Source organism: Pseudomonas sp. MNR3A (genome assembly GCF_009650575.1).
In the GTDB taxonomy this organism is placed as follows: Bacteria; Pseudomonadota; Gammaproteobacteria; order Pseudomonadales; family Pseudomonadaceae; genus Aquipseudomonas; species Aquipseudomonas machongensis.
The window spans coordinates 457,229-512,982 of sequence record NZ_VZZS01000016.1; the positions used below are offsets into that span (position 1 = coordinate 457,229).

Consider the following 55,754-nt stretch of genomic DNA (forward strand, 5'->3'; position numbering starts at 1 on the left):
CTTCGGTGGCCTTGGCCAGGCGTGCCTTGCCTTCGGCGCTGTCGGCGACGACGAAGTGCCAGGGCTGCGAGTTGACCGAGGACGGGCTATGACGCAATTGCTCGAGCAGTGCATCCACGGTGGCCTGCGGGATCCTGCGGCTGGCGTCGTAGGCCTTGGTGGTGTAGCGGCGCTTGGCCAGGGTGACGGTATCCATCGGAACTGCTCCTGTCAGGGAAGGTGATGGCGCGTATCTTATCTTTCCCACAGGAAAGAAAAACCAGCACAATGCAGCAACACTTTCATTCCAGGAGTGAAAATGCTGCGCCTTGACGATCTACAACTGTTCATTCGCTCCAGCGCCTTGGGCAGCTTCACCGCCGCCGCCCTGGAAGCCGACCTGCTACCGGGCCAGGTCGCAGCAGCGATCAAGCGCCTGGAGCGAGAGCTGGACGTGCGTCTGTTTGCCCGCACCACCCGTAGCCTGCGCCTGACCGCCGAGGGTGAGCTGTACCTGCCCACCGCCCACAGTGTGCTGGAGACCCTGCGTCACGGGCGTGAGAGCCTGCATGGCGACCACAGTGAACTGCGTGGTGTACTGCAGGTGTCGGCGCCTTCGGATGTCGGACGCAACCTGGTGCTGCCCTGGCTCACCGAGTTTCGCCGCGAACACTCGGGCTTGAGCCTGCGCTTCTTTCTCTCCGACGAACTCGCCGACCTGTACCGGGACCCGGTGGATGTCGGCATCCGCTATGGCATCGACGACGCTGCCAACTACATCTCGCTGCCACTGGCGCCGTGGAACCGCAGGGTACTGGTCGCCGCCCCCGCCTACCTCGCCCGCCGCGGCCGCCCGCACACCCCGCAAGACCTGCAACAGCACGATTGCCTGCTGTACCTGCAGCAGTCGCGGGTCTTCGACCGCTGGCAACTGGGTGAGCAGACGGTGCAGGTCAGCGGGCCGCTGTTCTGCGATGACGCCGATGTGGTACGGCGCTGGGCACTGGCCGGCGAAGGCATCGCCTTCAAGTCATGGCTGGACGTGCACGCCAATGTCGCGGCCGGCGAACTCGAGGTGCTGATGCCGGATTTCCCCGGCGACCTGCGCCCCCTGATCCTGGTGTGCCCGCACCGCAAGCAACTGTCGCCGGCGGTAGCGCGCTTGCACCAGTGGCTGCAAGGCAAGTTTGCGCAGTTGCAGCCCGACCCTGGTTAGTGCGCCTTGCAGGAAGACTCGGCCTGCTCCTTGGCATCCTTGCCAAGCGTCAGCACGCTGCCATAGATGGCGCACAACCAGCCACCCCGCTCATGCACCTGCTGTCGAGCGGTGTCCACGACCGCGAACATCTTGCCCACCGTCACGGTGGGAATGACGTAGGCGGGAATCAGCAGCGCCAGCGTCAACGCCCAACGCACTTTCGGATTGGCGTTGGCGCCATGCTCACGCATGACGAAATAACACTGGGCATCATCAATGACGCGGCCCTGGGCAAGCACCTCCAGAACATGCTCGTCCTGGCTCGTGAAGGGCGTTTCACCAGCTGCCCCACTCGGCGATTGCCTGGCGCGCAAGCCCTCCAATATCTCGCCAGCCTCGCCACGTAGCACCCTGGCACTGCCTTCACGCTTGATCAGGTCTTCAAAGGTCGGATAACGATACGCACCCGGCGCGCACAGGTGATACAGCACGGAAAACACCAGCAGGCTCAGACCGCTCAGCCAATACATGAACAAGCTGAATGGCAATTGCTCGACATGTCCCGCCTGCTTGAACCCCTCGACCGCCAGAGGCACGACGCTCAGGGCCACAGTCACCAGAAGCATGAGCTTGCTGGAGGCGATCAGCGACATGACTTTCCAGTCATGGGCAAACCCCACCTTCGGCGCTCGAAAAGATAGGGCACCGCTCGCCAGGGTGCACACGCCGACGAACACCAGGTAGATGATCAACAGCCAGCCGCCCGTGGCGCCCATGCTCTGAACCAGGGGAATCACTGTGAAGATCGCTACCACCTGGGCAATCACCGCAGCGACGACCATGACCAGCAGCACCTGCAACCAATTTGTAGATGTGTCTTTCATCAGAGCAACAGCTTCCTGCAAAAACACCCAGTATACCGGCCCAATGCCACTATCCGAACTATCCCGTGCACATCCGTTCTAAAATCCGCAGCGCTTTTAAGCTAAGGTGAAAACTCCCTTTCGCAGGCCTCGCCCATGTCCAACTGGATCGACCTCAAGCAAGACGCCGACACCGGCATCGAGTCGGTCCGCGCGCATTTCGTCGGCCACGCCTACGACCCGCACTGGCACGACAGCTTCCTGGTCGGGGTCACCGAACAGGGCGTGCAGCAGTTCAATTGCCGCCGGGTTCGGCACCAGAGCACGCCGGGCCAGGTGTTCCTGCTGGAACCCGGTGACCTTCACGATGGCGACGCTCCCACGCGCGAAGGTTTCACCTACTCCACGCTGTACCTGGACTCGAAGTGGCTGGAAAACGAACTGCATGCACTGTTCGAACAGGCCCCGGCAGGCTGCCTGCCCGCCTTCGCTGACACCCTGTGTGCCGACCCGCGACTGGCGGGCGCCACCTTGCGCGCCTTCCAGGCCATGCACGGCGGCGAGCTACGAATCGTGCGCCAGACCGCCATGGACGACCTGCTGGCCTGCCTGACCCGGCACCTGCACTGGCGCAAGCGCCTCGACCCCGATCCACGCCTGCCGCTGTGCGCCCAGCGAGCGCGCGACTACCTGCATGCCCATATCGACCAGGACATCGGCCTGAACGAAGTAGCGCAGGCCTGCGGCGTCGATCGCTTTCGCCTGACCCGCGCCTTCAAGGCCGCCTTCGGCCTGGCGCCGCACGCCTACCTGATCCAGTTGCGCCTGGCCCGCGCCCGGCATCAGCTGGCTCGCGGCGACACACCCAGCGAAGTGGCCATGGCCTTGGGCTTTGCCGACCAGAGCCACCTGGGGCGCTGGTTCCGTCGTGCCTACCGGCTGACACCGGCCGACTATCGCCGACGCTGCTCAAAGCTTCCAGACTGAACCGCCCCCACGCCTGACCATGGTGTTCCGAACCACAGGAGCCTCACCATGTCGTCATCGCTGTTGCCCTTCATCCTTTTTGCCTTGGCCGCCAGCATCAGCCCCGGGCCGACCAACCTGCTGATTCTCGCCCACGGCGCGCACAACGGCCTGCGTGCCAGCCTGGCGCCGATCTTCGCGGCCTGCGCGGCGGCCGCGGCGATCGTCTGGGTGGTAGGCCTGGGGCTGGGAGAGGTGCTGCTGCGCCACCCGCTGGCGCAGCAAGTGATGAGCTGGGTGGGCGTGCTGTGGTTGAGTCGCCTGGCCTGGCAGTTGTTCCGCGCCGCTGGCGAGCCCTTGCATGCCACGGCGCGGCAGCGCTTTGGGGTCGGCAGCGCGGCATCGCTGCAACTGGTCAATCCCAAGGTCTGGCTGATGGCGGTGGCGGTGATCGGGGTGTTTGCCACGCCAGGATTGCCGGTGTGGCACCTGGCGCTGGTATTTCTGATCATCGCCCTGCCCTGCATGGGCGCCTGGGCGCTGCTCGGGATCGGCAGTGCCCGCTGGTTGCGTTCGCCCCGGCACCTGCAGCGCTTCAATCAGTTGCTGGCACTGTTGCTGGTGGTGTCGGCGTGGTCGGCTTTACTGGCGTGAAGCTCAAGGCGCGGGGGGCGCGGCCAGGGCATCGCGAAAGCGCTGGCTGCTGGCCAAGGCCAGGCCCAACCCCACCACCGCCACCACACCGCCGACCAGGCCGATATTGGCCACACCGATCTGGCTGCTGACGATACTGCCCAGCAATGCCCCGCCACCGATACCGATGTTGTAGATCCCCGAGAACAGTGCCATGGCCACATCGGTAGCGTCGGACGCCAACTTGAGCGTCTTCGACTGCAACGACAGGCTGAAGCTCAGGATCGCCACGCCCCAGAACATGCTCAGCACGGCGAACGCGGCGAAGTTCCCCGACAGCGGCAACAGCAGCAACAGGCACGCGGCCAGACAACCGATCGAGCCGACCAGGAAACCGTGCGGGAAGCGGTCGCTGTAACGGCTGAACAGCACCGAGCCGAGCACACCCGCCCCACCGAACAGCAACAGGATCAGGGTCGTGTGCTCACCGCTGATCTGCGCCACATGCAGGGCGAACGGTTCGATGTAGCTGTAGGCGGTGAACTGTGCGGTGATCACCAGCGTGACCAGAAGATAGGTGATGACCAGGGCAGGCCTGCGGAAGAGGATCGGCAGGCTGCGCAGCGAACCGGAGTTCTGGCTCGGCAGCAAGGGCAGCGACTTCATCAGGCACAGCATGGTCGCCAGCGCCACGCCCGCAATGCTGAGGAAGGTGATGCGCCAACCCAGCGCCTCGCCCACCACACGCCCGAGCGGGATGCCCAGGACCATCGCCAGGGTAGTGCCGGTGGCCAGCAACCCGAGAGCCTTGGCCTGCTTGCCAGCCGGCGCCACGCGCACCGCCAGCGACGCGGTGATCGCCCAGAACACCGCGTGCGACAAGGCGATGCCGATGCGGCTGACCAGCAGCATGGCGAAACTCTGCGCCATCCACGACAGCAAGTGGCTGACGATGAATACCAGGAACACGAACAGCAACAGGCGCCGCCGCTCGATGTTTCGGGTCATCAGCATCATCGGCAGCGAAGCCAGTGCCACCACCCAGGCGTAGATGGTCAGCATCAGGCCCACCTGCGCGGTGGTCATGTCGAAGCTGCGACCGATGTCGCTGAGCAGTGCCACCGGCACGAACTCGGTGGTGTTGAAGATGAACGCCGCCAGCGCCAGCGCGATCACGCTCAGCCAACTGCCGCCGCCTGCCGGTGCAGGTAGGGAATCAGGTAGGGGTCCATTCATCGAGGCCAATGCAATCTCCGCAGGCAAAGCGATAGGACGCGCCCCACGTGCCCAGGTTCGGGTCGCGGATGCACGTTTGTTATTGGTAGGAATACTCGGCATGGTACGCGTCAAGGCCAGGCCTCACAACCGCGCGCGCACGGAGTACCATGACGCACTGTAGCAACATGCGGAACAAGGAGTCCGATCCGCTCATGGACACGCAACACCCTCAGCAGCAGTGGCAACAGGCGGTCACCGCCTACGCCGAGGCCGTCAACCGCCATGTTGCGCAAGGTTGCGCACCAGGACACGACACAGCACAAGCGCCCTGCCCACCGGCCATCGATCACCTGCTCGACGCCTGGCAGCTCGCCCTGCACGCAATCAACCGACCTGGCATCGACGAGCACCAGCGTCAGTTGTTTCGCGAAGCCTGGCCGCCCGCCCATGATCCCTTGCTGCCACTGCTCCCGAGCCATGGCCAGGGTATCGCCCAGGTGCTGCTGCTCGATGACGGCCGCTTGCTTGCACGTATCGGCATGCCCCATGACAACGGCCAAGTGGTGCAGATCGACCGCAACGGGGTGACCCCGATGATCAGTGTCGAGCACTTCGGCCGCTGCCCGCGACGACGCTACTTCGCCCTGGCCAATGCGGAGGGCGTAAGGGTCACCGACGGCTGGGGCGGCCCACAGGTCGCTCGGTTGTCCTGGCCCCATGGCCTGGAAGGCCTGCCGCCTGGCTACCCGTTCGATCCCTTCGACCTGCCACCCACCCCAACCCGCCTGCTCCCCCTGCCGGATGGCCGACGGGTACTGCTGGTCAGCCGCGAGGGCATCTTCCTGCTCACACCTCGAGGTGCCACCCGCCTGCTGCGCCGCGAAGCAGACATCCTCGCGCAACTGGCCGACGGCACCGACCCTGACGACATCGCGCTGACCCTGACCCAAGCCCATGCCGCACTGTCGCCGGACGGCAGACGGATCGTGCTGGGCGAGCAGCGCGGCAACCACCAGGTACTCGACGAGCACCTGGAGCCGCTGGCCGAGATCGTCCCGGCGGGGGAACATCCGCACTTCGCCCTGTTCAACCACCGCGGCGACCAGTTGCTGCTCAATGCCTGCCAGGGCGACGGCGGCGCCAGCCTTGGCGTAACGCTCGCCAATCTCGCAACCGATCCGCAGATCTCGATGCTGCAGGACGGCGTGCAGATCCATGCCGGCGTCGCACGTCAAGGCGAGTACATCGTCGGCGATGCCCAAGGTTACCTGCGTGGCTTCGGCGAAGACGGTCGCGCGCACTGGCAGCATTATCTGGGGTCGGCCATCAGCGCCATGGACATCAGCGCCGACGGCCGCACCCTGGTCGCCGCCAGCCATGCCGGATTCATCTCGCTGATCGCCTTGGACAGCAAGCGGCCTGCCTGGCAGATCGGCACTGGCGAACACGCCGAGGTGCGGCGCTGGTTGTTCTGGAAAGGGTGGAGGAAGGCGATGGTCTGGTAGCGCCTGTACTGGCCGCAATCGCGGGACTCGCCCCGCGATTGCGTTCAACGCCCGGATCAGGCCTGCAAGGTCGCCATGTCGATCACGAAGCGGTACTTCACATCACCCTTGATCATCCGCTCGAACGCCTCGTTGATGTGGCGGATATCCAGCATCTCGATATCGCAGCTGATGCCGTGCTCGGCGCAGAAGTCCAGCACTTCCTGGGTTTCGGCGATGCCGCCGATCAAGGAGCCGGCCAGCACCCGCCGCTTGAGCACCAGGTTGGCCGCATGCACGGGCGGATCGACCGGCTCGATCAGGCCGACCAGGATGTGCACGCCGTCGAACTTCAGGGTTTCGAGGTAGGGATTCAGGTCGTGTTGCACCGGGATGGTGTCGAGCAGGAAGTCGAAGCGACCCGCCGCCTCGCGCATCTGCGCCTCGTCGGTGGAGACGATGACATGATCGGCGCCCTGGCGACGGGCTTCCTCGGCCTTGGCCGGGGAGCGGGTGAACAGCGTCACCTCGGCGCCCAGGGCCTTGGCGAACTTGATGCCCATGTGGCCCAGGCCGCCCATGCCCAGCACGCCGACCTTGTGCCCAGGCCCCACGCCGTGGTGCTTGAGCGGTGAGTAAGTGGTGATGCCCGCGCAGAGGATCGGCGCTGCACTGGGCAGGTCCATCCCTTGGGGAATACGCAGGACGAAGTGCTCGCTGACCACGATGCTGCTGGAATAGCCACCCAGGGTATTGCTGCCGTCGATACGGTCGGGACTGGCGTAGGTCTGGGTCGGCCCTTCCAGGCAATACTGCTCCAGGTCCTGCCGGCAAGCCTCGCAATGGCGGCAGGAATCGACCATGCAGCCGACGCCGACCAGGTCACCGACCTGATACTTGCCAGCCTTTTCACCTACGGCGGTGACACGACCGACGATCTCGTGGCCGGGCATCAGTGGGTAGACGGCAATGCCCCACTCATTGCGGGCCTGGTGAATATCGGAGTGACACACGCCGCAGTAGAGGATGTCGATGGCGACATCATCCGGGCGCAGGCCACGGCGCTGGAAGGTCATGGGCGCCAGGGGCGCGGTGGAAGACTGGGCGGCATAACCGATGGCGGTGTACATGCTCTGGACCTCGCAATATTGAAACGATTCAGGCCACGCATTCTGCGCATCGAAACGGGCCCGGCCCACAGCCGATCCTCCGGCATTCGTGCCTGATTCTCCGGAATTGGCCGCAGCGATCTGGCGCTGGACTGTCAATCTGCGAAGATGCCAGTGTCTGATTCTCTGTCCCTGGTTTGCCATGCACCTGACCCAACACGTCGACGCCAATGCCCCCCTCTGCTCGCTGATCCGCGCCCTCGCCTCGCGCCCCGGATTCGTCGACACCTACCTGCCCCAGGTCCAGGTGTTGTCGTGGGACCACTATGTGGCGAGCAGCCCACAGATCTATGAACCGAGCCTGATCATCATCGCCCAGGGTAGCAAGCTCGCGCGCCTGGGGCCGCGCACGCTGGAATACGGTGCCGGGCATTACCTGATCCAGGCGCTTTCAGTGCCCTTCATGTGCGAAACCTTCGCCACGCCCCAGGCGCCCATGCTCGGCGTGGCCGTGAGCATCGACCGTACCGTGCTGAGCGAACTGGTGCAGAACATGGCCCTGCCGCCGGACCCGGCGGTACAGGCGCAGACGCCGCAGTCGATGAGCTCGGCGGCGCTGGGTGCTCCAATGCGCGCCAGCGTCGAGCGTCTGCTCGAATGCCTGCAGGACCCACTGGATGCGAAAATGCTGGGGGCCGCACGGGTGCGGGAGGTGTTGTATACGGCCTTGCGCGGCCCTCAAGCCGGTGTGTTGCGGGCGCTGGTCGAACAGCAGGGGCACTTTGCCCGGATCGGCGTCGCGCTCGCCTACCTGCGCGATCATTTCGCCGAGCCGTTGAGTGTCGAAGCGCTGGCCAGCCGTGCCAACATGAGCGTTTCGACCTTCCACGAACACTTCAAGCGCTGCACCGAACTGGCGCCGATGCAGTACCTCAAACGCCTGCGCCTGCTCAAGGCGCAGCAGATGCTGATCGGCGAGAGCCTGGGCGTGGCCCAGGTGGCGCACCGGGTGGGCTACCAGAGCACCTCGCAGTTCAGCCGCGAATACAAGCGCGAATTCGCCCGCAGCCCGGGAGACGAACTGCCCTACCGCAGCCTGCCGGTATGACCCAGCCCTCAGCCCTGGCGCCGGACCATCGCCACGATACCGGCGCTCAGTTCCGCCTTGGCCTGCCCTGGCTCGACTTCCCCCGACGCCGCCGCCTGTGACAATGCCTCGGCGGCGCCGACCAGCAGACGCAAGCCGGCCAATCCGATATCCCCGCCCGGCGCAAACGGCGCCAGCGCCTGGCGGCACCTGTCCAGGAACGGATCCTCGTACCCACGCTTGAGCGCCTCGAGCTCCGGCGAGCCGGCCAACGCCGCACTGACGCCCGGTATCTCACGCCCCTGGGTCATCACACAATCGACATAGGCTGCGGCGATTACCGCCGCACGCGCCTCAAGGTCCACAGGACAGTCCGCCAGCACGACCTCGAGCATGGCGGTCTGGCGCGCGTCGTATTCCTCGTAAAGCGCCACCAGCAAGCCGTTACGGGTTTCGAAGTGGTCGTACACCACCGGCTTGGTCACCCCTGCCAGCTCGCTCAGGCGCCCCAGGCTCAGCGCATCGGTGCCCTCCTCGCGAACCATCTGCCAGGCCACCGCTATCAATTGCCGCCGACGATCCTCACGGGACAGGCGTTTACGTACAGGGCGCGTCTCATCGCTTGACATAGCTTACCTACCAAAAGTAACTTACCAACCGTAACTTACGCCGAGTATATAGCGCCCGGCCTCTTCCCGCATCCCATAAAGGAACGCATCCATGCACGCCCTGATCGTCCTCGCCCACCCCGACGCCCAATCACTCACCCACGCATTGTCCAGGCAGATCGCCGACGGCCTGGCCCAGGCAGGCCATACCAGCGAAATCGCCGACCTGGCCGCAGAGGGCTTCGACCCGCGCTTCGAATTGCCCGACCTCAATGTCCATCGTCACCTGGCCAAGCCGCCGGCGGACGTACTTGCCGAGCAGGTACGCATCGAACGCGCCGATACCTTGGTGCTGGTCTACCCGGTGTACTGGTGGTCGTTCCCCGCACTGCTCAAGGGCTGGATCGACCGTGTGTTCAGCAATGGCTGGGCCTTCAGCTACGAAGACGGCAAGACCACCAAGCTGCTCAACCACCTGAAGGTCCACCTGGTGGCGGTCGGCGGCACCGACGCTGCCCTGTTCGACCGCCATGGCTACGGCGCTGCAATGCGCGTACAGATCGAGCACGGCATCTTCGACTGGTGCGGCGCCCAGGTATCGAGCTCGATCCTTCTGGACGAGAGCGAAGGCCCGGATACCGCCAGGCACTTACCCACCGCCTACACCCTCGGACAACGTCTGTTCGCCCCTCAGGCTTCGTCCAGCGGCCACTCGGCCAGCGGACAGTAACGGCCCTTGCGCGATTCATAGAGACCGAACCGGCGGGCATTGAGGAAGAACTCCGGAGCCTGCGCCGCCTCTGGTGGCTGCCCCTGGAAATCCCGTGACAGCGTCAGGTGCGGACGGTATTCACGGGCCTGCTCGGCGATGCCCAGTGGCAGTAGCCGCTGCTCCAGGCCGTAGACCAGTTGGCGCAGGCTGGCAGGGGTATCGCCAGGTTCGAGCACCAGCGCGCCGGCACGTCGCCACACCTGCAGACGGTCGAGCAACAGGCGTATCGGCGCCCCTGGGCGCGTCATGCCGTCTACCGCCGCGCACAGTGCCGGTATCTGGGCGGCATCCACATCGCCCAGAAACAGCAACGTCACATGAAAATTCTCGGCCGGTACCGGCTTGCCGGCCCGCAACCCCAGTTCACGACGCCACTGGGCAACGGCCCGGCGCTGGGTTTCGGGCAAAGCCAGGGCGAAAAACAGGCGCTTGAAGGGCGCGCCGCTTGGGCGTACATCCTGAACCATCGGAAACTCCTCGAGGCTGAAGGGCATGCAGGTTCAAACGCTGCCAGGGTTGAATCGTTTGCGCAGCTTGCAGGGCATTCCACCTTCGTCCATCAGCGATGACTTAACAATAAGTACAAACTGGCGACACGATTGTTTATGCTGGCGGGCTACAGCCATGGCGCATGGCCATTTTTATTCGACAAGTAACCGTCCATGAAAATTGCACTCGTACTGATCTTCGTCCTCTCGATCGCCTATGTTCACCTGCGCGGTCGCGTTCGCCACAAGCTGACTCGCCAGCTGGGCGACCACTCGAGCTTCCTCGCCCCGGTCAACAGTTTCCTGTACCTGTTCTCCAAGCACCCGGCCAAGCCCTATTTGCCCGTCGAGTCGTTCCCTGAGCTGCAGCCGCTCAAGGACCACTGGCAGGAAATCCGCGAAGAAGCCCAGCAATTGCTGCACGCCGGCGAGATCAAGAAATCCGACAACTACGATGACGTTGGCTTCAACTCGTTCTTCAAGACCGGCTGGAAGCGCTTCTATCTGAAGTGGTACGGCGAGAGCCACCCTTCGGCGATGACCCTGTGCCCACGCACGACCGAACTGCTGCAAGGTATCGGCACGGTCAAGGCGGCGATGTTCGCCACCCTGCCGCCGGGAGCCAAGCTGGTTCGTCACCGTGACCCCTATGCCGGCTCCTACCGTTACCACCTGGGCCTGGACACACCGAACGACGATGGTTGCTACATCGACGTGGACGGCGAGAAGTATTCCTGGCGCGACGGCGAGGCGGTGATCTTCGACGAGACGTACATCCACTACGCGGCCAATACCACCGAGCACAACCGTATCATCCTGTTCTGCGACGTCGAACGCCCGTTGAAGTACCGCTGGGCAAGCGCCTTCAACCGTTGGTTCAGCCGCAACGTCATGGCCGCGGCAGCTGCGCCCAACGATGCCAACGACAAGACTGGCGGCATCAATCGACTGTTCACGCGCATCTACAAGATCCGTGAACGTGGCAAGGCCATGAAGAAGCGCAACCGCACCCGCTACTACCTCGAGAAGTGGGCCGTGGTGGCGGCACTGGTGCTGCTGTTCATCTACATCTGACACGTCCTGCGGCCTCCTTGCCCCTCGGTGACGAGGCCTGCCCTTCCCCCCATCTTCGACTAGCCTGAAAGCTCCTGTTGCCAACCTGACAAGGTGAAGACGATGAGCATGATGGACTGGGACGCCTACCGTAAGCAGTTGATGGCCGGCATCGGCGATCTCAAGCAGCTTTCCCCCGACACCGTGGCCGGCTACGCCACCGCCAGCGCTGCCGGCGCCAAGACCAACCACCTCGACGCCAAGACCCGCGAGCTGATTTCCCTGGCCGTGGCGGTGACCACTCGCTGCGACGGCTGCATCGCCGTGCATTCGCAGCAGGCGGTCAAGCACGGTGCGACCCGCGAGGAAATCGCCGAAGCCCTCGGCGTGGCCGTGGCCATGAACGCGGGCGCTGCCCTGGTGTATTCGGCACGGGCGCTGGATGCGGTCGGCAAGGCCGGCAGTTGACGCTTTTGGGCGCCACAGCCCTTGCATGACGGCGCCCATCCACCCAGACTTGCCGGCCCAGCCCGAGCAGGAACCGACATGATCCACATTCGCCCCATGACCCCGGAAGACTTCGAGCGTTTCTGGCCGACCTTCCAGGCCATCGTCCAGGCGCGCGAGACCTACGCATACGACCCGCAGATGTCGCAGGAGCAGGCGCGCACGCTGTGGCTGGAGTTTCCGTTGCACACCCTGGTGGCCGAAGAGGATGGCGAGCTGCTCGGTTCCTACTACCTCAAGGCCAATGCCGCCGGCCCGGGCGCGCACGTGGGCAATTGCGGATACATGGTCACACCCCGTTCACGCGGACGTGGCGTGGCACGGCTGATGTGCGAGCACTCGCAGAAGCTGGCGCGCCAGGAGGGTTTTCTGGCCTTGCAGTTCAATTCGGTCGTGGCGAGCAACGAGGTCGCCGTGGCGCTGTGGCACAAGCTCGGTTTCGAGACCGTCGGGCGCCTGCCCAAGGCATTTCGTCATGCAGCACTGGGGCTGGTGGATTGCCTGGTGATGTACAAGTGGCTGGCCGATGAGCCGGTGACCGAGAAACCGGCACTGCTGATCGGACGCAAGAATATCGAGGCACGGGTGTCGCGGCGCCGGGGCCGCTAGGCGCCCTTGAGCCTACAGGGGAATCCTCGTGCCGCAATTGCGGCACGAGGCTGCCCTTACAAACGGCGTACAACCACCGAAGGCATCAGAACGCCAGGCCGACCTTCACGCCAAACTCGTCACGCTTGAGCTTGTTGTTGTCGGCAACCGGCGAGTCCTCGTCGATCTTGTACTCGGTACGGGTGTAGTACACGCCCGCCTGGATCGGCATGCCGCCCTGCTGGTTCATCAGCAGAGTGACTTCGGCATACGGGTTGGTACGGTCCTTCATGTCGACACTGTCGCTGCCGAAGTCGTCGACCTTCAAGCGCGCACGGCCATCGATGGTGTGACGAGCACCGACTTCGACACGCAGGGTAGAGGCATCGAACTGGTGGTTGTAACCCAGCGCGGCCTTGGCGAACGGCGACTTGTAGGTCAACTTGGTGTCCAGGTCGTTGATCTCGGGCTCGAAACGGGTCCAGCTATAACCGCCACCGACGATCACGTCGACGAAGTTGCGCGCATCCAGCGCGGCACGCCAGCCAAGGTCGAGGTCGGCCTGTGCCTCCTTGAGCTTGTTGTCGTTCTTCTTGCCGTACTTGGCTTCGGCACCGATCTGGTAGATGAAGCCGGACTCGGCCGTCATCTTGTTGCCGAAGTTGGCGAACACACCGCCTTGGCCCAGGTGCTCCTTGTCGGAGTCGCTGCCGCCTTCGAACTTGAACTTGTCGTAGGAACCGAGCAGGCCGAAGGTGAACAGGGGCTCGGTGCTGGGGGCTGCCATCGCTGCCAACGGCGCGCCGAGCAGGGCCAGGGCGCAAGTGTGACGCAGCAGTTTTCCAGTAAACATTCGCAAAAGTCTCCATGACGTTGAATAAAAAGGGCGAACGAGCGGTTCGAGACAACGTCAGTCGGAAAAGTTCGAAAAAAATCTAATAAAAACGCGCAACCCTGTAGCCCATCACGTTTTTTCGCCTATCCAAACGATTGACTCCCCCTGCGTTCGATGGTCAGATGCCGCCAGTTTCAGGTGTCCTGCGCCGCCGTGCGCAGGGTGAAACGGGAAGCCGGTGCGTCTTTGCAGACAAGTCCGGCGCTGCCCCCGCAACGGTAAGCGAGCGAATCCTTCGACACACCACTGTGCTCAGGCATGGGAAGGTGAAGGCTTCACGACCCTCGCAAGCCCGGAGACCGGCCTGACGCTTCTGTTGGCAAACCCGCGGTGGGCGGGCGCAGGCCGGTGTTCGCGTGCGCGCCTGCGTGCGTGTCTGCTCGTCTTTGCGTTGTTTCCACCGGGATCCATTCATTCCTGAACCCGTGGAACGACATGTCCCGACACTTCAAGCTTCAAACTCTGGCCGCCTGCATGGCCGTGTCCCTGCCGGCGCTGGCCGAGCAGCCGCAAGGCAAGGTCCTCGACCTGCCCTCGACGGCGATCACCGAGACCCGCGACGAACAGACCGTCGATCTGGCAACCCCTACCCAAGCCGGCTCGCGCCTGAACCTCAGCGCCCTGGAAACCCCGGCCAGCACCACCAGCATCACCGCCGAGCAGATCCAGCAGCGCGCCAACCTCACTGTGCAGGATGCAGTGACCCGATCGCCCGGCATCACCTCCGTCGGCACCCCGGGCAACGGCAACACCGCCCTTTCCGCCCGTGGTTTCACCGGACACTCCTCGGTGATGACCCTGTTCGACGGCTCGCGCCTGTACACCGGCGCCGGCACCCAGACCTTTCCGGTCGACCCGTGGATGGTCGAGCGCATCGATGTGATCCGCGGCCCCGCCTCGGTGCTTTATGGCGAAGGCGCCACGGGTGCTGTGATCAACGTGATCCCGAAAAAACCCTTCGCCGGCGAGATCCGCAACCACCTGCGCCTGGGCTATGGCTCATGGGATCGCCAGCAACTGGGGCTGGACAGCGGCGGCAGCCTGAGCGAGCGCCTGAGCTACCGCGTGACCCTGAACAAGCAGGAAGGCAATGGCTGGGTCGACCGCACCGATTCGCGCAGCCTGGCCTTGAGTGCAGCCTTGCGCTTCGATGCCACCGACGACCTGAGCTTCACCCTCGCCCATGAGCGTGGCGACGCACAGCCCTCGAACTACTTTGGCACGCCGCTGATCGACGGCCACCTGCGCGACAGCCTGCGCAAGAAGAACTACAACATCCAGAACGACGTGCAGCGCTACCACGACGAATGGACCCGCTTCAACACCGACTGGACCCTCAGCGACAGCGTCACGGCCAGCAACCAGTTGTACTACATCAAGAGCCGTCGGCACTGGCGCAATGCCGAGGACTACACCTGGGATCCGACCCGCGAGCAGCTGGAGCGGGCAAGCTACCTGGAGATCAAGCACAACCAGGAGCAGATCGGCGACCGCCAGAGCTTCACCTTCGATCATTCGCTGTTCGGGCTGAACAGCAAGACCGTGGTCGGTGCCGAGTACAACAAGATCCGTTTCAATGTCGACAGCAACTCGCCGTACAACGATGTCGGCGGCGATTACGTCGATCCTTGGAGTCCGGCACCGGGCGGGTTCCAGAGCCAGAACGTCACACGTCCACAGACCCTCTCGACCACCCACACCTTCGCCCTGTTCGCCGAGAACCGTACCCAACTGACCGATCGCCTGTCGCTGGTGACCGGTATCCGCCGCGACCAGAACCACATAGACCGTGACAACCTGACCAACGACACGCGAGTCGACCGCAGCCTGCAAGGCGGCAACTGGCGCGCCGGCCTGGTATTCGCGGTAACCGACAACCTGTCGCTGTACGGCCAGTACTCCACCAGCGAAGACGGGGTGAGCAACCTGATCAGCCTCAGCCCGAGCCAGATCAACTACGACCTGACCGAATCGAAGCAGACCGAGCTGGGGCTCAAGCAGCGCTTCTGGGATGGGCGTGGTGAATGGACCCTGGCGGCGTATCACATCGTCAAGAAGAAGCTGTTGGTCGACGACCCGATCAGCCATGATAAACAGCAGGCTGGCCAGCAGACCTCCGACGGCCTGGAAGCCGCGCTGGAGCTCGATCTGGGCCACCAATGGCAGGTATCGGCCAACGCCTCGGTGGTCCGCGCCAAGTACGATGACTTCGACGAGATCGTCGGCGGCATCGCCCAGGACCGCGCCGGCAACCGCCCCGCCAACGTTCCGCGCCGCACCGCCAACCTCTGGCTCAACAAAGGCTTCGGCCAGACCGTCGACGCCGGCATCGGCCTGCGCTACGTCGACCAGCGCTATGCCGACACCGCCAACGCCTACAGCGTCCCCGGCTACACCGTGGTCGATGCCAATCTCGGCTGGCACATACTGCCCGACGTACGTCTGGGCCTGCAGTTGAACAACCTGTTCAACCGCGACTACGTGGTTGCCGCGCACAGTGGCGAGCAATGGCTGTTGGGCGCGCCACGCTCGTACTTCGCAACGGTGGACTACAGCTTCTGATGCCGTAGGCCTCGCCGGCCCTATCGCGGGACGAGCCCGCTCCCACAGGTTCTTCACTGATCCTGTAGGAGCGGGCTGGTCCCGCGATAGGGCCGGCACATTCAGCAAAAAATCTTCCGGGCAACCAGCCACAGTATCGCTACCTTGAGCAAAGGAAGAATGTTCAAGGAGAAAGCATGGATCGCCCTCATTCCAGCCTGTTGCGCCGTGGCCGCTTTTCCGAGCCCGGCAGAATCTATCTGCTCACCACCGTCACGCGCTCCCGCCAGCCTTTTTTCCAGTTTCTGCGTCCGGCACGTGCAGTCGTCCAGCAACTGCGTCACGCCGAAGAGGAACAGTCATGTCGCTCCCTGGCCTGGGTTGTGATGCCGGATCATCTCCACTGGCTGACCGAGTTGCGCACTGGGACGCTAGGAGCGTTGATGCGCAGGTTCAAGTCCAGGACCAGTCATGCGCTTTACCAGACAGGTGGGGGTACAGGGCGGATCTGGCAGCCTGGGTACCAGGACAGAGCTATCCGCAGGGAGGAGGATGTTCAAGCCGTGGCGCGGTACATCGTTTCCAACCCGCTGCGTGCGGGGCTGGTTGGGAGTGTGCGGGAGTATTCGCACTGGGATGCTGTTTGGTTGTAAGTGCCGGCCCTATCGCGGGACCAGCCCGCTCCCACAGGATCAGTAAAGAACCTGTGGGAGCGGGCTCGTCCCGCGATAGGGCCCGGCAAATCACCACAACAGCAGAGATATAAGATAACATTCCAAACTCAACTCAACTTCACCTCAAGCCCCATGCCATCCACCCCACCCTCCTCCCGCCTGCACAGCATCGACGCCCTGCGCGGCCTGGTCATCTTGTTCATGCTACTGGACCACGTGCGCGAAACCTTCTTCCTGCATCGCCAGGTCAGCGACCCGATGACCATCGACGCCACCGAGCCCGCACTGTTCGCCAGCCGCACCCTCGCTCATCTGTGTGCCCCGGTGTTCGTCATGCTGACCGGCTTGAGCGCCTGGCTCTACGGCGAAAAGCACCAGGGCCTGGGCGATGTCTCGGCGTTCCTGTTCAAGCGCGGGCTGTTCCTGGTGGTGCTGGAGTTCACCCTGGTCAACTTCGCCTGGACCTTCCAGCTGCCGCCCAGCGTGATCTACCTGCAAGTGATCTGGGCGATCGGCCTGAGCATGATCGTCCTGTCGCTGCTGGTGTGGCTGCCGCGCCCGTTGCTGATGGCCCTGGGTGTAATCATCATCGCCGGCCACAACCTGCTCGACGGCCTGCACTTTGCCCCCGGTACGCCGCTGCACGCACCCTGGGCGATTCTGCATGATCGCGGCTGGCTCGAGGTGTCGCAGAACCTGCGCCTGCGGACCTCCTATCCACTGCTGCCCTGGATCGGCGTGATCGCCGTGGGCTATGCATTGGGGCCATGGTTCGCGCGTGGCAGCGATACCGCCAAGCGCCAGCGTCAGTTGTTGTTCGCCGGTAGCGCTGCGCTGGTGGGTTTCGTCGCGCTGCGTCTGCTCAACGGCTACGGCGAGGCCCAGTGGCAGCTCTACCCCGCTCTGACGCAGACCCTGATGAGCCTGCTCAACATCACCAAGTACCCACCGTCGCTGCTGTTCCTGCTGCTGACACTGGGTGTCGGCCTGTTGCTGCTGCGAGCCTTCGAACGCGCCGGCCAGGCACGCTGGATCGGCGTGCTGACCGTGTTCGGCAGTGCACCGATGTTCTTCTACCTGCTGCACCTTTACGCGCTGAAAGCCCTCTACCTGGCAAGCGTCGGCCTGTTCGGGCACAACCAGGGCGAGTACTTCGGTTTCGATAGCGTGGGCGCACTGTGGCTGGTTGCAGCGTTGCTGGCCGCCGCCCTGTACTGGCCAGTGCGGCAGTTCGCCGGATTCAAGGCCCGCCGCCGAGACATTCGCTGGCTCAAGTATCTGTGAGCGAAAGCGCCCGAATCGTTTACCATCGCCGCTCCCAACGACGGAAACCCCGAGATGAACAGGATGATTCAGTTCGTGGTGGTGGTCGTGCTCTGCACGGCCATCGGCACGCTCTGCGAACACTTTGGCGTGAACCAGTACCTCAAATGGCTGCTGATGGCCTTGCCCGCGATCGTCTGGGTGCGCTTGCGTAATCCGATGAAGGACTGATCCCGGGCGACCCAGGGTTCAGTAGTTCGAACGGTCGTAGCCCGATCCGTCGGTTGCGCGGATGAACGCGTCGTAGTAACTGACCAGGTTGCTGCCCTTTTCATAAAGGACGGTGGCAAAGTCGCTCGGTGCAACATTGCCCTGTTCCCAGAACCGGTTCATGTCACCGGAAAGCAGGTAGGGCAGGTAGTCTTCGTTGACGGTATCGCTGTGAAGATGCGAGCGGCCGAAGTACAGCGCCGAGATCAGGGCAATCTGATCCTCGGCTTCCAGGTTCGATAGAAACGCCTGGGCGTCTTCGGACGAAGCGAAGGGCAGCGCCGGCACGATGCCACTAATCAAGTGATCGATATGCATGGAGGTCTCCTTGGTCGGTACGGCCCGTATTAACCGAGCGCAACAGGCCCCACGTCAAAAACGCGGTGTTGAGCCTCTACCTGGCAGCGCAGGACACTTGCCCACGACCTTTCCCACACTGCCGTGCCTGCGGGCCTTGCAGTAAACTCACTTCCCTCGAACCTCCAGAGCCACCCCCATGCCTCGCCTGCCGAAACTGCTGCTGCCCTTGCTGTTGCTCGCCACCCTCGCCGCCTGCGACCAGAAACCCACCCGCGAAGAGCGGATCCTGGCCAACCTGCCGCTGCAGGAAGCCTACGACCACAACATCGAGCGCATGGCCCAACTGCTGGCGATGACCCACCCGCAGGTGCCGCAGGACAAGATCAAGGACGTGCTGCGCAAGCACCTGACCGTCGACGACCAACGCAAGGACCTGTTCAAGCTCTACAGCGAGAAGAACTTCAGCGATGCCGAGTTCGACACCATCGTTGCCGCCACCCAGGACCCGCAGAAAGCCCGGCAGCTGGGCGAGAGCGAGGAAGGCAAGCGCCTGAGCGAGAAACTTACCGGTTTGATGCGCGCCACAGCGCAGGACAAACACGTACAGGCATTGGCTGAAGAACGCATGCAGCAGGTGGAAGACGAACTGTCGGAGCTGAGTGCACCCGGCAAATGAAATCCGCTCGCGGCTCGTTCGTTTCGCCCCGTAGCTGACTGCACGCATTCCGAGTAATGTTGCGCAAATCGACTTCCCAGTGAGTTCCGGATTGCCACACGCCAAGAAAGGCCTGCGCCTGGACCTGCGCACGCTCATCCTCCTGTTGTCGACACTCACCGCCGTGGTGATGTTGCTGACCAGCTACTTCGCCAGCTATCGGGTGCAGCGACAATTGCTGATCGATCACTCCCTGGAATCGAACTTGGTATATGCAGCCAAGCTGGCCTCGATCACCGAACTGTTCCTGGAGGGCGCGCTCAAGCAGCTCGCGTTCAGTGCCGACACCAGCGGAGGGACGCTTGACGACACGGCCCGCCTGCAACGCGAAAGTGAACGCCTGCTGGCCCAGAGCAATGCCTTCAACTCCACCTTCTTCGTTGACAGCGAAGGTGTCCTGCGGGCGATCTCGCCCGCGCCCCTGCGCACCATGCTCGGACAACACCTGGAAACGCCGGGGTCACTGGAAGCGCTGCGTGAGCGCCGGGCGCTGATCTCGACGCCGTTCATTTCCAAGGCCAACAACCTGGTGGTGGTCGCCTCGCAGCCGATCTTCGCCAAGGACGGGCGCTACCTGGGTTATGTCGGCGGCAGCCTCTATCTGCGCCAGCACAACATCTTCAACAGCCTGCTGGGCGAACATTTCTATCAGGATGGCTCCTACCTCTACGTGGTCGATCACAACCGCCGCCTGCTCTATCATCCCGACGCCGAACGGGTGGGCACGGTGGTGAATGACAACCCGCTGATCAATCAATTGCACCAAAAGCGCAGCGGCACCCAACAGTTCACCAACAGCCTGGGCAAGGAAATGATCGCAGGCTTCGCCACCGTGCCGATCAGCGGCTGGGGCATCGTCGCCCAGCAGCCGCTGGCACAGACCGTGCAACCGTCGCAGCGACTGATCCTCAACGTGGTCGGCATTTCCGTACCGCTTGCCCTGCTCGGCGGCCTTGCCCTGTGGTGGCTCGCGCTGACCATCACCCGACCGCTCTGGCAACTGGCTGCCGGCGCCCGCAGCCTGGACAAGGCCGACACCCAAGAGCGCATCCATGCCGTGCGTGCCTGGTATTTCGAGGCCGCCGAGCTCAAGCGCGCCCTGCTGTTCGGGTTGAACCTGTTGCAGGAGCGCATCGGGCGCCTGAACCGCGATGTACAGACCGACCCGCTCACCGGCCTTGGCAACCGTCGCCACCTGGACCTGAGCTTGTCGCTGCTGCAGGCCGATAACCGCAGCTTCTGCGTCATCGTCCTGGATATCGATCACTTCAAGCGAATCAACGACCAGCATGGCCACGACATCGGCGACCAGGTACTGCGCTCGCTGGCCGAGCTGATGCGCACCTGTTGCCGCGAAGGCGATGTGCTGTGCCGCATCGGCGGCGAGGAGTTCCTCATGCTGCTGCCCGGTGCCAGCCTGGACGTGGCAATGAATGTCGCCGAACGCCTGCGCCGGATCGTCGCCGAAACACCGATCGCCCCAGTGGGTACGGTGACCATCTCGCTGGGGGTCGCGCATTGTGCAAGCGACGAACAAGATCCGGCGCTGGCCCTGAACCAGGCCGACCGCGCCCTCTACGTCGCCAAGCGCAGCGGCCGCAACCGCGTGGAAGCGAGCCAGGCCTGATCGCGCGGATCGCTTGCCGCCATGCCGCTGTCCAAGCTGACCGTACCCCTTCAGGAAATGTCCCATGCCGCGCCTCGGTTTCGCTTGCCAGTACCGCCATCCTCACCGCGACCAATCGATCAAGACGCTGGAGGCCATCGAACGCGCCTTCAATCCGCGCACCACCACGCTGCGGTGGCTGTCTGGCGCGACCCAGGAAGCGGCACGTGCCAAGTTGCTGGAGCTGGTGGAGCACAACCTCGATGCCCAACTGCGCCTGCTCGGCTATGTGGCCGAGCTGCCGCCGATGTTGCACATGATGCGTCTGTCCAGCGACCTGCTGCCGCTGTACAGCCACCCCGAGGTGGCCGCCTTCTACCGCGACCCACCCGTCCAGGCGATGCTGGAGCAACGCTTCGCGCGCATCGGCGATTTCGCCCGAGCGCACGACATCCGACTGTCGTTCCATCCCGGCCAGTACTGCGTGCTCGGCTCGGACCGCCCCGAAGTGGTCGAGAACAGCCTGGCCGAGTTCGAGTACCACGCCGACATGATCCGCATGATGGGCTACGGCCGGCGCTTCCAGGACTTCAAGTGCAATATCCATATCGCCGGTCGCCTGGGTGCAGCGGGCGTGCGCGCGGTCTGGCCGCGACTGTCGCAGGAGGCGCGTAATGTCATCACGTTCGAGAACGACGAAAAGACCTATGGCGTGGACGATTGCCTGGCCCTGGCCGACCTTGCGCCTGTGGTGCTCGACATCCATCACTGCTGGATCCATGAAAATGACTACATCGACCCGCGCGACCCGCGGGTTGCGCGGATCATCGACAGCTGGCGCGGCGTGCGGCCGACCATGCACTACTCGCAACCACCCGAGCGCCTGCAGGAACTGGGCTTTTGCGCCGGGGAAAAACTGACGATCAACCTGCTGCTCAAGCAGGTCAGCAAGCGCGATCTTTACCAGCACAGCGAACGTATGTGGAACGACTGGACCAATCGCTATGCTCTGCAGTTCATCGAGCGCTTCGACATCATGTTCGAGGCCAAGCACAAGAACCTGGCCACGCTGGATTTCTTCGAGCGCTATATTCAAGCACCCCAGTGACTGCGACCTCCGGTCGATCCATTCGCACATCGACACTGCGCCAAAGCCTTAACAAGGGTAAACCTTTGGACAGGAGATCGACCATGATCGGCAAACGCATACACGCAAGTCTCTTCGCACTGTGTCTGGCCACGGCCGCCCCATTGGCCCTGGCAGCCACCGACATGAACGACCAGCGCGCACCGGGTCAACAGCCCCACGGCAGCGGCACCATGCAGGACAACGGCAGTGGCACTGGCACCGGCAGTGGCTCCGGCACGCCGGGTGACGGCATGGGCTCCGGCAGCGGTGGAACCGATCGCAACGATACCAATGGCACTGGCGGCGACGGCACTCGCAGCGGCTCGACCAGTGGCGGTACCGGCGGCGGCATCGGCGGAGGGGGTTCCGGTGGATCTGGAGGTTCCGGATCGGGCGGCAGCGGCAGCTAGCGCTTTCGCCGCCTGCGGCTCGAAAACCGCAAACCAGCGCAATCCATGTGGGGTCGGCGGTTCGGCGCTCCGACTTGTCCCGCGATCACCGGCAGAGCCGGTGCCATGCACCGCGGTGTGCTTTTCGCGGGCAAGTCGCGGCACCGGATCACCGCTACCAGGGCCTGCGCTGGTCTCCAAGGCGATGGGTCTACAAGGCCCGCTGCACAGCTATGACCTGCCCTCATACCCTCTTGATTTCTTCTCCCTACTGCCTCCCCACGCCGGCCTGATAAAAATCCTCACGACTGGCGACCGCCAGCACTGCTCGCCCAACAACAACAAAGAGCGTCGCGCCATGCCTGCATTGCAGCTATCCCTTCGCCCTTGTTGCGTGCCGAGCACCTGATTTCGCGCCTCGCGCGGCAGGCGCCGCCGAGGCTTCGTTCATCCTGTGAGTGATCGAGGTTTTGTCATGAAGCAACTTGCCCTGTACATCGGCGAAGGTTTCGAAGGTCCCGGCGTCAACGCCGCGCACATCAACATCATGATGGGGCCACGCAACGGCCCGGCCGGCCAGGCCTTCGCCAACAGCCTGGCGTCCCCGAGCCAGGGCCACTGCCCGTTCATGGTCATCGCCCAGCCGAACATCCCGGTCAAACCCATGACCCTGTACGTCAACAAGGCGGTGATCGCCGGCGACCTGCACGCCAACGCCACGTGGGGGGCATCCCAGGCCGGTATCGCCAAGGCGGTCACCGAAGCCTTGCTCGACGGCACCCTGCCGGCCGAAGCCGAGGATGAATGGGCCATCATCACCGCCAACTGGGTCAATCCGGCCTGCGACGACCTCGATGCCGTCTACCTGAACAACTACAACGCCTGCCGCACCGCGATCCGCGCCGCCCTCCAGGGCCTGCCGGCGCGTGCGCAGCTGGCCGATGTAGTCAATCAGATCGCCAACCCCTTCTACACCCCGAAAGCCTGAGGTCCGATCATGCAATACATTCGTCTGGGCCACTCCGGCCTGCAGGTTTCCAAGCTGTGCCTCGGCACCATGAACATGGGCACCCCGCAGTGGAAGCCGTGGATCTTCGACGAGGCGGCCAGCGAGCCGATCGTGCGCCACGCGCTGGACAAAGGGGTCAACTTCATCGACCTGGCCGACTTCTATTCCGCCGGCGTCGGCGAGGAAGTGGTCGGGCGTATCCTCAAGCGCCTGGTACGGCGTGACGACGTGGTAGTGACGACGAAGGTCGGTTACGGCACACGCAGCGGCATCAACGCCAGTGGCCATTCGCGCAAGCACATCCTCGACGGCATCGACGCCTCGCTGCAGCGCGCCGGCATGGATTACTTCGACGTCTACATGCTGCATTTCTTCGACGTGAACACCCCCGTCGAAGAAACCATGGAAGCGCTCAACGATATCGTCCGCGCCGGCAAGGCCCGTTACATCGGGGTCTCGACCATGCTCACCGGGCAACTGGCGAAAATCCTCCTGGCCTGCGAGCGCCATGGTTGGGCCAAGCCGATCAACATGCAGTTGCAGCTCAACTGCGCCTACCGCGAAGAAGAACGCGAGATGATCCCGTTCTGCCGCGACCAGGGCCTGGGCGTCTCGGTGTTCAGCCCGCTGGCCCGCGGCCTGCTCACTGGCGACGTCCAGTCGACCCGCAACCAGACCGACTTCTTCACCCAGCAGATGTACAGCGACGAAGCCTCGTTCGCCATCGCCCGTTCGGTACAGCGCGTGGCCCAGCGTCACGGCGTGTCCAACGCCCAGGTGGCCCAGGCCTGGGTCCTGCAACACCCGGGCGTGGACAGCATGCTGGTCGGCGCCGACTCCACCGCGCAATTCGACAGCGCCCTCGCGGCCCTGGACATGCGCCTGGACGAAGAAGACCTGTACGAACTGGAGCGCAACTACACGCCCTGCGACCTGATCAACGACTACACCGCCGGCAAGCGCATCCTGCGCGTCGGACGTCCGCCACGTGGCGACTTCGCGATCCAGGAGGCGGTGGCATGAGTACGTTGCTCAAGGCGGGTCACTACATCGACGGGCAATGGCTCAGTGGCGCTGCCACCTATCCAGTGCTCAACCCGGCCACCGGTGAAACCCTCGCCCAGGTGCCGCGCGGCGGCGCCGAGGAAACCCAGGCGGCCATCGCTGCTGCCGAACGCGCCCTGCCCGCCTGGCGAGGCAAGCTGGCCAAGGAGCGTGCGCAGATCCTGCGCCGTTGGTCTGAGCTGATGCTCGAGCAGCGCGACGCCCTCGCCACCCTGCTAAGCCGCGAGCAAGGCAAGCCGCTGGCCGAAGCCAAGGGCGAAGTGGCCTATGCAGCAAGCTTTCTCGAATGGTTCGCCGAGGAAGGTCGACGCGTGTACGGCGACGTCATTCCTACCCCCAAGGCCGACGCGCGGGTGCTGGTGACCAAGGAGCCAATCGGCGTGGTGGCGGCGATCACGCCATGGAACTTCCCGCTGGCGATGGTCACCCGCAAGGTCGGCCCGGCCCTGGCGGCCGGCTGCACGCTGATCCTCAAGCCCTCCGAAGAGACGCCACTGTCGGCCTTCGCCCTGGCGCTGCTGGCCGAACAGGCCGGCGTACCGGCAGGTGTGTTCAACATCGTTTCCGGCGACGCCCCGGCCATCGGTGGCGCCCTGCAGGCCTCCACCGTGGTGCGCAAGCTGTCGTTCACCGGCTCCACCCGCACTGGCAAGCTGCTGATGCGCCAGGCCGCCGACACCTTGAAAAAGGTCTCGCTGGAACTGGGCGGCAATGCCCCGTTCATCGTCTTCGACGATGCCGACCTCGACGCCGCCGTGCGCGGAGCGATGGCCTCGAAGTTCCGCAATACCGGGCAGACCTGCGTATGCGTCAACCGCTTCTATATCCAGGACGGTGTGTACGAAGCCTTCACCCGCAAGCTCGCCGAAGCCGTGCAGGCCTTGCGCGTCGGTGAGGCGCTGCAGGGCGAGACCGAGCAAGGGCCGCTGATCAACGCTGCGGCCCTGGCCAAGGTCGAGCAGCACGTGGGCGATGCCCTGGAGCACGGCGCACGCCTGCTCTGTGGTGGCCGTCGGCATGCGCTGGGCGGCACCTTCTACGAGCCGACGGTGCTGGCCGAAGCCACTACAGAGATGCTGATCGCCAACGAGGAGACCTTCGGCCCGGTGGCTGCCTGCTTCCGTTTCCAGGATGAAGCCCAGGTCCTGCGCCTGGCCAACGACACGCCCTATGGACTGTCGGCGTACTTCTACAGCCGCGACATCGGCCGTGTCTGGCGTATGGCCGAGGGCCTGGAGGCCGGGATCGTCGGCGTCAACGAAGGGATCATCTCCACCGAGGTGGCGCCGTTTGGTGGCATCAAGGAGTCGGGCATGGGCCGCGAAGGCTCCAGGTACGGCCTGGAGGATTACCTGGAGATCAAGTACGTGCTGATGGGTGGGCTGAACAGCTGATCCAGCCCTGTAGACGCGGCCTTGTGCCGCGTCTACACGTATCGCGCGCGACTCAGAGCAACGCCCCTGACCCAAACAATAACAACGAGGTGTCAACATGACGGGACAGACAATCAAGATCGACGACCTGCCGATCGGACGTTTTCATATCAAGATCGCCGGTCTGACCTTCGGCGCGCATTTTACCGACGGCTATATCCTCGGCCTGATCGGCATCGCCTTTACCCTGATCAATCCGCAGATGCAGTTGAGCCCGTTCTGGCAAGGACTGATCGGCGCCTCGGCGCTGCTCGGGCTGTTTCTGGGCAGCCTGTTCTTCGGCTGGATCTCCGACCGATTGGGGCGGCAAAAAATTTTCCTGATCAGTTTCGTGCTGATCACCCTCGCCTCGGTGATGCAGTTCTTCGTCGAGACGGCGACGCAGCTGTTCCTCTGCAGGGTATTGATCGGCATCGGGCTTGGCGGCGACTTCAGCGTCGGCCACGCCATGCTCGCCGAGTTCTCGCCACGCAAGCACCGTGGCGTGCTGCTGGGCTCGTTCAGCGTGATCTGGACCTTCGGCTATGTCGCCGCGACTTTCGTCGGCACCGCCCTGCTGCCCCTGGGCGACGACGCCTGGCGCTGGATGCTGGCGTCCTCGGCCATTCCGGCAGCCATGATCCTCATCGCCCGCATCGGCACACCGGAATCGCCACGCTGGCTGATGCACCAGGGCCGCGCCGAGGAAGCCCGGGCCATCGTGCGCAAGCACCTGGGTGCCAACGTGGTGCTCGACGACGAAATCGCCCGCCCCAGCCACAGCGGTTTCGCCGCGCTGTTCAGCCGTGAGTACCGCAAGCGCACAGCGTTCAACTGCCTGTTCTTCATCTGCATCGTCATGCCTTACTTCGCCATCTACACCTTCCTGCCGGCGATCCTGCAGAAGATGGGGCTGGCCGAAGGCTTCGGCACCGAGATGATGCTCAATGCCCTGCTGATCGTCGGCGCGCTGCTGGGGATCTGGTGCACCATCAAGTTCAGCCGCCGAGGCTTTTTGATCAACAGCTTCCTGATCCTGGCGGCGGCGCTGTTCCTGCTGGTGCTGATGCCGAGCAGCATGGCCTGGGCGATGGTGGCGCTGTTCGGGCTGTTCACCCTGGTGCTGTCGGCGGTGAGCAACTTGGTCGGGGTGTACCCGGCCGAGAGCTTCCCCACCGAAGTGCGCGCCAGCGGCATCGGCCTGGCCACTGCAGCAAGCCGGTTGGGATCGGCGATCAGTACCTTCCTGTTGCCGGTGAGCGTGGCTGGGCTCGGCCTTAACCCGACCATGGCGATCCTCGCCGGGATCCTGCTGTTCGGGGCGCTGGTGTCGATGGCCTGGGCACCGGAGACCAAGAGCCTGTCGTTGGCCGAGGCCTGTCGTGGCGAGGAGAACCCGGCGCCTGCGGGCAAGGTGGCGGCGGTCTGATCGGACAGTGTTGGCTTCTTCGCGGCAAGCCCGCGAAGAAGACGCCGCAATCTCAAGGATTGCTCACCACTGCCAGCCAATCGGCAAAGCGCTCCACCTTGGACAACCCGCGCTTGTCGCCCGGCACCTCCAGCCAATAGCCATAAGGCCCGATCACCTCCACCGGGGTGATCGGCACAAGGCTGCCGCTGGCCAGTTCGCGCTCGATCATCTGCCGGTCGATCACCGCCAGGCCGCCGCCGGCCAGCGCGGTATGGATCACCTGGTCCAGGGTGCTGAACTCGATACCGCTGTCGGCATCGACATCGCTGCGCCCGGTGGCCGCCAGCCAGTTCTCCCACACCCGCAGGCGGCGCCCTTCATGGAGAATGTGCAACAGCGGGTGATCGCGCAGGCACGGCTCGCGGCCGTCCTGGAACAGCTCGGGGCTGGCCACGGCGATGTGCCGTTCCATCACCAGCAAGCGGCGGTTGCCCGTGCCCTCGCCTTCGCGGCTGAACAGGATGCGGCAATCGAGTTCGCCGGGGTGCTCGTCGTCACGCTGGCTGGTGACGCTGAGGCTGATGTCCGGATAGCGCTGCATGAAGCCGCGCAGGCGTGGCGACAGCCAGCGGGTGGCCCAGGTCGGTGGCGCGAGGATGCGCAGACGCTGGCGCAGATTGGGCACGCGCACCGCCTCCAGCGCCCGCTCGATGCGATCGAAGGCCTCGCCCAGGTGCGGGGCCAGGGCGTTGCCGGCGTCGGTCAGGGTCAAACCGCGCGGCCCCCGAACGAACAGCACCACGCCCAGGTAATCCTCCAGCTGCTTGATCTGTCGGCTGATGGCGCCCTGGGTGACGTTCAGCGCATCGGCGGCGCGATTGAAGCTGCGGTGGCGGGCAACTTCCTCGAAGACCTTGAGCATGTTCAAAGGCGGCAGGGTGCGCATGGTGGGGCTCTGCTGATCGTTGTTTTTGTAGGGCGATTCTACAGGCGTGCGACTGCCTGCAAACATGCGTTTTTCTCGGGTTACCGCTGCGTAATGCTCGTTTGTGCCGGGGCACAGGCGTTGGATAGGGTCGCCCCAATCGCGGGACAAGTCGCAGCGGCCCCAATAACGACAAGAAACCACCAAAGGTGCCTCCACCCATGCCCGCACTTCCGTTGCGTCACACCCTGCTTCCCGCCCTGCTGACCCTCAGCGCCGCCGCCCACGCCGTGCCGATCACCGAGAACCTCGACGTCGGCGGTGCGATCCGCGCACGCTTCGACCACGACCCCGACCGCAAGATCGACAAGGCCGGCCTGGACACCATCATGCTGCGCGCCAACTACGATTCGGACAGCTGGATCGGCGCCGTGCGCTACCGCTTCTATGGCAAGGCCTACCCCTACCAGTACACCGACAAGGTCGGCGACATCCAGTTCGCCGAGTACGCCTGGGTCGGCTACAAGTTCGACGAGAACCGCCAGGTCCAAGTCGGCCTGAACAAGATCCCCTTCGGCCTGCAGCCGTACTTCGGCAGCACCTTCTACGAGACCCTCGGCAACGTCATCGGGCTCGAGGACGTCGAGGCGGTGGGCGCCAAGTACATCCACCAGCAAGGCGACTGGAACCTGCAACTGGGTCTCTACGGACGCCCCGCCTGGCCTGGCCGCGGCACCAGCAACGGCACCACCTACTCCAGCGTGGTGACCTCGGCCGACGACTATGTCGCCAACGGCAGCCGCAACCAGGAGCGCCAGATCGCCGTGGCGCGCCTGGCGCGCTCGTTCAAGCTCGGCGACTGGCAGTCCGAGGCCGGCATCTCGGGCCTGACCTCGCGCCTGGAAAACCGCGACACCCACGACGACGGCCGGCGCAATGTGATCGGCGTGCACTACCTGGGCAAGAACGGCCCCTGGGGCGTGCAGATGCTTGCCGCGCGCCAGCAGATGTCACCACGCAACCCGGACAACAGCGAGCGGGTGAGTTTCGGTGGCTACGACGGCACCTACAACGTCGCCAGTCGCGGTAACCTGTACGTCGGCGACCTCAGCTACAGCGTGCCCGGCACCTTTCTCGGCGACTGGGTCAGCGGAGTCACGCTGTATGGCAACTACAGCCGCTTCGACAAGTCCGCCAGCGGCTTCGACAGCTCCGAACGCTTCATCCTCGGCACCTCGTTCTCGGTGCGCAGCTTCTACATCGCGGTGGAGTGGCTCAACGGACGCAACGACCCGTACATCGGCGGCAGCAGCTACACCGAAAGCCTCGCCCAGGGCGGCACCGACCATTGGGAGAACCAGCTTTACATGAACATCGGCTATTACTTCTGAAACCCCGGGCCGCTGTGCGGCCCCACTCCCACCAGGAGACCCGGCGAGTGAAACGCAAGATCCCGGCACTCAACGCCCTCAAAGCCTTCGAGGTGGCCGGCAGCACCGGCAGCTTCACCCGCGCCGCTGAACTGCTCAATGTCACCCAGAGCGCGGTCAGCCGCCAGGTGCGTCAGCTTGAAGAGCAGCTTGGCGAATCGCTGTTGCAGCGCCGCCACCATCACCTGCAGCTCACCGACGCCGGGCGTACGCTGCTCAATGCACTGCAGCAATCGTTCGACCGCATCGAGCTGACCGTACGCGGCATCCAGCAACGCCAGCACCCCACGCGCATCCGCCTCAACGCCCCACCAACCTTTGCCAGCCGCTGGCTGCTGCCGCGCCTTGGGCGCCTGCGCGAGGCGTGTCCGGGCCTGGAGGTGACGCTGACGACCCAACTGCAGGACAACCTCGCGGAAATCGCCACGCTCGACTGCGCGATCCGTTTCGGCAATGGCGAATGGGACGGCCTGGACAGTTCACTGTTGATGCACGAACGGCACATCGCGGTGTGCTCGCCCTCGCTGCTGGCACAGCAGGAGGAGCGCCGGGTCGACCTGCATCACATGACCTTGCTGCATGTCCTGGCCCGCGAGGACCAACGCTTCCTGACCTGGCGCCACTGGCTGGACGCCGCCAGGATCCAGGGCGTGGACCTGCGTGGCGGCTATGAATTCGACCTGCTGGACATGGCCATCCGCGCCGCCATCGACGGGCTCGGCATCACCATCGCCGACCGGCAGATGGTCGCCAGGGAGCTGGCTGCCGGGCAACTGGTGCAGGTGCTGGACGTGCAGGTCGACGGCCACCAGTCGTACTGGTTCGTGACCCGACCGGACCAGCAACTGCCCGCGCATGTGGAGCAGTTTCGCGAGTGGCTGATGCAGGAGGTGTGGCTGGCCGAGCGCAACCTGGGCGGCGCCTCCGAGGTGGCAGGCTGCGAATAGGCGGCGCCGCCATCGCGGGGCAAGTCGCGGCGCCGAACCGCCTACAACAGCCCCGCAACTTCTGAATACTGCTTCAGTTACCTGTTGAGCAATTGTCTTGCTCAAAAATCTGAGGCCTGCCCAATCCCTGTGGGAGCGGGTTTACCCGCGAAAAGAACACCGCGGAGCATGGCACCGGCTACGCCGGTGATCGCGGGACAAGCCCGCTCCCACTGGGATTGGGCTGGCCTTGGATTTTTGAGCAAGACAGGTGCCCACAGGTACCGCGCCGATTTCAGAGTCGTTGGGGTACCCGCAGGAGTGGCGGTTCGGCGCCCCGCTTGCCCGCGAAGCAGTCCCCACTACCGCTCAAGTAACATGCGTTTTAAGCACATTACCCCCACGCATTAATCGTTTGTTCCCCGTCCCTGCCTGCGACAAATTGTTCGCCATAACCCACAAGAAAAACCGCTGCGCCAGCGCCGCCCCGTGCCCGCTCGCCAGCCCTTGTGGGCCCGTTCACCCCGCAAGCGGACAATTTCATGCGTACAGAGCACAACTTCATCGACGGTCGCTTCGTCGTCGCCCCCGAGCAACCCGCCCTGAGCGTGTTCGACCCGGCCACCGACGTGCAGGTCGGCAGCGTCAGCGCCGCCAGCCCTGCCCAGGCGATCCAGGCCGTCGAAGCCGCCAGCCGCGCCCAGCGCAGCTGGGCTGCCCTGCCCTCGATCGAGCGTGCCCAGCACCTGCGCCGCCTGGCCGACGCCCTCGAAGCCTGCGCCGAAGACATCGGTGCAGCGCTGGCCTGCGAATCCGGCAAGGCCCCCGGCGAAGCCCGCAACGAGGCGCTGTACGCCGCCGAGATCACCCGTTACCACGCCGAATGGGCACGCCGCATCGAAGGCGAAGTGATCCCCAGCGACACCCGCGACGAAACCCTCCTGCTCAAGCGCGAAGCCATCGGCGTGGTCGCCTGCCTGATCCCGTTCAACTACCCGGTCTACACCTTGCTGCGCAAGGTTGCCCCGGCGCTGATCGCCGGCAACACCGTCGTCGTGCGCCCAAGCAACAACACCCCGCTGTCGGCCTTCGCCATCGCCCGCGCCGTGCAACAGGCACAACTGCCCGACGGGGTAATCAACATCCTGGCCATGCAGCACGATGTCGCCGCCACCCTCTGCACCCAGCCGGCGGTCGGCATGATCACCCTCACCGGCAGCGTGCGCGCCGGGCGCACGGTGCTCGAATACTGCAAGGCCAACATCGCCAAGCCCTCGCTGGAGCTGGGCGGCAAGACCCCGGCCATCATCGAGGCCGATGCCGACCTGGAAGCGGCAGCCGCCGCCATCGTCGCCTCCAAGACCACCCACTGCGGCCAGCTGTGCACCGCCATCGAACGCGTCTATGTGCAGGCCAGCGTGCACCAGCGCTTCCTCGACCTGCTGCGCGACAAGTTCGCCGCCGTGCGCATCGGCAACCGCGCCGAGGATGCCGCCTGCATGGGCCCGCTGATCAGCGCAGGCTCGCGCGATGAGATCCACGCCAAGGTGCAGCGCGCCGTGGCGGCCGGCGCCCGTATCGAAGCTGGCGGCTACCTGCCCGAGGGCCCAGGCAACTTCTACCCCGCGACCCTGCTCAGCGCTTGCCGCCAGGACATGGAAATCGTCCAGGAAGAGACCTTCGGCCCGGTGCTGCCGGTACTGGCCTACGACACCCTCGACGACGCCCTGGCCATGGCCAACGACCACCAGTTCGGGCTGTCGTCGGTGCTCTACAGCGAGAACTACCGCAGCGCCATGAAGCTGGCCAACGCCATCGAGGCTGGCGAGCTGTACGTCAACCGCACGCCTGCCGACCCGTACCAGGGCTACCACGCCGGCTGGAAACGCTCGGGGTTGGGCGGCGATGACGGCAAGCACGGCATGCTCGAATTCACCCAGACCCGCCTAGTGGTCCTCAAGTACTGACCCCTGCAGGGCACGCGGCCTGCGTGCCCTGCTCCACCGCCCTGCGACAACCCCGACGACAGATCCGCCCACGAGAACAACAATGAAAAAAACAATAAACCCCGAGGCGCTCAGCGTGCCCAGCACTTCTGCCAACTTCTCACGCTACCTGCAACTGGCCCTGCTGGTGCTGGCCGCTGGCGCCATCTACCCGATGCTGTACCTGCGCCAGGTGTACCAGAGCACCATGCTCGAGGCGCTGTCGATCAGCAACAGCGAGCTGGGCTATCTGTACTCGATCCTCGGCACCGCCTTCCTGGTCAGCTACCTGCCCAGCGGCTGGCTCGCCGACCGCATTTCACCGCGCTTCCTGATTAGCTTTTCGCTGGTCGGCACCGGCCTGCTCGGCGTCTGGTACGCCCAGTTGCCAGGCTTCGAAGCGCTGCTGGCGATCTTCTGCGGCTTTGGCATCACCACCGGCCTGACCTTCTGGGCCTCGCTGATCAAGCGGGTCAAGATGATCGCGGGTGAAAGCGAACAAGGCCGCTTCTTCGGTGTGCTCGATGGCGGCCGTGGCCTGGTCGAGGCGCTGCTGGCGACCATCGCCATCGCCCTGTTCGCCCAGGTTGCCGACAATGCCGGTGGCAGCGCCGTGGGCCTGACCCGGGTCATCCACTTCTACGCCGCCTGCTGCGTGATCCTGGGCCTGGCGCTGATGCTGGTGCGCGACCCGCAGGTCAAGAGCAGCACCCCGCAGCCCCGCGAAAAGGCCAACCTGCTGCAGGACCTGCGCACCCTGATGGCGATCCCGGAACTGTGGCTGGTCACCGCCATCGTGTTCTGCGGCTACCACTTCTTCTGGGCCACCTACAGCTTCTCGGCCTACCTGCAGGAGGGCGGCTTCGGCCTCAGCGCCACCGCCGCCGGCCTGATCACCACCATCAAGCTGTGGATGCGCCCGCTGGGCGGCATCGGCGGCGGCTGGCTGGGCGACCGCTTCTCCAAGACCGGCGTGCTGGCCTGGGCCATGGTCCTCGCCGCCGTCGGCATGATCGGCCTGATCGTGCTGCCGAGCCTGCGGGTACTGGGCGTGCTGGTGTTCCTGGTGATCTTCATCGGCCTGATGACCTACGCCATCCGCGGCCTGTACTGGGCCATCCTCGACGACTGCCAGGTGCCGCTGCGGGTCACGGGCCTGGCGATCGGCATCATCTCCCTGGTCGGCTATTCGCCTGACGTGTTCCTGCCCCTGCTCAACGGCTGGATCATCGATCACTTCCCAGGCTTCCTCGGCTACCAGATCTACTTCTCCTACGTCGTGGTGATGGGCCTGCTCGGCGTCGTCGCCACCCTCATCCTGAACAAACGCATCAAGTCCAAGGCGGGCAAAGCATGAAGATCGTATCCCTGCAAACCCACGTGGTGGCCGTGCCACCGCCGCATGTCGGCGGCATGTACTGGCTGTTCGTCACCCTCAAGACCGACTGCGGCATCGAGGGCGTCGGCGAGATCTACGCCGCGACCTTCCATCCGCGCGCCATGGTGCCGGTCATCGAGGATGTGTTCGAGCGCTACCTGCTCGACCAGGACCCGCACCATATCGAGCGCTTCTTCCGCCGCGCCTACTCCAGCGGTTTCACCCAGCGCCCGGACCTGACCATGATGGGCGTGGTCAGCGGCCTGGAAATGGCCTGCTGGGACATCATCGGCAAGGCCGCGAACAAGCCGGTCTACGAGCTGCTCGGCGGCCAGGTGCACGAGCGCCTGCGCTCCTACACCTACCTCTACCCAGTCAACGCCCAGGGCGAGTACGACTACAGCGACCCAGACTTGGCCGCCGAATGCGCCGTGCAGAACATGCAACTGGGCTTCACCGCGCTCAAATTCGACCCTGCAGGTCCCTACACCGCGTTCTCCGGCCATCAGCTGTCGCTGGAGGTGCTGGAGCGCTGCGAAGCCTTCTGCAAGCGCATCCGTGAAGCGGTGGGCAACCGTTGCGACCTGCTGTTCGGCACCCACGGGCAGATGGTGCCGTCGTCGGCGATCCGCCTGGCCAAGCGCCTGGAAAAATACGATCCGCTGTGGTTCGAAGAGCCGATCCCACCGGGCCAGGAAGAAGCCATGGCCCAGGTCGCGGCCAAGACCAGCATTCCGATTGCCACCGGCGAGCGGCTGACCACCAAGTACGAGTTCTTCAAGCTGCTGCAGGCGGGCGGGGCGTCGATCCTGCAAATGAACGTCGGACGCTGCGGCGGCCTGCTCGAAGGCAAGAAGATCGCCAGCATGGCCGAGGCCTACTACGCGCAGATCGCCCCGCACCTCTACAACGGCCCGATCGGCGCGGCGGCGAGCTTCCAGCTGGCGGCCTGCACGCCGAATTTCCTGATCCAGGAAAGCATCGGCACCTGGGATGGCTTCCACGCCGAAATCCTTAAGAAGCCCCTGCAATGGGAGGACGGCTACATCATCCCTTCCCGCGAGCCGGGCCTCGGGGTCGAGCTGGACATGGACGTGGTACGCCGTTACTCGGGCTACCAAGGCGAGCGCCTGCACCTTCAGATGGCGCCGCATCCGGTCGACGTCAAGGACGTCTCGCCGGCCAAAGGTTGAGCGTCAAGCCGCCCCGGCCTCGGGGCGGCCCTCTATTCACAGGGTTAGCGATACATGAACGATTTTGACTACATCATCGCCGGCGCAGGCTCGGCTGGCTGCATCCTCGCCGCGCGCCTGAGCGAGTCGGGGCGCCACAGCGTGCTGCTGCTCGAAGCCGGCGGCAAGGACAGCTCGCCATGGTTCAAGCTGCCGGTGGGCTTCGCCAAGCTCTACTACAACCCCACCTTCAACTGGATGTACTACACCCAGCCCCAGGCCCATCTGGCCGGGCGCAACCTGTATGCGCCGCGCGGCAAGGTGCAAGGGGGTTCCGGTTCGATCAACGCGATGATCTACGTACGCGGCCAGGCTCATGATTTCGATGACTGGGCCGCCAGTGGCGCCGAGGGCTGGTCGTTCAAGGACGTGCTGCCGTATTTTCGCAAGCTCGAATCGCACCCGGCTGGGGCCAGCGAATACCACGGTGCCAGCGGGCCGATCGGCATCACCCCGATGAAGGGCCAGGCCCATCCGATCTGCGATGTGTTTCTCGAAGGCTGCGAGCAACTGGGCTACCCGCGCAGCGAAGACTTCAACGGCAAGCACTTCGAAGGCGCCGGCATCTACGACGTCAACGTGCGTGACGGCCAACGCAGCTCCAGCAGCTTCGCCTACCTGCACCCGGCGCTGGGGCGCCCGAACCTGCACATCGAGCATCACGCCTTGGTCGAACAGGTGCTGCTCGAGGGCAAGCGCGCGGTCGGCGTCCGCATTTCGCAGAACGGCGTAGCGCGCGAGTTTCGTGCCCGCCGCGAGGTAATCCTGGCGGCAGGTGCGGTGGACACGCCCAAGATCCTGCAACTGTCCGGCATCGGTGACCGCGCCCTGCTCGACCGGCACGGCATCGACACCCGCCACCACCTGCCGGCCGTGGGCAAGAACCTGCAGGACCACCTGTGCGTGAGCTACTACTACAAGGCCAATATCCCGACCCTGAACGATGTGTTCGGCTCGCTGTTGGGCAAGCTCAAGCTCGGCCTGCAATACCTGCTGACCCGCAAGGGGCCGCTGGCGCTGAGCGTCAACCAGTCCGGCGGGTTCTTCCGCAGCGATGCCCAACAGGCGCACCCGAACCTGCAGCTGTACTTCAACCCGCTGTCGTACCAGATTCCCAAGAACAACAAGGCCAGTTTGCAGCCGGAGCCTTACTCGGGCTTCCTGCTGTGCTTCAACCCCTGCCGACCGACCAGCCGCGGCGAAGTCCGCATCGCCTCGCGCGATCCGCGTGAGCCTGCGCTGATCGATCCGAACTACCTGAGCACCCAGAAAGACATCGACGAGGCCATCCAGGGCAGCCGTCTGATGCGCTCGATCATGCAGGCCCCGGCGCTGCGCGCGATCACGGTCGAGGAAGTGCTGCCGGGCCCGGCGGTGGACGACGACGCGAGCATGCTGCAGTACTTTCGCGAGAACTGCGGATCGATCTATCACCTGTGCGGCAGTTGCACGATGGGCAACGACCCGTCGACCAGCGTGGTGGATGCGCGATTGGCAGTGCATGGGCTAGACGGGCTGCGCATCGTCGATGCCTCGGTATTCCCCAATGTGACCTCAGGCAATACCAACGCGGCAGTGATGATGGTGGCAGAAAAAGGTGCAGACCTGATCCTCGAATCGGCCGAGCAAACGGCCCCGACCATGGTCGAGACTCAACGCCGCTCGGCCTGAGCGGCACCGGCCAATCGGGCGAGCTGCACAGCAGCTTGCCCGGTTTTGGCGAGCCAAAAAGCGACTTTACGCGGCAAAACAATCCATTTGGATGTCAATTTCAGCACCAGTCATCCATTTGAGCGAAGAACGCCTGGGCATTCGCTTCCAGGCTCTGCAGGTGATAGCCGCCCTCCTGCACGATCAGGCACGGCAGCCCCAACTCGCGAATCCGCTCGCCGAGGGTGGCGAAGCCCTGGGTCGTGACCGCCACCTTGCTCTGCGGGTCGAGTTCATAGATATCGAAGCCGAGCGACAGCACCAGCACCTCGGCATCGAAATCCTTCACCGCATCCAGGGCAATGCCCAGTTGCGCCATGAAATCCCCTTCGCTCGCGCTATGGGCCATCGGCAAGTTCAGGTTGTAACCCTCGCCCTCGCCCGTGCCGCGCTCGTCGGCAAAGCCGGCCACACCCGGGTAGAAGTTGGTGGGATCACCGTGCACCGAGACATACAGCACGTCGTTGCGCGTGTAGAAGATCTCCTGGATGCCCTGGCCGTGGTGCATGTCGGTGTCCAGCACTGCGACCTTGTGGTAACGCTCGCGCAATACCTGGGCGGCGACGGCCGCATTGTTGAGGTAGCAGAAACCGCCTGCAGCCTCGACGCGTGCGTGGTGCCCTGGCGGTCGGCACAGCGCGTAGGCCGCACGCTCACCGTCGAGAATCGCCCGTGCCCCGGCAACCGCACTCTGCGCCGACCAGTAGGCCGAGCGCCAGGTCTGCTCGCCCACCGGGCAACTGCCATCGGCCAGGTAGCGCGCGGCCTGGGCCAGGATGCCGCGCAAGGCGTTGGGTTCGCGCACGAAGATGTTCGACATCACTTCATCGCCCCAATCCTCGGGCACTTCTTTCCAGCGCGCGTGAGCCTCCTGAAGGAAGGCCAGGTAGGCCTCGCCATGCACCGCAGCGAGCGGCGCCAGGCCGGCATCCTGCGGTTGGCGGATGTCCATGTCCAGGTCGCGGGCCGCTTGCAGCAGGCGCTGAGCGCGCTCAGGGACTTCCTGGGGGGTGCGCATGGCACCCCGGGAGTAGTAGCTGCGCGGATGGTGCAGCAGTTGTTCGGGGTGGAAATAGCAGCGCATCAGGCCTCTCCTGGTTCGACACGGCCGGCACGGGCCAGCACGGCGTTGAGCAATACATCGGCGCCGTTACGGGCGTCCTCGGGCAGCACGTCTTCGGCTTCGTTGTGGCTCAGGCCGCCCACGCAAGGGATGAAGATCATGGCTGTCGGGCAGTAGCGCGCCAGCAGAATCGCATCGTGCCCGGCGCCACTGACGATCCGCTGCTGGGTATGGCCGAGGGCATCGACCGCGCGCTGCACCGTCGCCACACACTCGGCGTCGAACGGGGTGGCCGGGCTGACCCAGTGCCGCGTGACGCTCACCTGCAGCCCGCGCTGGGCGGCGACAGCCTGCAGCAACTCACCCAGGCCACGTTCCATGGCCTCGATGGCTTCGTCGCGGTGATGGCGCAGGTCCACGGTAAAGCGCACCACGCCCGGGATCGTGTTGCGCGACGCTTTGGCGATGGACAGTTCGCCCACCGTGGTCAGCCCTTCGGGAGCGAAGTCGACCGCCAGTTGCTCCACCGCCTGGATCATTCGCGCAGCGCCATACAACGCATCCTTGCGCAGGGCCATCGGCGTGGTGCCCGCGTGTGCCGCCATGCCCTGGACCGTCACGTCGAGCCAGCGAATCGCCTGACCGCCCGTCACCACGCCAATGCTCTTGGCATTGTCTTCCAGGATCGGCCCCTGCTCGATGTGCGCCTCGAAATAGGCGTCCACCGGCCCGCCCAATGGCCGCTCACCCGCATAGCCAGTGGAGGCCAGCGCCTCGGCGACACTGATGCCATCGGCATCGCGGATCGCCAGGGCCTGCTGCAGGTCGAGCACGCCAGTGAACACCGCCGAGCCGAACATCGCCGGGGTGAAGCGTGCGCCCTCCTCGTTGGTCCACACGGCGATTTCCAGGGGTTTGCGGGTCTGGATGCCGAGGTCGTTCAAGCGGCGCACCACCTCCAGGCCCGCCAGCACGCCATACACACCATCGAAGCGCCCACCTTCAGGCTGGGTGTCCAGGTGGCTGCCCATCATCACGGGCGCGGCCTGCGGGTCGAGGCCGGGGCGCCGGGCGAACAGATTGCCGATGGCATCCACCGACAGGCTCAAGCCAGCCTCGCGGCACCAACCGGCGAACAGCTCGCGGCCGGCCTTGTCGTCCTCGCTCAAGGCCAGGCGGCAACTGCCACCACGGGCGGTAGCGCCGACCTCGGCCATGGCCATCAGGCTCGCCCACAGGCGCTCGCCATTGCTTTTCAACATCATGGGTACTCCAGTCGAATCGGGATTTCAGGCCAGCTCGAGGCGCTGGCTGTGGGCATACTGGCGGGCCAGGGCCAGTACACAGACCAGCGAAATGCTGGCGATCAAGGTGTAGAACAGCGCCATCGGCCACCAGTGGCCGCTGAACTGATGGGCAAGCCAGGTGCCGATCAACGGCGTCAGGCCACCAGCGATGGCGCCGCACACCTGGTAGGCCAGGGAAATCGCGGTGTAGCGCACCCGTGTCGGGAACATGCCGCTGACGAAGCCGGCAATCACTGCGTAGAACGACGCCATGCAAGCCGCCGCCAGGGCGATACCGAGCACGATCAGCGGCCCCTGCCCCGAGCTGACCAGCACGAACATCGGGTAGGGCGAAGCCATCGCCAGCAGCGCCATCAGGGCAAGGAAGCGGGTGGCGCCGAGCTTCTCCGACAGCCAGGCCGCAACCGGCTGCACACAGAACTGGATGATCGCCACGAAGAACAGGCATTCGAGGATCAGCGCGCGCTCCAGGTGCAGCTGCTGGGTGGTGTAGCTGATCATGAAGGTGTTGGTGAAGTAGACGCCAGCGATGCCCAGCGTATTGGCACCGATGCACAGCAACAGCGGACGCCAGGCGGTACGCAGCACCTCCAGCACCGGCGCCTGCTCCTTGCGCTGGGCCTTGAGCGCCTGCTCGCGGCTGGCGATGAATTCCGGCGACTCGTTGACCCCCAGGCGAATCGACAGGCCCACCAGCAGCAGCAACGCACTGGCCAGGAACGGCAGGCGCCAGCCCCAGCTCATCAGGTCTTCTTCCGGAAGGCGGGTGACGGCGCCAAAGGCCAGCAGCGAGAGGATCAAGCCGGCCGGGCTGCCCAGCTGGGCGAACGATGCGAAAAAGGTACGCCGGCCCTTGGGCGCATGCTCGCCCGCCATCAACACCGCCCCGCCCCACTCGCCACCCACGGCGATGCCCTGGACGATACGCAGCAGGATCAGCAGCACCGGTGCGGTGGCGCCGATCTGTGCGTAGGTCGGCAGCAGGCCGATACCGATGGTGACGACGCCCATCATCAGCAGGGTGATGACCAGGGATTTCTTGCGCCCGATGCGGTCACCCACATGGCCGAACACGATGCCGCCCAATGGCCGGGCGAAAAAGCCCACGGCGAACGTGCCGAAGGCCGCCATGGTGCTGAACAGGCTGTTGTCGGAAGGAAAGAACAAGGCACCGAACACCAGGGCGGCGGCAGTGGCGTAGATGTAGAAGTCGTACCATTCGATCATGGTGCCGATGAACGCGGCGGCCGCGGCCCGGCGTGGCTGGGGCGAAGCGGAAGGCTGCATGGGGGTGGCTCCTTTGCTTGTTGTTCTGGCAGGAGTTGAGGGTCACGGTGGCGCTCTTTGGCGCTTGGTCTTGCTGCAAGGGTGGCCGTTTCGCGGGCAAGCCCGCTCCCACTGGCCCCTGCATGCCCTTGATTTATCGGCCCGGGGCTATGATTAGTCAATTTTCTATTTATTATTCGAACTATTAGACGCAATTATAATTCGAGCCCATCATGTCCGACCGCCTGCTCAACGACCGCCTCGACTGGAACCTGCTGCGCACCTTCCGCGTGATCGGCCAGGAACTCTCCATCAGCCGCGCAGCCGCTCGCCTGCACCTTACGCAACCTGCCGTGAGCCAGGCGCTCAAGCGCCTGGAAGAACAACTCGGCCGCCAGCTCATCGCCCGCCGTGGCCCACGCTTCGTGCTTACCGAAACGGGCGAGCAACTGTTCCAGCTCGCAGGCGAGGTGTATGGGCAGATGTCGCAGATCGGTGGGCTGCTGGAGCAGCCTGCTGACGAAGTGGTGGGCAAGGTGCGCCTGCTGATGATCAGCCGTATCGTCAGCGAGCGCTTCGACGACTTCCTCGCCGACTTTCATCGCCAGCACCCACGGGTGGAGTTGGAAATCGACGTCATGCGCAGCTCCGACATCGTCGCCGCCCTGCAGGAAAAGACCGCCACCGCGGGCCTGAGCCTGAACCGCCGTGCTCAACCGCGCCTGGAGCAACGCCTGTTCCTGCGCCAGCGCTATGCCTTCTTCTGCGGCAAGCACCATGCGCTGTTCGGCGCCCAGGAAGGCGACCTGCAACGGGAGAATTTCGTCAGTTTCACCAGCGACCAGATTGGCGGCATGCTCTCGCCATTGACCATCTTCCGCGACCAGCAAGGGTTTTCCGGCAGGATCGTCGCGTCCTCCCCGAGCCTTGAAGAAGTGCGTCGGCTGGTGATCGCAGGGTTCGGTATAGGATGCCTGCCCGAGCATGTGGTGGCCGCCGATGTGCAGGCCGGGCTGCTATGGAAGCTGGCGCCGCATGAAGGGATTGCCGATGTGGATATCCACCTGCTGTGGAACCGCGAGCAACGCTTGAGTCGGGCAGAGGGGGTGTTTATCAAGGCTTTGCAGCGGTGTCTGGAGGTGTGATTGTCGAGTGTTCTCAGGTAGGTGGACACCGTGATGGCAGGAGCAAGGGCCTCATCCAACAATCTAAAAGCCAGCTCAATTCCTGTGGGAGCGGGCTTGTCCCGCGATGGGCAACCCTGTTGACCCACAGGCAAAAGTGATTGTCCCGACCACTACTTTTTCCCAGGCCGCCCGCTGCCGAGAATCTCCCGACTGCATTTCACACCTCGGAGATTCCATGAAAGCGTTCAAACCCCTGCTCCTGGCCACCGCACTGGCCGCCACTGCGCACAGTGCACTGGCCGCCGACTGGCAAGCCTCGCCTTATGGCGCGCAGGATGAAATCGGCGCGGCCAACCTGCTCACCCCCGACGTGGTCAAGCAGGCCGCCGAATTGATCAAGACCGGCAAGACCTACCCCCTTGCCGTGCCGGTGAGCAAGGACCTGCCAGCCTTCCGCCACCGCAGCTTCCACCTCTACAACATCCAGCCCGGCGAACAGGCCGGCCAGACCCTCGGTCGCAACAAGTTCACCTTCAACGATGAACTGGTCAACGGCTGGACCGGCGTCGGCACCCAGCTCAACGGCATCGGCCATATCGGCATCGACAACGTCTACTACAACGGCAACAAGGCTGCCGATTTCGTCACGGTCGAAGGCGTGACGAAGCTTGGGATCGAAAAGGTACCGCCGATGGTGACCCGCGGCGTGGTGCTGGACATGACCGCACACTACGGCAAGGCCATCGTTCCCGGCGGCACCGCGTTTACCGTCGCCGACATACAGGCCGTGCTGAAAAAGCAGCACATCACTCTGCGCAAAGGCGATGTGGTGCTGTTCAACACCGGCTGGCTGGAATTGATCGGCAAGGATAACGCACAGTTTCTCGCCACCGAGCCCGGCATCGACCTGCCGGCTGCGCAATGGCTGGCCGACCAGGGCATCGTCGCCTTCGGCGGTGATACCTGGGCCTCGGAGGTGTATCCGAACCCCACGGGCGAAGAGTTCCCGGTCAACCAGTTCATGCTGGCCAAGCGCGGGATCTACAACCTCGAGCTGATCGACACTCGGGCGCTGGTCAAGGACAAGGCCTTCGAGTTCATGTTCGTGCTTGGCCAGCCGCTCTACAAAGGTTCGACCCAAGTGAACATCAATCCGGTGGCGATTCGCTGACCGAGGCGCAACAGCCCGCCCTGTCTACAGGGCGGCTCACACGTTCGGCCACTGCTCCAGCAGGATCGAGACGAATTTCTCCGCCGCTGGCGACAATGAAGCGCCGCGGCGATACACAAGGCCCAGCGTGCGGGTCACCTCGGGCTCGATCAGCGGCACGCTGACCAGGGTCGGGTGATCGGCCGCCGGCATCGCCAGGCTCGGCATCGCCGACACCCCCAACCCGGCCTCGACCATGCCCAGCGAGGTCGACAGATGCTGTACCTCGTAGAACCACTTTGGCCGCAGCCCCAATCCCGACAGCGCGTGGTCGAGCAGCATGCGGTTGCCGCTGAGTCGCCCTACCCCGATCAGCCGGTGCTCGGCCAGTTCCGTCCAGCTCACCGACACGCGCCCAGCCAGCACATGGTCGCGCCGACAGGCCAGCACGAACTGCTCCTGCACCAGTGGAACGAACTCGATGTCCGGGTGCTGCCCGCTCATCATGTTGATCCCGAAATCGGCCTCGCCACGCAGCACCGCCTCGAGGCCATCGTTGGCACTGAGGTCGAGCAGGCGAATGCGAATCTTGGGGTACTGTTCGTTGTAGAGGCGAATGACCGAGGGCAGGAAGTAGAACGCTGCGGTAGGGATGCAGGCCAAAGTTACCTGCCCGGTCTGGCGCTCGGCCAGCTCGCGAATGCTCAGGATCGAATCCTCGAAATCGTCCAGCAGGCGCCGGGCCTTGGGTAGAAAGTCACGCCCGACACTGGTCAGTCCGACGCGCCGCGTGGTGCGTTCGAGCAAGGGTGTCCCAAGGCCGTCCTCGAGCTTCTTGATGCGGCGGCTCAAGGCTGGCTGCGACAAATGCAAAACCTCTGCTGCTTCGTGGAAGCTACCCAGTTCGGCGATTTTCACGAAAGATCGTATGTCTTGAAGCTCATATTCCATGCTGATTCTCTTTCAGACACTGGCCGACAATTTATGTGTATAGCGCAATAATAGCTACGATATTTGCATTGGATTGATTTATCCACCCCTGTCACTCTTGTTCCATACACATCAATGATGTCCATTGATCAACAAGAGCTAGACTTCATGCAACGAATTCCTTGTGTGCTGATGCGCGGCGGGACCTCCAAGGGCCCCTTCTTCCATGCCTGGGACTTGCCGTCCAATATCGTCGAGCGCGACGAGATGCTGATCGCCCTGATGGGCTCGGGCCATGAACTGGAAATCGACGGCATTGGCGGCGGCAGTCCGCAGACCAGCAAGGTTGCGATCATCAGCCCCTCACTGCACCCCGATGCCGATGTCGATTATCTGTTCGTGCAGGTGATGGTCGCCGAGCGCCGTGTCGATACTGCGCCCAACTGCGGCAACATGCTTTGCGCGGTCGGCCCCTTCGCCATCGAACAAGGGCTGGTCAAGGGCAACGACGGCCAGACGCTGGTCCGCATCCGCAACCTCAATACCGGCACATTCGTCAACTCGCTGGTACAGACGCCTGGCGGGATCGTGCGCTACGAGGGCCGTACCGCCATCGACGGCGTTCCTGGGACCGCGGCCCCTGTGCACCTGACATTCCTCGATGCCGTCGGCAGCAAGACCGGCAGCCTGTTCCCCACTGGCCAGTCCCAGCAGGTGATCGATGGCGTACCAGTCACCTGTATCGACATGGCCATGCCGATGATGATCGTCGACGCCCGTCACCTGGGGCTTGAGGGCAGCGAGAGCCCGCCTCGACTGGACGCCGATGCAAAGCTGCTCAAACGCCTCGAAGCCCTGCGGCTGAAGGCCGGCCGGGCCATGGGCCTGGGAGATGTAAGCAACATGGTGATCCCGAAGCCGGTCGTGGTATCCGCACCACGCTTCGATGGCACTCTGCAGGTTCGCTACTTCATGCCGCACAGCTGTCACCGCGCGCTGGCGATCACCGGTGCGATCGGACTGGCCACTGCCTGTGTCAGCCCCGGCACAGTGATCGGCGACCTGCTCGGTGAACAGGCCCTGACCCTGCGTGAGGTACGTCTGGAGCATCCAAGCGGGGCCATCGACATCGCCCTGTCGCGCTCCGGTGCCGATGGCCAGACACTGCAAGCCTCGGTGGTACGCACCGCACGCCGATTGTTCTCGGGGTTCGTCTACGCACCGTCCACGCGGCGACTCGCGGGCTAAGCCCGATCCAGCTCCATCCAGCGCATCCGCACAACTTCAATAATGGGTGATGCCTTATGAAACTCATGAAATCGCTGTACTTTCAGATTCTCTGCGCCGTCCTGCTAGGCGTGGTGATCGGTCACTTCTGGGGGCAACAGGCCGTTGCGCTCAAGCCGCTGGGCGATGCCTTCATCAAGCTGATCAAGATGATGATCGCGCCCGTGGTGTTCTGCACTATCGTCACCGGCATCGCCGGCATGACCGACCGCCGTTCGCTGGGTCGGTTGATGAGCAAGACCTTGTTACTGTTCCTGGTGTTGACCGTGGTCAGCCTGATCATCGGCCTGGTCGCGGTGTACCTGTTCCGTCCAGGCGTGGGCATGAACATCGACCCGGCGACCCTCAGTACTGCGGGCCTGAGCCAATACACCACCTCCGCCGCCAAACTGGGCGTGGTGGACTTCTTCATGCATATCATCCCCGAGACCTTCATCGGTGCCTTCGACAAAGGCGAAGTGCTGCCGGTGCTGTTCATCGCCGTGCTCTGCGGTTTCGCCCTCTCAGCCATGGGCGAATCCGCAAGGCCGGTGCTGGAGGTGCTGGAGTCCGCGTCGCAGATGGTGTTCCGCATCTTCGGCTACCTGATGCGCTTCGCCCCGATTGGTGCCTTCGGCGCACTGGCCTTCACCGTCGGCCAGTACGGCATCACCTCGCTCGGTGCCTTGGCCAAGCTGATCGGCACCTTGTACATCGCCTGCGCCTTCTTCGTCATGGTGGTGCTGGGCGGCATCTGCCGGGCGCATGGCTTCAGCCTGTGGAAGCTGCTGCGCTACCTGCGCGAAGAGTTCCTGGTGGTGTTGGGGACCTCGTCCACGGAGCCGGTGCTGCCACGCATGCTGGAAAAGCTCCAGGCTCTTGGCTGCAAGAAAGGCGTGGTGGGCCTGGTGCTACCGACCGGCTACTCGTTCAACCTCGACGGCACCGCGATCTACCTGTCGCTGGCCGCGGTGTTCATCGCCCAGGCCTGCAACATCGACCTGAGCCTCGGCCAGATCCTGACCATGCTGGCGATCATGCTGCTGTCGTCCAAAGGGGCTGCAGGTGTTACCGGCAGCGGCTTCGTCGCCTTGGCTTCGACCCTCACGGTCATCCACGACATCCCGCTGGCCGGCCTTGCACTGCTGATCGGTATCGACCGTTTCATGTCCGAGGCGCGAGCCCTCACCAGCCTGGCGAGCAACGCGGTGGCCACCGTGGTCATTTCGTTGTCGGAGAACGCCTGCGACCGTGAAACGCTCATGCGCACCCTGGCCAGCGGCAAAGCCGACACCCCGGCCGAGCAGGCCTGGCAGCCTACCCAGGCTGCAACCCCACCCCATCGTACTCACTGACATTCACCTCACTTGATCCCCCGCCTCGGGCGGGGGCTGGCGGACGCCTGCGCGCCAGGCGACCATGACGACAATAAAAACAAGAGAAACGACCCATGCTTGCACTCCTTGGCCTGGTCATGGTGGTGACCTTCACCTACCTGATCATGAGCAAACGCCTGTCACCGATCGTCGCACTCACCGTGGTGCCGATCGTCTTCGCCATCATCGGCGGCTTCGCCCCGGACCTGGGCAAGATGATGCTCGACGGCCTGAAAATGGTCGCACCATCGGCTGCCCTGTTACTGTTCGCCATCCTGTTCTTCGGCCTGATGATCGATGCCGGCCTGTTCGACCCGCTGATTCGCAAGATCCTCAAGCGGGTCAATGGCGACCCGATCAAGATCGCCATCGGCACCGCGCTGCTGTCGTTGCTGGTGGCCCTCGACGGCGACGGCACCACCACCTACATGATCACCTGCGCGGCGATGCTGCCGCTGTACAAGCGCATCGGCATGAACCCGATGATCCTCGCCACCATTTCCATGCTGTCGCTGAGCATCATGAGCGGCATGAGCCCCTGGGGCGGCCCGGCGACCCGCGCCATCGCCGCACTTGGCCTGGATGCGACCGAATACTTCATCCCGATGCTGCCGACGGTGATCGGAGGTGCCGCCTGGGTGGTATTCACCGCGTTCCTGCTCGGTCGTGCCGAACGCCGACGCATCGGCAACGTGGCGCTGGAGTCCGGGGGCGGCAACTGCTACATCAAGGAGATCCTCGGCGATAACCCGCACAAGCGCCCACGCCTGGCCTACGTCAACCTGGTGCTGGTCATCATCGTGATGAGCGCCCTGGTCATGGGCCTGATGCACGCCGCGATCCTGTTCATGATTGGCTTCGTCGCCGCACTGATGATCAACTACCCGCAGCTCGAGGTGCAGAAAGCACGCATCCTCGCTCACTCCGGCAACGCCATGACCGTGGTGCTGCTGGTGTTCGCAGCGGGCATCTTCGCCGGCATCTTCTCCGGCACCAAGATGGTCGATGCGCTGGCCCAGACGCTGGTGGACTGGATCCCGGAGGCCTGGAGCCACTGGTTCCCGCTGGTGGTGGCGCTGACCAGCATGCCGCTGACCTTCGTGCTCTCCAACGATGCCTACTACTTCGGTGTGGTGCCGATCCTGGCCAACGCTGCGGCAGCCTACGGCATCGATCCGGTGGAGATCGCCCGGGCCTCGGTACTCGGCCAACCGGTGCACCTGATGAGCCCACTGGTGGCTTCGACCCTGCTGCTGGTGGGCATGGTCGACCGCGACATCGGCGACTTCCAGAAGGCCACGGTGAAATGGGCGGTGTTGACCTCACTGGTGATCACCGCACTGGCGCTGCTCACCGGCGCCCTGTCGTTCTTCGTCTGAACCGCTGCGCGGCGCCCACTGGCGCCCGCCTTCTGCGCGTCCCACATTAGAGTACCGATCATGTCTCGAATCGTTCTGCGAGGGGCCGGCTGTGCCCTGCTCTGCGGTTGCATGCCTGTTGTCGACGCTGCCGGTTTCATCGACGACAGCACACTGAAGCTGCAACTGCGCAACGTCTACTTCAACGAGAATTTCCGTGACGAACAGGGCATGAGCAGCCGCGCCGCCGCCAACGCCAAAAGCGAGCGAGTGGAATGGGCGCAAGGCTTTCTGCTCGATTATCAATCCGGCTATACCCCGGGTGTCCTGGGGCTTGGCATCGACGCATCGGGCCTGGTTGGCGTGCGCCTGGACTCAGGCCCCGGACGCAGTGGCACCGGCTTGCTGCCGGTACACGACGACGGCCACGCCGCCGAAGAATTCGCCAGCGCCGGCGTCACTGCCAAGGCACGCCTGGGCAAGACAGTCGTCAAGCACGGCACACTGCTGCCCAAGACACCCGTACTGGTCTACAACGACGCCCGCCTGCTGCCGCAGACCTACCAGGGCAGCCAACTGGTCAGCAACGACCTTGACAACCTCACCCTCACGTTCGGGCATCTGGATCGCTTCAAGCAGCGCGACTCATCGAACAGCACCGGGCTGTTTGTGGACGGCTACAGCGGTCGTGAATCCGGCGATTTCAGCTACGGCGGCGCCGACTACGCGGTCAGCAAGCAACTGCGCCTGAGTTATTTCCACGGTGAGTTGAGCGACTTCTACCGCCAGGACTTCGCCGGCATCCAGCATGACCTACCGCTGGCCGGTGGCACACTTGCCAGCGACCTGCGCTATTTCAGGAGTCGCGACGAGGGCGCGGCTCAGGCCGGACGCATCGACAACCACATGCTCAGCGGGCAACTGACCTACAGCCACAGCGGCCATGCCTTCGGCACCGGCTACCAGGTGCTGCGCGGCGACGCCGGCCTGCCCTACATCAGCGGCGCGACCGTGTATTCGTTCAGCAACGTCGGTATCGGAAAATTCATCGAGGAAGACGAGAAGACCTGGATGGCCAGCTATGCCTACAACTTCGCTGCCGCAGGGGTGCCGGGACTGACCTTCATGACCCGCTACCTGAGTGGCGACAACCACCGTTCAGGCGAAGACGGGTTGCGCGAATGGGAGCGCGACGCGGAACTGGCCTACGTTGTGCAATCCGGACCGTTCAAGGGGCTGGGTGCCAAACTGCGCAACTACGTGTACCGCTCGGATTTCGCCCGTGGCCGCGATAGCAATCGGCTCTACCTGACCTACGATATCGTGCTTTGGTGACCGGTGCCGGTATCGATCGATACCGGCAAATCACGCTTCGGCCAACGGCACACGGCCCTGGTAACGCCGTTCGAAATCTTCTGCCAACTGCGCCAGGGTCACGCCCCCCAGGCGCTCGAGCAGCAGCGCCAGACGGGTGTCGTTTCTCATGGGTGGGCAGTCGTCGGGACAAGTGCGTGGATTATCGCTCGACACCGCCAAGGTTACGAGACGCTTCGCCTATCGCCCACTGATCTTGCGGTGAACGACCGAGTTCGACAGTGCCTCAGGCAAACACCTCTTCGATAAAGCGCTCCAGCCCCTCGGCCTCGAGGATCTCGATCGAAAAGTGCCCGAACTGCTTGGGCAGCCAGATGATCCGCCCGCCTCCCGGTGCTTGCAGGTCATTTCGGGCCAGCGGGTTGCCATTTTCGTCCTCGGGCTGAACACCTTGTGCCATCAGCTGGTCGTACACCACCTCGATGTCCGGGGTCGAATAGCAATGGCGGTAGATGGTGCCCTCGCCCTGGGTCTCGAGCAGCGTCTTGAGATTGCCTGCCAGCGGCTGGACCAGCATGAAACGCTCCGCCCCCATCAGCACCACGGCGTAGCGCACATGCAGCCCGCCGCGCTCCCAGACCTGGGTTTTCGAGATCCGCGCTCCGAGTATCCGTGCGTAATAGGCGCACGCGGCCTCGAGGTCGCTCACCAGTACATCGACATGACTGAATTTCAGATCCATTGCTTGACTCGCTTTGCGGGGGAACAGCCTGGCGCGAAAGGGGAATCAATCTCCCACGGGCCGCAACCCCGCGTCCATCGTTGTTTACATAAGCCAGGCTAATCGGCCATCAGCAACATTCGCTCAACTGATCAGTACCGGCCAGGCACACTGGCAAACTTTTCAGACACAGAGCTCCCCCATGTCAGGCGAAAAATCCATCACCGCGCTGCTGCGCGGCATGAGCCCCAAACTCAACCCCGGCGAATACGTGTTCTGCACCGTGGCCGACAGCGCAGCTTTGCAGGGCAGCGAAGTGCTCGGCAGCTTCCGCGAGCAGGAAGGTCTGACCGCGATCCTCGAACGTTCACGCGCCGATGCGCTGGGCCTGGAGTACAGCTTCGTCGCGGCCTGGATCACCCTGACCATACACTCCGCGCTCGATGCCGTCGGCCTCACTGCGGCCTTCGCCAGCGCACTTGGGGAAGCGGGCATCAGTTGCAACGTGATCGCCGCCTATTATCACGACCATATCTTTGTCGCCAGTGACGACGCCGCACGGGCGATGGCCGTACTCCAGGCGCTGTCGCGCGGTGGCGATACCTGAAGAGGGCTCGTGCACCGCTGGCGAATTCGGCTATCGTCTGACCTCCCCCAGACCCGTTCGGACCGCCGCACATGCACATTGTCATCCCCGACGACTACCAGAATGTGATCAGCACGCTCGACTGCTTCGCCCGCCTGGGCAAGCACAAGGTCACTGTGCTCCACCAACTGCAACCGGCCACCGAGGACCAGCTGGTGGAGCGCTTCGCCGATGCCGACGCGCTGGTGCTCACCCGCGAACGCACGCGCATCGACGCGGCGCTGCTCGACCGGTTGCCCAAGCTCAAGTTGATCAGCCAGACCGGCAAGGTATCCAGCCACCTGGACCTGGCTGCCTGCACCGCACGCGGCGTTGTCGTGACCGAAGGCCGCGGCTCGCCGGTAGCGCCGGCTGAGCTGGCCTGGACGCTGATCCTCAACGCCCGCCGTCAGTTAGTGCCGGCCATCGATGCCTTCAGGCAAGGGCGCTGGCAGGTCAACCTGGGGCAGGCCCTGGCGGGGCAGACCTTGGGGATCTGGGGATACGGCAAGATCGGCCAACGCCTGGCGCGTTACGCCCAGGCCTTCGACATGCCGGTGCTGGTGTGGGGCAGCGAGAGCAGCCGCGCAGCTGCCCAGGCCGATGGCCACCGGGCTGCAGCCTCGCGCGAGGCGTTCTTCGCCGAAGCCGACATTGTCAGCCTCAACCTGCGCCTGTCCGACAGCACTCGCCACCTCGTGACCGGCGATGACCTGGCACGCATGAAGCCCGATGCCCTGCTGGTGAACGTCAGCCGCGCCGAGTTGATCGCCCCGGGTGCCCTGCTCGCGGCACTGAACAATGGACGCCCGGGCTTTGCTGCCCTGGATGTGTACGAGAGCGAACCGCTGCTCGACCCTGCCCACCCCTTGCTCCAGCACCCGCGCGTACTGTGCACGCCGCACCTGGGGTACGTGGAGAAGGCGGGTTACGAGCTGTACTTCGGTGATGCTTTCGACAATGTGCTGGCGTTTTTCGAGGGTGCGCCGATGAACGTGGCCAACCCGGATGCGCTGGGGCGCGGCCGCTGAACACAGCCTGGACTTGCCGCTCGCGCCGCGATAAAGAGCTAATTCCTACAGCGGACTACTCCACGTCCGACAGAGAGTCATGACCGCAGGGAAATACCCTACGCAACCTGTCGACTCCCGTCTGATTGTCCCGGGGAAGCCTGGCCCATAGGCTTCCCCGGTCGCTGGTGTTCAGCGACCGGGTGTGGAAACCCGAAGAGTATTCAGCGTTGTGTCGTTATGGCAGCTATGCGCGGGAGGCCCTGTGCCTACCGAGCTTTCCTGAATGCTCTCGGGTTTCCACCCCGCGTATGGCTGCCACCCTTTCGTGTGGAAACGGATGGTGCAGCACTCACTGCATTCAGGAAATCACATGAAAAAAATCGTTCCCGACCCACCCGAAAATCTTCTCCGCAAAGTTGATGAGTGCCAGCATGCGCAGCCTTGAGATCGCGCTCGGACAGGCAGATGCCCTGGTCGGAGCATTGCGGCAAGTACCAGGATCGGGGTTCGGCGCCGTTCACTGAACCGCCCGGCATCAAAGGCCAGCCCGGATCTCTGTAGGAGCGGGCTCGCCCGCGAACACGGGCGTAGCCCGTGCCATTCACCGCAGTGCCCTTTTCGCGGGCAAGCCCGCTCCCACAGGGATTGGGCTGGCTTTTGGATTTTGAACAAGGATTGGGCTGGCTTTTGGTTTCGAAGCGAGCGGCCAGCCTGGCGCAGACACATTTTGTTAATGTTCCCCTAACGCAATTCCCGCTAGACTCGCGCCATGTCCGCCACCCTGCGCCGCCTGATCATCCTGCTTTTGATGCTCTCGCTTCCCCTCTCCGGGATGGCGGGCATCGAATCGCCTGCCGAACCCTGCCCCATGCAGGCCATGGGCATGAGCATGATGGCGGGGATGGACCATGACTGCTGCCAGGACCAGGACAGCGGCAAATCCTCCTCGCAGCACGCCTCCAAGGCCTGCAAGGCCGGCCAAGAGTGCAAGACCGCCACCACCTTGCAGGTCAGCCTCGCGACACCTGCCCTGACCTTCGCCACCCCACGCCCCTCCGACAGCTACGCCCACAGTCTGCTGTCGCGCGCACCGCCTGATCGCTGGCGTCCTCCGCGCGCCTGATCCCTTGCTGACCCTCACTCCATTGCCCTGTCCTTGCGGCCAGGCAATGGCATGCGCCTGTGCGCGAGTGTTTTCAAGGAATCATGTCCATGACTCCCCTACGTTTCCAAGCCGGGTGGACGCTTGCGGCCACCCTGCTGATCCTGCTGCCGGCACTGTCGGCGCAGGCCGCTGCATTGTCCCTGGACGATGCCCTGCGACTGGCTGAACGCAACGCCCCTTCCCTGCAGGCGCGCCAGGAGCAGGTCACTGCGGCACGCAATGCGGTGCTGCCAGCCGGTGAATTGCCCGATCCACGCCTGAACCTCGGGCTGCAGAACCTGCCGGTGGATGGCAGCGACCGCTGGAGCACGAACCGCGACTTCATGACCATGCAAGTGGTCGGTCTGGCCCAGGAAGTGCCCAACCGCGACAAGCGCAAGGCGCGGGTCGAGACCGCCCAGGCGACCGTCGAACGGGCCGATGCCGAAGCCTTGGTGGAGCGCCTGAAAGTACGCGCAGCCACGGCCCAGGCGTGGATCGCGGCCTACACCGTGCAACGCAAGCTGCAGCAGTTCGAGGCGTTCTACCACGAGAACCGTCTGCTGGACGCCGCCGTGCAGGCGCGCCTGGCCGGTGGTGGCGGCGCCGCGGCCGATGCCCTGGCACCTGGGCAGGAGGCCGCGCAACTGGATGAGCAGAAAGACCAGTTGCTCAGCCAGGCCTCCCAGGCGCGTGCGGCGCTCAAACGCTGGATCGGCCAGGACGGCGAGGCCCTGGCGCGCAGCTTCCCGCAATGGGCAGTGGATGCCCCGGCATACCTGCACGCCCTGCATGTGCACCCGGAACTGGCCGCCTATGGCGCGATGACCCGCGAAGCCCAGGCGCAGGTGCACCAGGCACAAGCCGAGAAGAAATCCGACTGGGGCTGGGAGCTGGACTACCAACGACGCGGCCCGGCATTCAGCAACATGGTCAGCCTGCAAGTCAGCTTCCAGTTGCCGCTGTTCACCGGCTCGCGCCAGGACCCGACCATCGCCGCTCGCCAGGCCCAAGTGCGTCAGCTCGAGGATGAGCAGCAAGCCGCGCTGCGCGAGCACACCGCGCAACTGGAAACGGACCTGGCCGAGTACCAGCGCCTGCAACGGGCCGTCACGCGCAGTCGCAAGACGTTGCTACCCCTGGCCGAAGAACGGGTGCGCCTGGCCCTGGCCGATTACCGGGCCGGCAAGTCGGCGTTGGGCGATCTGCTCGCAGCCCGCCGTCAGCGGGTCGAGGCGCAATTGCAGGATATCGATTGGCAAGGGCAGTTGGCGGCGACCGCCGCACGGCTGCACTTCATCTATGGCGAGGTGCAGGCATGAAACACACATCCATCGGCTTGATCGCGGTGCTCGCGCTGGCGGTCGGCGCCAGCGTCGGCTACGGGCTCGCCCGCAAAGGCGGCCCGAGCACGGCGGCGGCACTCGCAGAACAGAAAGCGCTGTACTGGTATGACCCGATGTACCCGCAGCAGCATTTCCCGGCACCGGGCAAGTCGCCCTTCATGGACATGCAGTTGGTGGCCAAGTATGCCGAGGGTGATGGCGGTCAGGGGCAACCGGCGGTGCAGATCACCCCGGGCGTTCAGCAGAATCTGGGGGTACGTCTGGCGACCGTGACGCGCAGCCGGCTGCAACGCACGCTGCAGGTCAGCGGCGTGCTGGCCTTCGACGAACGCGACTTCAGCGTATTGCAGGCACGTACCGCGGGTTTCGTCGAGCGCACCTACGGGCGCGCCGCCGGCGATGTGGTCGCCAAAGGCGCGCCGCTGGCCGATGTGCTGGCACCGGAGTGGGCCGGGTTGCAGGAGGAGTTTCTCGCACTGCGCCGTACCGGCGATGCGGGGTTGCACGCTGCTGCGCGCCAGCGGTTGCTGTTGGCCGGCATGCCTGCCGAACTGATCGAGCGAATCGCGCGCAGCGGCAAGGTACAGCAGTGGGTGACCCTGGTGGCGCCCAGCGCGGGTTCGCTGCAGAGCCTGGACCTGCGACCGGGCATGACCCTGACGCCGGGCGCGACGCTGGCGCGGATCAACGGTATCGCCCAGGTATGGCTCGAAGCCGCGGTACCCGAAGCCCAGGCCCAGGGTCTGCGCGAGGGCCAGGCGGTGCAGGCACGCCTGCCGGCGTATCCCGGCGAGACGGTGAGCGGCACACTGACCGCCCTGCTGGCCGATGCCGATCCGCAAAGCCGCACCTTGCGCCTGCGCATCGAGCTGCCCAACCGCGAGGGACGACTGCGACCCGGCATGACGGCACAGGTAACCCTGAGCCCGGAAGCGCCAGACGATGAGGGCCTGACGCTGCCGGCCGAGGCCGTCATCCGGACCGGCAAGCGCGACCTGGTGATGCTCGCCGAGGACCAGGGCCGCTTCCGCCCGGTCGAGGTGCTGCTGGGCCAGGAGAGCGGCGGCCAGGTCGCCGTGCTGCAGGGGTTGCAGGCAGGCCAGAAGGTCGTTGCATCGGGACAGTTCCTGATCGACTCCGAGGCCAGCCTCAAAGGCATCGAGGCTACCACCGCGGCGGATTCGATGCCTGCCGCGCAGGAGGCTCGGCCATGATCGCGAAACTGATTCGCTGGTCGGTCGGCAACCGCATCCTCGTGTTGCTGGCCACGCTGTTCCTGGCAGCCTGGGGCGTGTTTTCCCTGCGCAGCCTGCCGATCGATGCCTTGCCGGACCTGTCGGACGTGCAGGTGATCATCCGCACCTCCTACCCCGGGCAGGCCCCGCAGATCGTCGAGAACCAGGTCACCTACCCACTGACCACCACCATGCTTTCGGTGCCGGGGGCCAAGACCGTGCGCGGTTTTTCCGCGTTCGGCGACAGCTTCGTCTACGTGCTGTTCGAGGACGGCACCGACCTGTACTGGGCACGCTCGCGGGTGCTGGAGTACCTGAGCCAGGTGCAGTCGCGTCTGCCGGCCACGGCCAGGCCTGTGCTTGGCCCGGATGCCACGGGGGTGGGCTGGATCTACCAGTACGCCCTGGTCGACCGCAGCGGTGGGCACGATCTTGCACAGTTGCGCAGCCTGCAGGACTGGTTCCTGCGCTTCGAGCTCAAGACCCTGCCCGATGTGGCCGAGGTGGCGAGCATCGGTGGCATGGTCAAGCAGTACCAGGTGGTGCTCGATCCGCTGCGCATGGCAAGCCTGGGTATCACTCAGGACGAGGTGGCGCAGGCCATCGGCAAGGCCAACCAGGAGACCGGTGGCGGCGTGCTGGAACAGGCCGAGGCGGAGTTCATGGTGCGCGCCTCGGGCTACCTGAAGACGCTC

General features: G+C 64.4%; 53 protein-coding genes and 1 riboswitch (2 of these 54 running past the window's edge). Of the genes, 39 read left to right on the top strand and 14 right to left on the bottom strand.

Going from position 1 to position 55,754, the window contains the following annotated elements; translation table 11 throughout:
* Positions 1 to 196, bottom strand: the 5' end (the start) of a protein-coding gene (gene nfsB / locus F6X62_RS13655; protein WP_153773831.1) for an oxygen-insensitive NAD(P)H nitroreductase. The gene continues 455 nt to the left of window position 1, outside the view; the window shows 196 of its 651 coding nt (coding positions 1-196); its start codon is at positions 194 to 196; its stop codon lies off the left edge, out of view.
* Positions 197 to 298: 102 nt separating this feature from the next.
* On the opposite strand from nfsB, the gene F6X62_RS13660 reads away from it, so the two are divergent.
* A complete protein-coding gene (locus F6X62_RS13660; RefSeq protein WP_054890867.1) occupies positions 299 to 1,195 on the top strand; it encodes a LysR family transcriptional regulator in 897 nt (298 codons plus the stop codon).
* Here F6X62_RS13660 and F6X62_RS13665 read toward each other — a convergent pair.
* Complete coding sequence (locus F6X62_RS13665; RefSeq protein ID WP_153773832.1) at positions 1,192 to 2,061, bottom strand: hypothetical protein; 870 nt, start codon at positions 2,059 to 2,061, stop codon at positions 1,192 to 1,194. The two genes, F6X62_RS13660 and F6X62_RS13665, sit on opposite strands and share 4 nt — an antisense overlap.
* Before the next feature lie 135 nt (positions 2,062 to 2,196).
* Here F6X62_RS13665 and F6X62_RS13670 point away from each other — a divergent pair, with 135 nt between their 5' ends.
* Both F6X62_RS13670 and F6X62_RS13675 read left to right on the top strand, forming a co-directional pair.
* Positions 2,197 to 3,027, top strand: a complete 831-nt coding sequence (locus tag F6X62_RS13670; protein ID WP_153773833.1) for an AraC family transcriptional regulator — start codon at positions 2,197 to 2,199, stop codon at positions 3,025 to 3,027.
* Between the two features lie 48 nt (positions 3,028 to 3,075).
* Positions 3,076 to 3,660 (top strand): LysE family translocator, encoded by a 585-nt coding sequence (locus tag F6X62_RS13675; protein WP_153773834.1) that lies wholly within the window; start codon positions 3,076 to 3,078, stop codon positions 3,658 to 3,660.
* A 3-nt stretch (positions 3,661 to 3,663) separates the two neighbouring features.
* Here F6X62_RS13675 and F6X62_RS13680 read toward each other — a convergent pair whose 3' ends face one another.
* Positions 3,664 to 4,875, bottom strand: coding sequence for a sugar transporter (locus tag F6X62_RS13680; RefSeq protein WP_153773835.1), 1,212 nt, complete (start codon positions 4,873 to 4,875; stop codon positions 3,664 to 3,666).
* Between the two features lie 194 nt (positions 4,876 to 5,069).
* Here F6X62_RS13680 and F6X62_RS13685 point away from each other — a divergent pair, with 194 nt between their 5' ends.
* Entirely contained in the window at positions 5,070 to 6,362 is a 1,293-nt protein-coding gene (locus F6X62_RS13685) for a hypothetical protein (RefSeq protein ID WP_153773836.1), read from the top strand.
* A gap of 56 nt (positions 6,363 to 6,418) precedes the next feature.
* Here F6X62_RS13685 and F6X62_RS13690 read toward each other — a convergent pair whose 3' ends face one another.
* The gene (locus F6X62_RS13690) at positions 6,419 to 7,471 is read right to left on the bottom strand and encodes an NAD(P)-dependent alcohol dehydrogenase (RefSeq protein ID WP_153773837.1); all 1,053 of its coding nucleotides are present in this window, start codon (positions 7,469 to 7,471) and stop codon (positions 6,419 to 6,421) included.
* Positions 7,472 to 7,652: 181 nt separating this feature from the next.
* Between F6X62_RS13690 and F6X62_RS13695 the strand changes: the two genes are divergently transcribed.
* Entirely contained in the window at positions 7,653 to 8,558 is a 906-nt protein-coding gene (locus F6X62_RS13695) for an AraC family transcriptional regulator (protein ID WP_054890873.1), read from the top strand.
* Between the two features lie 8 nt (positions 8,559 to 8,566).
* Here the strand turns inward: F6X62_RS13695 and F6X62_RS13700 are convergent, their stop codons facing one another.
* Entirely contained in the window at positions 8,567 to 9,166 is a 600-nt protein-coding gene (locus tag F6X62_RS13700; protein WP_054890874.1) for a TetR/AcrR family transcriptional regulator, read from the bottom strand.
* 91 nt (positions 9,167 to 9,257) lie between these two features.
* On the opposite strand from F6X62_RS13700, the gene F6X62_RS13705 reads away from it, so the two are divergent.
* Positions 9,258 to 9,875: an NAD(P)H-dependent oxidoreductase gene (locus tag F6X62_RS13705; RefSeq protein ID WP_153773838.1), complete on the top strand. Its 618-nt coding sequence runs from the start codon at positions 9,258 to 9,260 to the stop codon at positions 9,873 to 9,875.
* On the opposite strand, the gene thpR is transcribed toward F6X62_RS13705, so the two are convergent.
* Positions 9,836 to 10,384: an RNA 2',3'-cyclic phosphodiesterase gene (thpR, locus tag F6X62_RS13710; protein ID WP_112898448.1), complete on the bottom strand. Its 549-nt coding sequence runs from the start codon at positions 10,382 to 10,384 to the stop codon at positions 9,836 to 9,838. The genes F6X62_RS13705 and thpR overlap by 40 nt on opposite strands.
* A 195-nt stretch (positions 10,385 to 10,579) precedes the next feature.
* Between thpR and lpxO the strand changes: the two genes are divergently transcribed.
* The 3 genes from lpxO to F6X62_RS13725 all read left to right on the top strand — a co-directional run bounded on the left by lpxO (position 10,580) and on the right by F6X62_RS13725 (position 12,574).
* Complete coding sequence (gene lpxO / locus F6X62_RS13715) at positions 10,580 to 11,479, top strand: lipid A hydroxylase LpxO (RefSeq protein ID WP_054890877.1); 900 nt, start codon at positions 10,580 to 10,582, stop codon at positions 11,477 to 11,479.
* Positions 11,480 to 11,581: 102 nt separating this feature from the next.
* Positions 11,582 to 11,926, top strand: coding sequence for a carboxymuconolactone decarboxylase family protein (locus F6X62_RS13720; RefSeq protein ID WP_054890878.1), 345 nt, complete (start codon positions 11,582 to 11,584; stop codon positions 11,924 to 11,926).
* 78 nt (positions 11,927 to 12,004) lie between these two features.
* The gene (locus F6X62_RS13725) at positions 12,005 to 12,574 is read left to right on the top strand and encodes a GNAT family N-acetyltransferase (RefSeq protein WP_125929725.1); all 570 of its coding nucleotides are present in this window, start codon (positions 12,005 to 12,007) and stop codon (positions 12,572 to 12,574) included.
* An 85-nt stretch (positions 12,575 to 12,659) separates the two neighbouring features.
* On the opposite strand, the gene F6X62_RS13730 is transcribed toward F6X62_RS13725, so the two are convergent.
* The gene (locus F6X62_RS13730) at positions 12,660 to 13,406 is read right to left on the bottom strand and encodes an outer membrane beta-barrel protein (RefSeq protein WP_153773839.1); all 747 of its coding nucleotides are present in this window, start codon (positions 13,404 to 13,406) and stop codon (positions 12,660 to 12,662) included.
* A 161-nt stretch (positions 13,407 to 13,567) separates the two neighbouring features.
* Positions 13,568 to 13,771: riboswitch (cobalamin riboswitch) on the top strand.
* Positions 13,772 to 13,883: 112 nt separating this feature from the next.
* Here F6X62_RS13730 and F6X62_RS13735 point away from each other — a divergent pair.
* The 4 genes from F6X62_RS13735 (at position 13,884) to F6X62_RS13750 (ending at position 18,157) form a co-directional block, all read left to right on the top strand.
* Entirely contained in the window at positions 13,884 to 16,010 is a 2,127-nt protein-coding gene (locus F6X62_RS13735; protein ID WP_153773840.1) for a TonB-dependent siderophore receptor, read from the top strand.
* 176 nt (positions 16,011 to 16,186) lie between these two features.
* A complete protein-coding gene (locus tag F6X62_RS13740; protein WP_153773841.1) occupies positions 16,187 to 16,642 on the top strand; it encodes a transposase in 456 nt (151 codons plus the stop codon).
* Between the two features lie 153 nt (positions 16,643 to 16,795).
* Positions 16,796 to 17,947 (top strand): DUF1624 domain-containing protein, encoded by a 1,152-nt coding sequence (locus tag F6X62_RS13745; RefSeq protein ID WP_153773842.1) that lies wholly within the window; start codon positions 16,796 to 16,798, stop codon positions 17,945 to 17,947.
* A 54-nt stretch (positions 17,948 to 18,001) separates the two neighbouring features.
* Entirely contained in the window at positions 18,002 to 18,157 is a 156-nt protein-coding gene (locus tag F6X62_RS13750) for a hypothetical protein (RefSeq protein WP_153773843.1), read from the top strand.
* 18 nt (positions 18,158 to 18,175) lie between these two features.
* On the opposite strand, the gene F6X62_RS13755 is transcribed toward F6X62_RS13750, so the two are convergent.
* Positions 18,176 to 18,514 (bottom strand): hypothetical protein, encoded by a 339-nt coding sequence (locus tag F6X62_RS13755; protein ID WP_153773844.1) that lies wholly within the window; start codon positions 18,512 to 18,514, stop codon positions 18,176 to 18,178.
* Between the two features lie 178 nt (positions 18,515 to 18,692).
* Here F6X62_RS13755 and F6X62_RS13760 point away from each other — a divergent pair, with 178 nt between their 5' ends.
* From F6X62_RS13760 to F6X62_RS13795, 8 genes are all read left to right on the top strand, one after another.
* Positions 18,693 to 19,172 (top strand): hypothetical protein, encoded by a 480-nt coding sequence (locus tag F6X62_RS13760; protein ID WP_054895586.1) that lies wholly within the window; start codon positions 18,693 to 18,695, stop codon positions 19,170 to 19,172.
* 91 nt (positions 19,173 to 19,263) lie between these two features.
* Entirely contained in the window at positions 19,264 to 20,838 is a 1,575-nt protein-coding gene (locus F6X62_RS13765; protein WP_125931720.1) for a diguanylate cyclase, read from the top strand.
* A gap of 64 nt (positions 20,839 to 20,902) precedes the next feature.
* Entirely contained in the window at positions 20,903 to 21,925 is a 1,023-nt protein-coding gene (gene uvsE, locus F6X62_RS13770; protein ID WP_153773845.1) for a UV DNA damage repair endonuclease UvsE, read from the top strand.
* Positions 21,926 to 22,008: 83 nt separating this feature from the next.
* Positions 22,009 to 22,356, top strand: a complete 348-nt coding sequence (locus tag F6X62_RS13775) for a hypothetical protein (protein ID WP_054895589.1) — start codon at positions 22,009 to 22,011, stop codon at positions 22,354 to 22,356.
* 454 nt (positions 22,357 to 22,810) lie between these two features.
* Positions 22,811 to 23,323, top strand: coding sequence for a formaldehyde-activating enzyme (gene fae, locus F6X62_RS13780; protein WP_153773846.1), 513 nt, complete (start codon positions 22,811 to 22,813; stop codon positions 23,321 to 23,323).
* A gap of 9 nt (positions 23,324 to 23,332) precedes the next feature.
* Positions 23,333 to 24,367: an aldo/keto reductase gene (locus F6X62_RS13785; RefSeq protein ID WP_153773847.1), complete on the top strand. Its 1,035-nt coding sequence runs from the start codon at positions 23,333 to 23,335 to the stop codon at positions 24,365 to 24,367.
* Positions 24,364 to 25,803, top strand: coding sequence for an NAD-dependent succinate-semialdehyde dehydrogenase (locus tag F6X62_RS13790; protein ID WP_153773848.1), 1,440 nt, complete (start codon positions 24,364 to 24,366; stop codon positions 25,801 to 25,803). The genes F6X62_RS13785 and F6X62_RS13790 overlap by 4 nt, the downstream gene beginning before the upstream one ends.
* Positions 25,804 to 25,900: 97 nt before the next feature.
* A complete protein-coding gene (locus F6X62_RS13795) occupies positions 25,901 to 27,250 on the top strand; it encodes an MFS transporter (RefSeq protein WP_153773849.1) in 1,350 nt (449 codons plus the stop codon).
* 52 nt (positions 27,251 to 27,302) lie between these two features.
* On the opposite strand, the gene F6X62_RS13800 is transcribed toward F6X62_RS13795, so the two are convergent.
* Positions 27,303 to 28,178, bottom strand: coding sequence for a LysR substrate-binding domain-containing protein (locus tag F6X62_RS13800; protein WP_125929716.1), 876 nt, complete (start codon positions 28,176 to 28,178; stop codon positions 27,303 to 27,305).
* 200 nt (positions 28,179 to 28,378) lie between these two features.
* Between F6X62_RS13800 and F6X62_RS13805 the strand changes: the two genes are divergently transcribed.
* From F6X62_RS13805 to F6X62_RS13830, 6 genes are all read left to right on the top strand, one after another.
* Positions 28,379 to 29,548, top strand: coding sequence for a porin (locus F6X62_RS13805; RefSeq protein WP_153773850.1), 1,170 nt, complete (start codon positions 28,379 to 28,381; stop codon positions 29,546 to 29,548).
* A 47-nt stretch (positions 29,549 to 29,595) separates the two neighbouring features.
* The gene (locus tag F6X62_RS13810; RefSeq protein WP_065862679.1) at positions 29,596 to 30,534 is read left to right on the top strand and encodes a LysR substrate-binding domain-containing protein; all 939 of its coding nucleotides are present in this window, start codon (positions 29,596 to 29,598) and stop codon (positions 30,532 to 30,534) included.
* Positions 30,535 to 31,055: 521 nt separating this feature from the next.
* Complete coding sequence (aldA, locus tag F6X62_RS13815; RefSeq protein WP_153773851.1) at positions 31,056 to 32,480, top strand: aldehyde dehydrogenase; 1,425 nt, start codon at positions 31,056 to 31,058, stop codon at positions 32,478 to 32,480.
* Between the two features lie 82 nt (positions 32,481 to 32,562).
* On the top strand, positions 32,563 to 33,855 hold the full coding sequence (locus tag F6X62_RS13820) for a nitrate/nitrite transporter (protein WP_153773852.1): 1,293 nt from the start codon (positions 32,563 to 32,565) through the stop codon (positions 33,853 to 33,855).
* Positions 33,852 to 35,069, top strand: coding sequence for a mandelate racemase/muconate lactonizing enzyme family protein (locus F6X62_RS13825; protein ID WP_153773853.1), 1,218 nt, complete (start codon positions 33,852 to 33,854; stop codon positions 35,067 to 35,069). The genes F6X62_RS13820 and F6X62_RS13825 overlap by 4 nt, the downstream gene beginning before the upstream one ends.
* 54 nt (positions 35,070 to 35,123) lie before the next feature.
* Positions 35,124 to 36,779 (top strand): GMC family oxidoreductase, encoded by a 1,656-nt coding sequence (locus tag F6X62_RS13830; RefSeq protein WP_153773854.1) that lies wholly within the window; start codon positions 35,124 to 35,126, stop codon positions 36,777 to 36,779.
* Between the two features lie 100 nt (positions 36,780 to 36,879).
* Here the strand turns inward: F6X62_RS13830 and F6X62_RS13835 are convergent, their stop codons facing one another.
* From F6X62_RS13835 to F6X62_RS13845, 3 genes are read right to left on the bottom strand one after another with little or no spacing between them, the layout of a single operon-like run.
* Complete coding sequence (locus F6X62_RS13835; RefSeq protein ID WP_153773855.1) at positions 36,880 to 37,902, bottom strand: histone deacetylase family protein; 1,023 nt, start codon at positions 37,900 to 37,902, stop codon at positions 36,880 to 36,882.
* Entirely contained in the window at positions 37,902 to 39,143 is a 1,242-nt protein-coding gene (locus F6X62_RS13840) for a Zn-dependent hydrolase (RefSeq protein ID WP_153773904.1), read from the bottom strand. The genes F6X62_RS13835 and F6X62_RS13840 overlap by 1 nt, the downstream gene beginning before the upstream one ends.
* A gap of 27 nt (positions 39,144 to 39,170) precedes the next feature.
* Positions 39,171 to 40,475 (bottom strand): MFS transporter, encoded by a 1,305-nt coding sequence (locus tag F6X62_RS13845; RefSeq protein WP_153773856.1) that lies wholly within the window; start codon positions 40,473 to 40,475, stop codon positions 39,171 to 39,173.
* A gap of 212 nt (positions 40,476 to 40,687) precedes the next feature.
* On the opposite strand from F6X62_RS13845, the gene F6X62_RS13850 reads away from it, so the two are divergent.
* Both F6X62_RS13850 and F6X62_RS13855 read left to right on the top strand, forming a co-directional pair.
* On the top strand, positions 40,688 to 41,599 hold the full coding sequence (locus F6X62_RS13850) for a LysR family transcriptional regulator (RefSeq protein ID WP_153773857.1): 912 nt from the start codon (positions 40,688 to 40,690) through the stop codon (positions 41,597 to 41,599).
* 217 nt (positions 41,600 to 41,816) lie between these two features.
* A complete protein-coding gene (locus F6X62_RS13855; RefSeq protein ID WP_153773858.1) occupies positions 41,817 to 42,752 on the top strand; it encodes a cyclase family protein in 936 nt (311 codons plus the stop codon).
* Between the two features lie 36 nt (positions 42,753 to 42,788).
* On the opposite strand, the gene F6X62_RS13860 is transcribed toward F6X62_RS13855, so the two are convergent.
* Positions 42,789 to 43,682 carry a LysR family transcriptional regulator gene (locus F6X62_RS13860; protein ID WP_054891435.1) on the bottom strand — a complete coding sequence of 298 codons (894 nt, stop codon included), beginning with the start codon at positions 43,680 to 43,682 and terminating at the stop codon, positions 42,789 to 42,791.
* A 147-nt stretch (positions 43,683 to 43,829) separates the two neighbouring features.
* Between F6X62_RS13860 and F6X62_RS13865 the strand changes: the two genes are divergently transcribed.
* From F6X62_RS13865 to F6X62_RS13880, 4 genes are all read left to right on the top strand, one after another.
* On the top strand, positions 43,830 to 44,909 hold the full coding sequence (locus tag F6X62_RS13865) for a 4-oxalomesaconate tautomerase (RefSeq protein WP_153773859.1): 1,080 nt from the start codon (positions 43,830 to 43,832) through the stop codon (positions 44,907 to 44,909).
* 56 nt (positions 44,910 to 44,965) lie between these two features.
* A complete protein-coding gene (dctA, locus tag F6X62_RS13870) occupies positions 44,966 to 46,282 on the top strand; it encodes a C4-dicarboxylate transporter DctA (RefSeq protein ID WP_153773860.1) in 1,317 nt (438 codons plus the stop codon).
* A gap of 95 nt (positions 46,283 to 46,377) precedes the next feature.
* Positions 46,378 to 47,682 carry a CitMHS family transporter gene (locus F6X62_RS13875; RefSeq protein ID WP_054891438.1) on the top strand — a complete coding sequence of 435 codons (1,305 nt, stop codon included), beginning with the start codon at positions 46,378 to 46,380 and terminating at the stop codon, positions 47,680 to 47,682.
* A gap of 60 nt (positions 47,683 to 47,742) precedes the next feature.
* Complete coding sequence (locus F6X62_RS13880) at positions 47,743 to 48,996, top strand: OprD family porin (RefSeq protein ID WP_153773861.1); 1,254 nt, start codon at positions 47,743 to 47,745, stop codon at positions 48,994 to 48,996.
* A 265-nt stretch (positions 48,997 to 49,261) separates the two neighbouring features.
* Here the strand turns inward: F6X62_RS13880 and F6X62_RS13885 are convergent, their stop codons facing one another.
* Entirely contained in the window at positions 49,262 to 49,717 is a 456-nt protein-coding gene (locus F6X62_RS13885) for a VOC family protein (protein ID WP_063545155.1), read from the bottom strand.
* Between the two features lie 181 nt (positions 49,718 to 49,898).
* On the opposite strand from F6X62_RS13885, the gene F6X62_RS13890 reads away from it, so the two are divergent.
* The 6 genes from F6X62_RS13890 to F6X62_RS13915 all read left to right on the top strand — a co-directional run.
* Positions 49,899 to 50,303: an ACT domain-containing protein gene (locus F6X62_RS13890; protein WP_153773862.1), complete on the top strand. Its 405-nt coding sequence runs from the start codon at positions 49,899 to 49,901 to the stop codon at positions 50,301 to 50,303.
* A gap of 71 nt (positions 50,304 to 50,374) precedes the next feature.
* Complete coding sequence (locus F6X62_RS13895) at positions 50,375 to 51,352, top strand: D-2-hydroxyacid dehydrogenase family protein (protein ID WP_153773863.1); 978 nt, start codon at positions 50,375 to 50,377, stop codon at positions 51,350 to 51,352.
* Positions 51,353 to 52,103: 751 nt separating this feature from the next.
* Positions 52,104 to 52,457 carry a hypothetical protein gene (locus F6X62_RS13900; RefSeq protein WP_063545159.1) on the top strand — a complete coding sequence of 118 codons (354 nt, stop codon included), beginning with the start codon at positions 52,104 to 52,106 and terminating at the stop codon, positions 52,455 to 52,457.
* 89 nt (positions 52,458 to 52,546) lie between these two features.
* Positions 52,547 to 53,800, top strand: coding sequence for a TolC family protein (locus F6X62_RS13905; RefSeq protein WP_153773864.1), 1,254 nt, complete (start codon positions 52,547 to 52,549; stop codon positions 53,798 to 53,800).
* Positions 53,797 to 55,038 carry an efflux RND transporter periplasmic adaptor subunit gene (locus F6X62_RS13910; RefSeq protein WP_256674036.1) on the top strand — a complete coding sequence of 414 codons (1,242 nt, stop codon included), beginning with the start codon at positions 53,797 to 53,799 and terminating at the stop codon, positions 55,036 to 55,038. Before F6X62_RS13905 ends, F6X62_RS13910 begins: the two co-directional genes overlap by 4 nt.
* Positions 55,035 to 55,754, top strand: partial view of an efflux RND transporter permease subunit gene (locus F6X62_RS13915; RefSeq protein WP_153773865.1) — the 5' portion only. The gene runs 2,439 nt beyond the window's last position; only the first 720 of its 3,159 coding nucleotides appear in the window; it begins with the start codon at positions 55,035 to 55,037; its stop codon lies off the right edge, out of view. Before F6X62_RS13910 ends, F6X62_RS13915 begins: the two co-directional genes overlap by 4 nt.

What these genes read in the sequence shown, in the direction of transcription:
- F6X62_RS13820 (WP_153773852.1), top strand. Translation starts at nt 32,563, where the DNA reads ATGAAAAAAACAATAAACCCCGAGGCGCTCAGCGTGCCCAGCACTTCT.
- F6X62_RS13800 (WP_125929716.1), bottom strand. Translation starts at nt 28,178, where the DNA reads ATGCGCACCCTGCCGCCTTTGAACATGCTCAAGGTCTTCGAGGAAGTT.
- lpxO (WP_054890877.1), top strand. Translation starts at nt 10,580, where the DNA reads ATGAAAATTGCACTCGTACTGATCTTCGTCCTCTCGATCGCCTATGTT.
- fae (WP_153773846.1), top strand. Translation starts at nt 22,811, where the DNA reads ATGAAGCAACTTGCCCTGTACATCGGCGAAGGTTTCGAAGGTCCCGGC.
- uvsE (WP_153773845.1), top strand. Translation starts at nt 20,903, where the DNA reads ATGCCGCGCCTCGGTTTCGCTTGCCAGTACCGCCATCCTCACCGCGAC.
- F6X62_RS13675 (WP_153773834.1), top strand. Translation starts at nt 3,076, where the DNA reads ATGTCGTCATCGCTGTTGCCCTTCATCCTTTTTGCCTTGGCCGCCAGC.
- F6X62_RS13860 (WP_054891435.1), bottom strand. Translation starts at nt 43,682, where the DNA reads ATGGAATATGAGCTTCAAGACATACGATCTTTCGTGAAAATCGCCGAA.
- F6X62_RS13865 (WP_153773859.1), top strand. Translation starts at nt 43,830, where the DNA reads ATGCAACGAATTCCTTGTGTGCTGATGCGCGGCGGGACCTCCAAGGGC.
- F6X62_RS13890 (WP_153773862.1), top strand. Translation starts at nt 49,899, where the DNA reads ATGTCAGGCGAAAAATCCATCACCGCGCTGCTGCGCGGCATGAGCCCC.
- F6X62_RS13785 (WP_153773847.1), top strand. Translation starts at nt 23,333, where the DNA reads ATGCAATACATTCGTCTGGGCCACTCCGGCCTGCAGGTTTCCAAGCTG.
- F6X62_RS13880 (WP_153773861.1), top strand. Translation starts at nt 47,743, where the DNA reads ATGTCTCGAATCGTTCTGCGAGGGGCCGGCTGTGCCCTGCTCTGCGGT.
- F6X62_RS13680 (WP_153773835.1), bottom strand. Translation starts at nt 4,875, where the DNA reads ATGAATGGACCCCTACCTGATTCCCTACCTGCACCGGCAGGCGGCGGC.
- F6X62_RS13895 (WP_153773863.1), top strand. Translation starts at nt 50,375, where the DNA reads ATGCACATTGTCATCCCCGACGACTACCAGAATGTGATCAGCACGCTC.
- F6X62_RS13845 (WP_153773856.1), bottom strand. Translation starts at nt 40,475, where the DNA reads ATGCAGCCTTCCGCTTCGCCCCAGCCACGCCGGGCCGCGGCCGCCGCG.
- F6X62_RS13850 (WP_153773857.1), top strand. Translation starts at nt 40,688, where the DNA reads ATGTCCGACCGCCTGCTCAACGACCGCCTCGACTGGAACCTGCTGCGC.
- F6X62_RS13840 (WP_153773904.1), bottom strand. Translation starts at nt 39,143, where the DNA reads ATGTTGAAAAGCAATGGCGAGCGCCTGTGGGCGAGCCTGATGGCCATG.
- dctA (WP_153773860.1), top strand. Translation starts at nt 44,966, where the DNA reads ATGAAACTCATGAAATCGCTGTACTTTCAGATTCTCTGCGCCGTCCTG.
- F6X62_RS13720 (WP_054890878.1), top strand. Translation starts at nt 11,582, where the DNA reads ATGAGCATGATGGACTGGGACGCCTACCGTAAGCAGTTGATGGCCGGC.
- F6X62_RS13705 (WP_153773838.1), top strand. Translation starts at nt 9,258, where the DNA reads ATGCACGCCCTGATCGTCCTCGCCCACCCCGACGCCCAATCACTCACC.
- F6X62_RS13725 (WP_125929725.1), top strand. Translation starts at nt 12,005, where the DNA reads ATGATCCACATTCGCCCCATGACCCCGGAAGACTTCGAGCGTTTCTGG.
- F6X62_RS13900 (WP_063545159.1), top strand. Translation starts at nt 52,104, where the DNA reads ATGTCCGCCACCCTGCGCCGCCTGATCATCCTGCTTTTGATGCTCTCG.
- F6X62_RS13825 (WP_153773853.1), top strand. Translation starts at nt 33,852, where the DNA reads ATGAAGATCGTATCCCTGCAAACCCACGTGGTGGCCGTGCCACCGCCG.
- F6X62_RS13885 (WP_063545155.1), bottom strand. Translation starts at nt 49,717, where the DNA reads ATGGATCTGAAATTCAGTCATGTCGATGTACTGGTGAGCGACCTCGAG.
- aldA (WP_153773851.1), top strand. Translation starts at nt 31,056, where the DNA reads ATGCGTACAGAGCACAACTTCATCGACGGTCGCTTCGTCGTCGCCCCC.
- F6X62_RS13660 (WP_054890867.1), top strand. Translation starts at nt 299, where the DNA reads ATGCTGCGCCTTGACGATCTACAACTGTTCATTCGCTCCAGCGCCTTG.
- F6X62_RS13730 (WP_153773839.1), bottom strand. Translation starts at nt 13,406, where the DNA reads ATGTTTACTGGAAAACTGCTGCGTCACACTTGCGCCCTGGCCCTGCTC.
- F6X62_RS13905 (WP_153773864.1), top strand. Translation starts at nt 52,547, where the DNA reads ATGACTCCCCTACGTTTCCAAGCCGGGTGGACGCTTGCGGCCACCCTG.
- F6X62_RS13665 (WP_153773832.1), bottom strand. Translation starts at nt 2,061, where the DNA reads ATGAAAGACACATCTACAAATTGGTTGCAGGTGCTGCTGGTCATGGTC.
- F6X62_RS13750 (WP_153773843.1), top strand. Translation starts at nt 18,002, where the DNA reads ATGAACAGGATGATTCAGTTCGTGGTGGTGGTCGTGCTCTGCACGGCC.
- F6X62_RS13875 (WP_054891438.1), top strand. Translation starts at nt 46,378, where the DNA reads ATGCTTGCACTCCTTGGCCTGGTCATGGTGGTGACCTTCACCTACCTG.
- F6X62_RS13690 (WP_153773837.1), bottom strand. Translation starts at nt 7,471, where the DNA reads ATGTACACCGCCATCGGTTATGCCGCCCAGTCTTCCACCGCGCCCCTG.
- F6X62_RS13830 (WP_153773854.1), top strand. Translation starts at nt 35,124, where the DNA reads ATGAACGATTTTGACTACATCATCGCCGGCGCAGGCTCGGCTGGCTGC.
- F6X62_RS13685 (WP_153773836.1), top strand. Translation starts at nt 5,070, where the DNA reads ATGGACACGCAACACCCTCAGCAGCAGTGGCAACAGGCGGTCACCGCC.
- thpR (WP_112898448.1), bottom strand. Translation starts at nt 10,384, where the DNA reads ATGGTTCAGGATGTACGCCCAAGCGGCGCGCCCTTCAAGCGCCTGTTT.
- F6X62_RS13745 (WP_153773842.1), top strand. Translation starts at nt 16,796, where the DNA reads ATGCCATCCACCCCACCCTCCTCCCGCCTGCACAGCATCGACGCCCTG.
- F6X62_RS13700 (WP_054890874.1), bottom strand. Translation starts at nt 9,166, where the DNA reads ATGTCAAGCGATGAGACGCGCCCTGTACGTAAACGCCTGTCCCGTGAG.
- F6X62_RS13790 (WP_153773848.1), top strand. Translation starts at nt 24,364, where the DNA reads ATGAGTACGTTGCTCAAGGCGGGTCACTACATCGACGGGCAATGGCTC.
- F6X62_RS13835 (WP_153773855.1), bottom strand. Translation starts at nt 37,902, where the DNA reads ATGCGCTGCTATTTCCACCCCGAACAACTGCTGCACCATCCGCGCAGC.
- F6X62_RS13735 (WP_153773840.1), top strand. Translation starts at nt 13,884, where the DNA reads ATGTCCCGACACTTCAAGCTTCAAACTCTGGCCGCCTGCATGGCCGTG.
- F6X62_RS13755 (WP_153773844.1), bottom strand. Translation starts at nt 18,514, where the DNA reads ATGCATATCGATCACTTGATTAGTGGCATCGTGCCGGCGCTGCCCTTC.
- F6X62_RS13775 (WP_054895589.1), top strand. Translation starts at nt 22,009, where the DNA reads ATGATCGGCAAACGCATACACGCAAGTCTCTTCGCACTGTGTCTGGCC.
- F6X62_RS13760 (WP_054895586.1), top strand. Translation starts at nt 18,693, where the DNA reads ATGCCTCGCCTGCCGAAACTGCTGCTGCCCTTGCTGTTGCTCGCCACC.
- F6X62_RS13670 (WP_153773833.1), top strand. Translation starts at nt 2,197, where the DNA reads ATGTCCAACTGGATCGACCTCAAGCAAGACGCCGACACCGGCATCGAG.
- F6X62_RS13695 (WP_054890873.1), top strand. Translation starts at nt 7,653, where the DNA reads ATGCACCTGACCCAACACGTCGACGCCAATGCCCCCCTCTGCTCGCTG.
- F6X62_RS13855 (WP_153773858.1), top strand. Translation starts at nt 41,817, where the DNA reads ATGAAAGCGTTCAAACCCCTGCTCCTGGCCACCGCACTGGCCGCCACT.
- F6X62_RS13805 (WP_153773850.1), top strand. Translation starts at nt 28,379, where the DNA reads ATGCCCGCACTTCCGTTGCGTCACACCCTGCTTCCCGCCCTGCTGACC.
- F6X62_RS13740 (WP_153773841.1), top strand. Translation starts at nt 16,187, where the DNA reads ATGGATCGCCCTCATTCCAGCCTGTTGCGCCGTGGCCGCTTTTCCGAG.
- F6X62_RS13795 (WP_153773849.1), top strand. Translation starts at nt 25,901, where the DNA reads ATGACGGGACAGACAATCAAGATCGACGACCTGCCGATCGGACGTTTT.
- F6X62_RS13910 (WP_256674036.1), top strand. Translation starts at nt 53,797, where the DNA reads ATGAAACACACATCCATCGGCTTGATCGCGGTGCTCGCGCTGGCGGTC.